Source organism: Methanomassiliicoccus luminyensis B10 (genome assembly GCF_000308215.1).
Taxonomy (GTDB): Archaea; Thermoplasmatota; Thermoplasmata; order Methanomassiliicoccales; family Methanomassiliicoccaceae; genus Methanomassiliicoccus; species Methanomassiliicoccus luminyensis.
In genome coordinates, this window is sequence record NZ_CAJE01000013.1 from 166,645 (window position 1) to 220,400 (window position 53,756).

General features: G+C 60.0%; 63 protein-coding genes, 4 tRNA genes and 2 pseudogenes (2 of these 69 only partly in view). 32 read left to right on the top strand and 37 right to left on the bottom strand.

What is annotated here, in order from left to right:
- A protein-coding gene (locus WYS_RS07710) for a DNA topoisomerase IV subunit A (RefSeq protein WP_019177592.1) crosses the window boundary here: on the top strand, window positions 1-954 show its 3' portion. It extends 150 nt beyond the left edge of the window; the window shows 954 of its 1,104 coding nt (coding positions 151-1,104); the start codon falls outside the window, past its left edge; it ends in the stop codon at window positions 952-954.
- 30 nt (window positions 955-984) lie between these two features.
- Here the strand turns inward: WYS_RS07710 and WYS_RS07715 are convergent, their stop codons facing one another.
- From WYS_RS07715 to lysS, 6 genes are all read right to left on the bottom strand, one after another.
- The gene (locus WYS_RS07715; protein ID WP_019177593.1) at window positions 985-1,248 is read right to left on the bottom strand and encodes a hypothetical protein; all 264 of its coding nucleotides are present in this window, start codon (window positions 1,246-1,248) and stop codon (window positions 985-987) included.
- Window positions 1,245-1,700 (bottom strand): hypothetical protein, encoded by a 456-nt coding sequence (locus WYS_RS14725; RefSeq protein WP_147654353.1) that lies wholly within the window; start codon window positions 1,698-1,700, stop codon window positions 1,245-1,247. The genes WYS_RS07715 and WYS_RS14725 overlap by 4 nt, the downstream gene beginning before the upstream one ends.
- 10 nt (window positions 1,701-1,710) lie before the next feature.
- The gene (gene feoB / locus WYS_RS07725) at window positions 1,711-3,687 is read right to left on the bottom strand and encodes a ferrous iron transport protein B (RefSeq protein WP_026068934.1); all 1,977 of its coding nucleotides are present in this window, start codon (window positions 3,685-3,687) and stop codon (window positions 1,711-1,713) included.
- 12 nt (window positions 3,688-3,699) lie between these two features.
- Window positions 3,700-3,924, bottom strand: a complete 225-nt coding sequence (locus WYS_RS07730; protein WP_019177596.1) for a FeoA family protein — start codon at window positions 3,922-3,924, stop codon at window positions 3,700-3,702.
- Entirely contained in the window at window positions 3,921-4,166 is a 246-nt protein-coding gene (locus tag WYS_RS07735) for a FeoA family protein (RefSeq protein ID WP_019177597.1), read from the bottom strand. Before WYS_RS07735 ends, WYS_RS07730 begins: the two co-directional genes overlap by 4 nt.
- Before the next feature lie 169 nt (window positions 4,167-4,335).
- The gene (gene lysS, locus WYS_RS07740; protein WP_019177598.1) at window positions 4,336-5,880 is read right to left on the bottom strand and encodes a lysine--tRNA ligase; all 1,545 of its coding nucleotides are present in this window, start codon (window positions 5,878-5,880) and stop codon (window positions 4,336-4,338) included.
- Between the two features lie 146 nt (window positions 5,881-6,026).
- On the opposite strand from lysS, the gene WYS_RS07745 reads away from it, so the two are divergent.
- Together WYS_RS07745 and WYS_RS07750 are read left to right on the top strand one after the other, a co-directional pair.
- Complete coding sequence (locus WYS_RS07745) at window positions 6,027-6,380, top strand: hypothetical protein (protein ID WP_147654354.1); 354 nt, start codon at window positions 6,027-6,029, stop codon at window positions 6,378-6,380.
- A gap of 73 nt (window positions 6,381-6,453) precedes the next feature.
- Window positions 6,454-6,624, top strand: a complete 171-nt coding sequence (locus tag WYS_RS07750) for a preprotein translocase subunit Sec61beta (RefSeq protein ID WP_019177600.1) — start codon at window positions 6,454-6,456, stop codon at window positions 6,622-6,624.
- On the opposite strand, the gene WYS_RS07755 is transcribed toward WYS_RS07750, so the two are convergent.
- Complete coding sequence (locus WYS_RS07755; protein WP_019177601.1) at window positions 6,608-6,952, bottom strand: cupin domain-containing protein; 345 nt, start codon at window positions 6,950-6,952, stop codon at window positions 6,608-6,610. The genes WYS_RS07750 and WYS_RS07755 overlap by 17 nt on opposite strands.
- A gap of 112 nt (window positions 6,953-7,064) precedes the next feature.
- On the opposite strand from WYS_RS07755, the gene WYS_RS07760 reads away from it, so the two are divergent.
- A complete protein-coding gene (locus WYS_RS07760; RefSeq protein WP_026068935.1) occupies window positions 7,065-7,610 on the top strand; it encodes an inorganic diphosphatase in 546 nt (181 codons plus the stop codon).
- A 34-nt stretch (window positions 7,611-7,644) separates the two neighbouring features.
- On the opposite strand, the gene WYS_RS07765 is transcribed toward WYS_RS07760, so the two are convergent.
- Window positions 7,645-9,147 carry a hypothetical protein gene (locus WYS_RS07765; protein WP_147654355.1) on the bottom strand — a complete coding sequence of 501 codons (1,503 nt, stop codon included), beginning with the start codon at window positions 9,145-9,147 and terminating at the stop codon, window positions 7,645-7,647.
- Window positions 9,148-9,665: 518 nt separating this feature from the next.
- On the opposite strand from WYS_RS07765, the gene WYS_RS07770 reads away from it, so the two are divergent.
- The 4 genes from WYS_RS07770 (at window position 9,666) to WYS_RS14735 (ending at window position 15,007) form a co-directional block, all read left to right on the top strand.
- Complete coding sequence (locus WYS_RS07770; RefSeq protein WP_019177604.1) at window positions 9,666-10,451, top strand: ABC transporter ATP-binding protein; 786 nt, start codon at window positions 9,666-9,668, stop codon at window positions 10,449-10,451.
- Between the two features lie 86 nt (window positions 10,452-10,537).
- The gene (locus tag WYS_RS07775; protein WP_019177605.1) at window positions 10,538-11,026 is read left to right on the top strand and encodes a CBS domain-containing protein; all 489 of its coding nucleotides are present in this window, start codon (window positions 10,538-10,540) and stop codon (window positions 11,024-11,026) included.
- Window positions 11,027-11,206: 180 nt separating this feature from the next.
- Window positions 11,207-12,982, top strand: a complete 1,776-nt coding sequence (locus tag WYS_RS14730) for a cation:proton antiporter (protein ID WP_019177606.1) — start codon at window positions 11,207-11,209, stop codon at window positions 12,980-12,982.
- Between the two features lie 114 nt (window positions 12,983-13,096).
- On the top strand, window positions 13,097-15,007 hold the full coding sequence (locus tag WYS_RS14735) for an ATP-binding protein (RefSeq protein WP_019177607.1): 1,911 nt from the start codon (window positions 13,097-13,099) through the stop codon (window positions 15,005-15,007).
- 120 nt (window positions 15,008-15,127) lie between these two features.
- On the opposite strand, the gene WYS_RS16010 is transcribed toward WYS_RS14735, so the two are convergent.
- Entirely contained in the window at window positions 15,128-15,274 is a 147-nt protein-coding gene (locus tag WYS_RS16010; RefSeq protein WP_162137718.1) for a hypothetical protein, read from the bottom strand.
- A 292-nt stretch (window positions 15,275-15,566) separates the two neighbouring features.
- Here WYS_RS16010 and WYS_RS14740 point away from each other — a divergent pair, with 292 nt between their 5' ends.
- From WYS_RS14740 to WYS_RS16370, 7 genes are all read left to right on the top strand, one after another.
- Window positions 15,567-17,057 (top strand): APC family permease, encoded by a 1,491-nt coding sequence (locus WYS_RS14740; protein ID WP_019177608.1) that lies wholly within the window; start codon window positions 15,567-15,569, stop codon window positions 17,055-17,057.
- 286 nt (window positions 17,058-17,343) lie between these two features.
- The gene (locus tag WYS_RS07795; protein WP_019177609.1) at window positions 17,344-19,173 is read left to right on the top strand and encodes an ABC transporter ATP-binding protein; all 1,830 of its coding nucleotides are present in this window, start codon (window positions 17,344-17,346) and stop codon (window positions 19,171-19,173) included.
- 2 nt (window positions 19,174-19,175) lie between these two features.
- Window positions 19,176-20,921 (top strand): ABC transporter ATP-binding protein, encoded by a 1,746-nt coding sequence (locus WYS_RS07800; protein ID WP_019177610.1) that lies wholly within the window; start codon window positions 19,176-19,178, stop codon window positions 20,919-20,921.
- 102 nt (window positions 20,922-21,023) lie between these two features.
- The gene (locus WYS_RS07805; protein ID WP_026068937.1) at window positions 21,024-21,611 is read left to right on the top strand and encodes an MptD family putative ECF transporter S component; all 588 of its coding nucleotides are present in this window, start codon (window positions 21,024-21,026) and stop codon (window positions 21,609-21,611) included.
- Window positions 21,612-21,622: 11 nt separating this feature from the next.
- Window positions 21,623-22,306 carry an energy-coupling factor transporter transmembrane component T gene (locus WYS_RS07810; RefSeq protein WP_019177612.1) on the top strand — a complete coding sequence of 228 codons (684 nt, stop codon included), beginning with the start codon at window positions 21,623-21,625 and terminating at the stop codon, window positions 22,304-22,306.
- Window positions 22,303-23,154 carry an ABC transporter ATP-binding protein gene (locus tag WYS_RS16365; RefSeq protein ID WP_201798833.1) on the top strand — a complete coding sequence of 284 codons (852 nt, stop codon included), beginning with the start codon at window positions 22,303-22,305 and terminating at the stop codon, window positions 23,152-23,154. Before WYS_RS07810 ends, WYS_RS16365 begins: the two co-directional genes overlap by 4 nt.
- Window positions 23,058-23,828, top strand: a complete 771-nt coding sequence (locus WYS_RS16370) for an ATP-binding cassette domain-containing protein (RefSeq protein ID WP_201798834.1) — start codon at window positions 23,058-23,060, stop codon at window positions 23,826-23,828. Before WYS_RS16365 ends, WYS_RS16370 begins: the two co-directional genes overlap by 97 nt.
- Before the next feature lie 33 nt (window positions 23,829-23,861).
- Here WYS_RS16370 and WYS_RS07820 read toward each other — a convergent pair whose 3' ends face one another.
- On the bottom strand, window positions 23,862-24,227 hold the full coding sequence (locus WYS_RS07820; protein ID WP_147654357.1) for a hypothetical protein: 366 nt from the start codon (window positions 24,225-24,227) through the stop codon (window positions 23,862-23,864).
- 595 nt (window positions 24,228-24,822) lie between these two features.
- On the opposite strand from WYS_RS07820, the pseudogene WYS_RS15645 reads away from it, so the two are divergent.
- Window positions 24,823-24,930, top strand: a pseudogene (locus WYS_RS15645) (AAA family ATPase); the annotation flags it as partial.
- A 203-nt stretch (window positions 24,931-25,133) separates the two neighbouring features.
- Complete coding sequence (locus WYS_RS14745) at window positions 25,134-25,418, top strand: YdhR family protein (protein WP_162137719.1); 285 nt, start codon at window positions 25,134-25,136, stop codon at window positions 25,416-25,418.
- 321 nt (window positions 25,419-25,739) lie between these two features.
- On the opposite strand, the gene WYS_RS07830 is transcribed toward WYS_RS14745, so the two are convergent.
- The 6 genes from WYS_RS07830 to WYS_RS16525 form a co-directional block, all read right to left on the bottom strand.
- Window positions 25,740-26,891: a tyrosine-type recombinase/integrase gene (locus WYS_RS07830; protein ID WP_162137720.1), complete on the bottom strand. Its 1,152-nt coding sequence runs from the start codon at window positions 26,889-26,891 to the stop codon at window positions 25,740-25,742.
- A 138-nt stretch (window positions 26,892-27,029) separates the two neighbouring features.
- Window positions 27,030-27,674: a hypothetical protein gene (locus WYS_RS07835; protein WP_019177616.1), complete on the bottom strand. Its 645-nt coding sequence runs from the start codon at window positions 27,672-27,674 to the stop codon at window positions 27,030-27,032.
- Between the two features lie 86 nt (window positions 27,675-27,760).
- Window positions 27,761-27,970: a hypothetical protein gene (locus WYS_RS16015; protein ID WP_147654358.1), complete on the bottom strand. Its 210-nt coding sequence runs from the start codon at window positions 27,968-27,970 to the stop codon at window positions 27,761-27,763.
- Between the two features lie 192 nt (window positions 27,971-28,162).
- Window positions 28,163-28,429 (bottom strand): hypothetical protein, encoded by a 267-nt coding sequence (locus tag WYS_RS07845; protein WP_019177618.1) that lies wholly within the window; start codon window positions 28,427-28,429, stop codon window positions 28,163-28,165.
- A 35-nt stretch (window positions 28,430-28,464) separates the two neighbouring features.
- On the bottom strand, window positions 28,465-28,680 hold the full coding sequence (locus WYS_RS07850; protein ID WP_019177619.1) for a hypothetical protein: 216 nt from the start codon (window positions 28,678-28,680) through the stop codon (window positions 28,465-28,467).
- Between the two features lie 198 nt (window positions 28,681-28,878).
- The gene (locus WYS_RS16525) at window positions 28,879-29,013 is read right to left on the bottom strand and encodes a hypothetical protein (RefSeq protein ID WP_272898438.1); all 135 of its coding nucleotides are present in this window, start codon (window positions 29,011-29,013) and stop codon (window positions 28,879-28,881) included.
- A gap of 143 nt (window positions 29,014-29,156) precedes the next feature.
- Between WYS_RS16525 and WYS_RS15650 the strand changes: the two genes are divergently transcribed.
- Complete coding sequence (locus WYS_RS15650; protein ID WP_019177622.1) at window positions 29,157-29,324, top strand: ribbon-helix-helix domain-containing protein; 168 nt, start codon at window positions 29,157-29,159, stop codon at window positions 29,322-29,324.
- 28 nt (window positions 29,325-29,352) lie between these two features.
- Here the strand turns inward: WYS_RS15650 and WYS_RS07870 are convergent, their stop codons facing one another.
- The 15 genes from WYS_RS07870 to WYS_RS07955 all read right to left on the bottom strand — a co-directional run bounded on the left by WYS_RS07870 (window position 29,353) and on the right by WYS_RS07955 (window position 38,377).
- Window positions 29,353-29,733 carry a hypothetical protein gene (locus WYS_RS07870; protein ID WP_019177623.1) on the bottom strand — a complete coding sequence of 127 codons (381 nt, stop codon included), beginning with the start codon at window positions 29,731-29,733 and terminating at the stop codon, window positions 29,353-29,355.
- Window positions 29,734-29,961: 228 nt separating this feature from the next.
- Window positions 29,962-30,744, bottom strand: coding sequence for a hypothetical protein (locus WYS_RS07875; protein ID WP_394296330.1), 783 nt, complete (start codon window positions 30,742-30,744; stop codon window positions 29,962-29,964).
- Between the two features lie 178 nt (window positions 30,745-30,922).
- Window positions 30,923-31,093 (bottom strand): hypothetical protein, encoded by a 171-nt coding sequence (locus WYS_RS16020; RefSeq protein ID WP_155897737.1) that lies wholly within the window; start codon window positions 31,091-31,093, stop codon window positions 30,923-30,925.
- Between the two features lies 1 nt (window position 31,094).
- On the bottom strand, window positions 31,095-31,328 hold the full coding sequence (locus WYS_RS07885) for a hypothetical protein (protein ID WP_019177626.1): 234 nt from the start codon (window positions 31,326-31,328) through the stop codon (window positions 31,095-31,097).
- Window positions 31,325-31,597 carry a hypothetical protein gene (locus WYS_RS07890; RefSeq protein ID WP_019177627.1) on the bottom strand — a complete coding sequence of 91 codons (273 nt, stop codon included), beginning with the start codon at window positions 31,595-31,597 and terminating at the stop codon, window positions 31,325-31,327. The genes WYS_RS07885 and WYS_RS07890 overlap by 4 nt, the downstream gene beginning before the upstream one ends.
- A gap of 319 nt (window positions 31,598-31,916) precedes the next feature.
- Entirely contained in the window at window positions 31,917-32,273 is a 357-nt protein-coding gene (locus WYS_RS07900; RefSeq protein ID WP_019177628.1) for a hypothetical protein, read from the bottom strand.
- On the bottom strand, window positions 32,270-34,060 hold the full coding sequence (locus tag WYS_RS07905; protein WP_019177629.1) for a hypothetical protein: 1,791 nt from the start codon (window positions 34,058-34,060) through the stop codon (window positions 32,270-32,272). The genes WYS_RS07900 and WYS_RS07905 overlap by 4 nt, the downstream gene beginning before the upstream one ends.
- A gap of 3 nt (window positions 34,061-34,063) precedes the next feature.
- Complete coding sequence (locus tag WYS_RS07910; protein WP_019177630.1) at window positions 34,064-34,432, bottom strand: hypothetical protein; 369 nt, start codon at window positions 34,430-34,432, stop codon at window positions 34,064-34,066.
- A gap of 2 nt (window positions 34,433-34,434) precedes the next feature.
- Window positions 34,435-34,692 carry a hypothetical protein gene (locus WYS_RS07915; protein ID WP_019177631.1) on the bottom strand — a complete coding sequence of 86 codons (258 nt, stop codon included), beginning with the start codon at window positions 34,690-34,692 and terminating at the stop codon, window positions 34,435-34,437.
- Window positions 34,689-35,339: a hypothetical protein gene (locus WYS_RS07920; RefSeq protein ID WP_019177632.1), complete on the bottom strand. Its 651-nt coding sequence runs from the start codon at window positions 35,337-35,339 to the stop codon at window positions 34,689-34,691. The genes WYS_RS07915 and WYS_RS07920 overlap by 4 nt, the downstream gene beginning before the upstream one ends.
- Complete coding sequence (locus WYS_RS07925; RefSeq protein ID WP_019177633.1) at window positions 35,339-35,530, bottom strand: hypothetical protein; 192 nt, start codon at window positions 35,528-35,530, stop codon at window positions 35,339-35,341. Before WYS_RS07925 ends, WYS_RS07920 begins: the two co-directional genes overlap by 1 nt.
- Window positions 35,531-35,767: 237 nt before the next feature.
- Window positions 35,768-36,076 carry a hypothetical protein gene (locus WYS_RS07930; RefSeq protein ID WP_147654359.1) on the bottom strand — a complete coding sequence of 103 codons (309 nt, stop codon included), beginning with the start codon at window positions 36,074-36,076 and terminating at the stop codon, window positions 35,768-35,770.
- Window positions 36,077-36,304: 228 nt separating this feature from the next.
- The gene (locus tag WYS_RS07940) at window positions 36,305-36,850 is read right to left on the bottom strand and encodes a helix-hairpin-helix domain-containing protein (protein WP_019177636.1); all 546 of its coding nucleotides are present in this window, start codon (window positions 36,848-36,850) and stop codon (window positions 36,305-36,307) included.
- A gap of 95 nt (window positions 36,851-36,945) precedes the next feature.
- Window positions 36,946-37,962 (bottom strand): hypothetical protein, encoded by a 1,017-nt coding sequence (locus tag WYS_RS16025; protein ID WP_147654360.1) that lies wholly within the window; start codon window positions 37,960-37,962, stop codon window positions 36,946-36,948.
- Between the two features lie 342 nt (window positions 37,963-38,304).
- Window positions 38,305-38,377: transfer RNA gene (locus WYS_RS07955), tRNA-Glu, on the bottom strand.
- Window positions 38,378-38,490: 113 nt separating this feature from the next.
- On the opposite strand from WYS_RS07955, the gene WYS_RS07960 reads away from it, so the two are divergent.
- Entirely contained in the window at window positions 38,491-39,021 is a 531-nt protein-coding gene (locus WYS_RS07960; RefSeq protein WP_019177638.1) for a hypothetical protein, read from the top strand.
- Here WYS_RS07960 and WYS_RS07965 read toward each other — a convergent pair.
- Entirely contained in the window at window positions 38,971-39,771 is an 801-nt protein-coding gene (locus WYS_RS07965; RefSeq protein WP_019177639.1) for an NAD+ synthase, read from the bottom strand. The genes WYS_RS07960 and WYS_RS07965 overlap by 51 nt on opposite strands.
- A 71-nt stretch (window positions 39,772-39,842) precedes the next feature.
- Here WYS_RS07965 and WYS_RS07970 point away from each other — a divergent pair, with 71 nt between their 5' ends.
- Window positions 39,843-40,631, top strand: coding sequence for a carbon-nitrogen hydrolase family protein (locus tag WYS_RS07970; RefSeq protein ID WP_019177640.1), 789 nt, complete (start codon window positions 39,843-39,845; stop codon window positions 40,629-40,631).
- Here the strand turns inward: WYS_RS07970 and WYS_RS16030 are convergent.
- Window positions 40,603-40,803 (bottom strand): hypothetical protein, encoded by a 201-nt coding sequence (locus tag WYS_RS16030; RefSeq protein WP_155897738.1) that lies wholly within the window; start codon window positions 40,801-40,803, stop codon window positions 40,603-40,605. The two genes, WYS_RS07970 and WYS_RS16030, sit on opposite strands and share 29 nt — an antisense overlap.
- A 601-nt stretch (window positions 40,804-41,404) precedes the next feature.
- On the opposite strand from WYS_RS16030, the gene WYS_RS07980 reads away from it, so the two are divergent.
- The 5 genes from WYS_RS07980 (at window position 41,405) to WYS_RS08005 (ending at window position 46,218) form a co-directional block, all read left to right on the top strand.
- A tRNA-Ser gene (locus tag WYS_RS07980) sits at window positions 41,405-41,491 on the top strand.
- A 128-nt stretch (window positions 41,492-41,619) separates the two neighbouring features.
- The gene (locus tag WYS_RS07985; protein WP_019177642.1) at window positions 41,620-42,114 is read left to right on the top strand and encodes a hypothetical protein; all 495 of its coding nucleotides are present in this window, start codon (window positions 41,620-41,622) and stop codon (window positions 42,112-42,114) included.
- Window positions 42,114-43,124: a homoserine dehydrogenase gene (locus tag WYS_RS07990; RefSeq protein WP_019177643.1), complete on the top strand. Its 1,011-nt coding sequence runs from the start codon at window positions 42,114-42,116 to the stop codon at window positions 43,122-43,124. The genes WYS_RS07985 and WYS_RS07990 overlap by 1 nt, the downstream gene beginning before the upstream one ends.
- 322 nt (window positions 43,125-43,446) lie before the next feature.
- The gene (gene cimA, locus WYS_RS07995; RefSeq protein ID WP_019177644.1) at window positions 43,447-45,003 is read left to right on the top strand and encodes a citramalate synthase; all 1,557 of its coding nucleotides are present in this window, start codon (window positions 43,447-43,449) and stop codon (window positions 45,001-45,003) included.
- A gap of 264 nt (window positions 45,004-45,267) precedes the next feature.
- Window positions 45,268-46,218 (top strand): hypothetical protein, encoded by a 951-nt coding sequence (locus WYS_RS08005; RefSeq protein WP_019177646.1) that lies wholly within the window; start codon window positions 45,268-45,270, stop codon window positions 46,216-46,218.
- Between the two features lie 895 nt (window positions 46,219-47,113).
- Here WYS_RS08005 and WYS_RS16035 read toward each other — a convergent pair.
- Both WYS_RS16035 and WYS_RS16040 read right to left on the bottom strand, forming a co-directional pair.
- Window positions 47,114-47,283: transfer RNA gene (locus WYS_RS16035), tRNA-Trp, on the bottom strand.
- Between the two features lie 184 nt (window positions 47,284-47,467).
- Window positions 47,468-47,597: transfer RNA gene (locus tag WYS_RS16040), tRNA-Arg, on the bottom strand.
- A 166-nt stretch (window positions 47,598-47,763) separates the two neighbouring features.
- On the opposite strand from WYS_RS16040, the gene WYS_RS14760 reads away from it, so the two are divergent.
- Window positions 47,764-48,333 carry a nitroreductase family protein gene (locus tag WYS_RS14760; RefSeq protein WP_019177650.1) on the top strand — a complete coding sequence of 190 codons (570 nt, stop codon included), beginning with the start codon at window positions 47,764-47,766 and terminating at the stop codon, window positions 48,331-48,333.
- A 31-nt stretch (window positions 48,334-48,364) separates the two neighbouring features.
- Here WYS_RS14760 and WYS_RS08025 read toward each other — a convergent pair whose 3' ends face one another.
- Together WYS_RS08025 and WYS_RS16650 are read right to left on the bottom strand one after the other, a co-directional pair.
- Window positions 48,365-49,321 (bottom strand): hypothetical protein, encoded by a 957-nt coding sequence (locus tag WYS_RS08025; RefSeq protein WP_336603341.1) that lies wholly within the window; start codon window positions 49,319-49,321, stop codon window positions 48,365-48,367.
- Between the two features lie 51 nt (window positions 49,322-49,372).
- Window positions 49,373-49,441, bottom strand: a pseudogene (locus WYS_RS16650) (zinc-ribbon domain-containing protein); the annotation flags it as partial.
- Window positions 49,442-49,832: 391 nt separating this feature from the next.
- Between WYS_RS16650 and WYS_RS16045 the strand changes: the two are divergent.
- The 6 genes from WYS_RS16045 to WYS_RS14770 all read left to right on the top strand — a co-directional run.
- A complete protein-coding gene (locus WYS_RS16045) occupies window positions 49,833-50,003 on the top strand; it encodes a hypothetical protein (RefSeq protein WP_019177652.1) in 171 nt (56 codons plus the stop codon).
- 36 nt (window positions 50,004-50,039) lie between these two features.
- Window positions 50,040-50,456 carry a hypothetical protein gene (locus tag WYS_RS08035; RefSeq protein ID WP_019177653.1) on the top strand — a complete coding sequence of 139 codons (417 nt, stop codon included), beginning with the start codon at window positions 50,040-50,042 and terminating at the stop codon, window positions 50,454-50,456.
- Window positions 50,457-50,652: 196 nt separating this feature from the next.
- Window positions 50,653-50,973: a Rieske (2Fe-2S) protein gene (locus tag WYS_RS08040; RefSeq protein WP_019177654.1), complete on the top strand. Its 321-nt coding sequence runs from the start codon at window positions 50,653-50,655 to the stop codon at window positions 50,971-50,973.
- A gap of 47 nt (window positions 50,974-51,020) precedes the next feature.
- A complete protein-coding gene (locus tag WYS_RS08045) occupies window positions 51,021-52,538 on the top strand; it encodes a hypothetical protein (protein WP_147654363.1) in 1,518 nt (505 codons plus the stop codon).
- Window positions 52,535-53,299 carry an NYN domain-containing protein gene (locus WYS_RS15660; RefSeq protein ID WP_019177656.1) on the top strand — a complete coding sequence of 255 codons (765 nt, stop codon included), beginning with the start codon at window positions 52,535-52,537 and terminating at the stop codon, window positions 53,297-53,299. The genes WYS_RS08045 and WYS_RS15660 overlap by 4 nt, the downstream gene beginning before the upstream one ends.
- Before the next feature lie 390 nt (window positions 53,300-53,689).
- Window positions 53,690-53,756, top strand: partial view of a chloride channel protein gene (locus WYS_RS14770; RefSeq protein WP_019177657.1) — the start only. 1,277 nt of this gene lie beyond the right edge of the window; 67 of the gene's 1,344 nt are visible here — the first part of the coding sequence; its start codon is at window positions 53,690-53,692; the stop codon falls past the right edge of the window.

Genomic DNA, 53,756 nt, shown 5'->3' on the forward strand with positions numbered 1-53,756 from the left:
GTCTGGAAGTACGGCGGGGAGAAGGGCGCCAGGACCGCCAAGAAGGTCAAGGGCGCCATGATGCTGCTCCGCACCTCCTACATGCTCGAGCTTATCCAGGATATGATCGAGAACAACAAGTCCTCCACCTTGAGAGAAGCGTACTACATCTCCGAGGGGTGGGGCAAGGCCAAGTTCCATTCCCAGGACGAGTCGAACCTTCTCGCCGAGGACCTGGAGATCGTCACCCAGTGCCTTCGGGAGGACTTCAAGCTGAGGCCCGAGGAGTCCGGGGCCAGCATCATCGGCAACCTTGACATCGTCGAGACCGACAGGAAGGGAAAGCAGAAGAGGCTCAACTGCAGCGATGACGTCGGCGATTCAGGATATGGGATCCCCTACAACGTGGAAAAGGAGAAGATAGAGATCAAGGGGACCGGCGCGAAGTTCGTGGTGGCCATCGAGACCGGCGGTATGTTCGACCGTCTGGTGGAGAACGGCTTCGACGAGGAGTTCGACGCCCTGCTGGTGCACCTGAAGGGCCAGCCTGCCCGCTCGACCCGCCGGTTCATCAAGCGCCTCAACGAGGAGATGCACCTGCCGGTCATCGTGTTCACCGACGGCGACCCCTGGTCGTTCCGCATCTATGCCTCCGTGGCGTACGGCGCGATCAAGACCGCTCACCTGTCCGAGTACCTTGCCACGCCTTCGGCGGAGTACATAGGCATCACCGCCTCGGACATCGTGAACTACGATCTGCCGACCGACAAGCTCACCGACATGGACACCAGAGCGCTGAACGCGGAGCTGAAGGACCCCCGGTTCAACACCTCCTTCTGGAGGGAGGAGATCGAGCTGATGCTCAAACTGAACCGCAAGGCCGAACAGCAGGCCCTGGCCAAATACGGCCTGGACTATGTCACTCAGACGTATCTTCCGGACAAGCTCAACGAGCTGGGCCTGATGAAGAAATAATAGAAAAAGTAAGAGGTTTCCGGGCCGGGGTCAGGCCCGCCCCAGCATCTTCATTCCCTTCTCCGTTATGACGTAGGAAGCACCGCTGGGGGCCGAGCAGCCGGAGCAGTGGCAGCCCGCGCACGCGGCGGGCTGGCAACCACACGCGGCGGGGTCGCCGGCCTTCAGGACCAGGCCTTTCTCTTCCAGAAGGCCCAGCCTCTGCCGCACATCCTCCTGGCCGACCCCGAGCTTCTTGGCCATTTCCTCGATGGAGGTCGAGCTGCTCATGGCCTGCAGGGTCTCCCTGATCATTGCTTCACCTCCGCTGCCTTTGCCTCAGGGGCGGCCCAGAAGGCCTTCAGCTGGCGGTACAGCAGGGCCAGGGCAGGGACCATCATCACTATGGTAGGGCTGAAGTCATCGACCGGGGACCATTCCGCGAAGTCCTCGTTGCCCAGGAGGTACGCCTCAGAGGCGTTGGCGGCAAGAGTGAGCAGCGCCACCAGCCCGATGAACAGCGCGAGGCCGCAGCCCACCATGAGGAAGGCGTCGCCGTCCCGGCCGGACCTGAACCCCCGGGCCGCGAACAGGAACACCGCGCCTATCACCATGAGCACCAGGCCGAGCACGAAGTTCCCGCCGGCCGAGAGCCAGTTCATCCAGTCCTCCTTGATCCAACCGGCGGCTATCTCCAGGATGCCCAGGACTATGAATATCGCCCCCATCGCGAGGGACGCCGCGAACCCTTTGTTGTTGGAACTCATCATTATCACCTCACATCAGGGCGTTGCCCAGATTGAATACCACGAAGGCCACTAAATAGGCCACGGCCAGGCTGTAGAACACATGGAACAGTGTCCACTTCCAGGAGCGCGTTTCCCTCCATAGCACGCCTAGCGCGGCGACGCACGGGGTATAGATGAGCACGAAGGACATCAGGCCCAGCGCCACCGGGGCGGTCATGCTGGTCTCCAGGACCTCTTCCAGCCCGGCGCCTTCTTCGGCCCCATACAGTACGCCCAGGGCGCCGACCACGATCTCCTTGGCCAGGAAGCCGAACACCAGAGCGACGGCGATCCTCCAGTCAAAGCCTAGGGGGGCCAGGATAGGCACCAGCAGGTGGCCCAGCGCGCCGGCGTAGCTCGCCTCGCTGCCGTACTCGACGCCCCACGGGAAGCTGGCCAGGAGCCACACTATCAGCGCGCCCAGCAGGATGAAGGTACCGGCCTTCTTGATGTACTGGGAACCCCTCTCCCACATGTGGATCAGGGTGCCCTTGAAAATGGGCATGCGATAGGGGGGCAGCTCCATGATAAAGGGCGAGCTCTCGCCCTTGAGTATGGTGTGCCGGAACAGCAGCGCGGAGCCGATGGCGACCGCTATGCCGAGGATGTACATGCCGAACACCACGGTCCCTGCCACGGCGGGGAAGAATATCCCTGCGAACAGGATGTACACGGGGAGCCTGGCAGAGCAGGACATGTACGGGGTCGTAAGTATCGTGATTAGGCGGCTGTTCTTGTCCTCGATGGTCCTTGAGGCCATTAGAGCGGGGACGTTGCAGCCGAAGCCAAGAAGCATGGGTATGAACGATTTGCCGTGCAGGCCGAGCTTGGACATCGCGCGGTCCATGATGAAGGCGGCCCTGGCGAGATAGCCGGAGTCCTCCAGTATGGACAGCATGAGGAACATCACCAGGATGTTGGGGACGAACACCAGCACGAAGCCGACGCCGCCGATGATGCCGTCGCCTAACAGGGAAGCGAGCCAGTCAGGCTGCACATTGGCGCCGATCCACTCGGCAAGCCAGGCGAACCCCATATCAATGAGCGAGGCAAAGGGGGCCGCTACCGTGAAGGTGAGCTCGAATATGCCCCACATGAGAACAAGGAATATCGGAATGCCCAGCCACTTGTTCGTGACCACGCGGTCCAGGCTGTCCGAGATAGATCGCTTCTCGACCCCCCTGCGATAGACCTTCCCGAGGGTGGAGGTGATGGCCTCGTACCTCTTGTCCACGAAGTCCATCTCCATCCCTTCCTTGTCGACGCCGACCAGGGCCGCGTCGAGCTGCTGGGCCGCCGCGGCGTTCTGGGTAAGCTTGGAGGGCTCCTCCATGCCTTCCATGAGGCGGAGGGCGATCCACCGGAGGGTGGGGGTGTCGAACTGGTTCGCGTGCATGATGCCTTCCAGTTCAGCGACCTTCTTCTCGGCGGCCGCGCCGAAATCGGTGATCGGTCGCGGGACGGTCTCGTCCTTGAACGTCTTGATGATGGTGTCGAGCAGATCGTTGATGCCCGTCCTCTGCGTCGCGGAGATCGGTACAGCGGGAATGCCCCACGCCTGCGAGAACTTCTTTACGTCCAGTATGTCCCCGCGGCTTTCCGCCATGTCCGACATGTTGAGCGCGAGCACCACGTCGAGGCCCATGTCCATAAGCTGGGTGGTGAGGTACAGGTTCCTCTCCAGGTTGGTCGAGTCGACCACCTGCACCACAAGGTCGGGGTGCTCTTTCGTGATGAAGTCGTTCGCCACAGCTTCGTCGGGGGACCGCGTGGCCAGGCTGTAAGTGCCCGGCAGGTCCGTGATCTGAAGGACGTAGCCCTTGTGGGGCCGCGACCCAGTCTTCTTTTCTATGGTGACGCCGGGCCAATTGCCGACGTGCTGGCGGGAACCCGTCAGCACATTGAAAAGACTGGTCTTTCCGACGTTAGGGTTCCCTATCAATGCAATTCGAATCTCTTTCTCCATAAACCCACCCGATCAACAAACCATGATCTGGCTGGCCACGCCCCTGCTGAGGGCGAGGCGAGAACCGTTGACGCCCACGATAAGGCCCTTTCCGTCTGCCTTGAGGACCGTCACGCGAGCGTCGTTGACGAACCCCATCTCCCGGAGCCTAGTGGAGATGGGGTTGCTCCCGCGGACCTCCTGTACCATGCACTCAGCGCCTTCGGCGGCCATGGCAAGGGGCATCGAGGTGTTCATGCCTTGGCCTCCTTGACATTGACCACTATCGTGGCGGCATCGGCGTTCCGGAGAGAGATATTGTAGCCTCTTACCAGGAACTCCAGGGGATCGTTGAGAGGGGCCTTCCGGACCATGGTGATCTGAGCCCCTGGACAGAGCCCCATTTCGGCGATCCTGCGCCGCACCGGGCCTTTAGCCTCAACGCTGACGATGACCGCAGAATTGCCGGGCGCTAACTTGTCAAGGGTCGTGTTGCTCATTTTCTCACCATTTTTCGGACTGCCTAAGCTTTTTCTTCGGATACCCTAAAACCCGATGAGGTATATAAATTTAGGCCTTCCTAAAGAGTTTTTCACGAAGAGTGCCGCCTATAGAGAAATATATTAGATGAAAAACGTGAGAGCGGACCGCTCCGCGGCCCGGCGGGGCTTATTCCCCGGCTTCCTTGATGCGGCCGAGCACGAAGTCCTTGTCCAAGGTGGACAGGAAGAAGCCCAGGCGGGGCCCCTTGGTCTGGTCGCAGAATATCTTATACAAGGCCTGGAAGCCGCCCTTGGCGCCTATCGCACTGCCCTTGGCGCAGGCATACATGGCATCGTGGATCCTCTCCCCCTGCCACTCCACCCCGCCCATGGCCACCAGGAGCTCGCGCAGGAAGGCCTTCTCCCCGTCGGAGAGTTCGCACTCGGGCATGGTCTCGCACACCGCGAACTTGACCTCGTCGGGAGCGAAGCCGTTGAGCCAATACTTCACGCAGTCGACCCTCTGTTTCAGGAGGGCGAGGTCCTCGGGGGTGGCGGAGTCATCGTACATGCCCATGCGCTCCAGGGTGCTGAGCACGCCCTCGAAGCCATCGGTGATCTGCACCATCGACACAAGATGGCGGTAAGGTATCTGCAGCGGCAGGCTGGGGCGCGCTCCCTCGGGCTGCGACAGCTCGTAGGCGCGCAGGAGGTCCTTGTCCCTCTCCTCGACCCCGCCGCAATAGTACATGTTCTCCACGCGGTCGTACTCGTCGACCATGTCCAGGATGCCCAGGCCGGAATCGTAGTCGATGTGCCGGTTGGGGTTCACACGCAATATGATATAGTTCATGACCGAGGCGGGGGTGATCTTCAGCGCGTCCACGCCGGTTACGGAAGAGCCGGTGGACTTGTGCATCTGGCCCTTGCCCTTCAGCTGCACGAACTCATAGGGTATGGGGTGAGGGGGATCGACGTGGAAGACCTCTTGCGCCAGGCGGACGCCGGTGTCGTAGGACCCGCCGGCGGCGGCGTGGTCCTTGCCGAACGGTTCGCAGGTGACCCCGAACACCGCCCACTTGGCCGCCCATTCCACCCTCCAAGGCATCTTGCCGTCCGCTTTGCGTATGTCGGCCTTGCCCTCGTGGCCGCAGGCGCAGCGATAGTTGACGTAAGGTTTCTCGTACCCGGTGACCTTGGCGTGAGTGAGGCGCCCGCAGCTCTCGCAGCGGGGGGAGTAGGGGAAGAAGTCCTTGGCGATCTCGCGGCCGCTGACATCCTTCAGGATCGCAGCGACCTTGTCCTTCTCCCTGATGGCGGTGTCAATGACCTCGGCGAACTTGCCCTGCTCGTACTGCTCGTGGGTCCACAGAACCTGGCAGTGTATGCCCAGCTCCTGTATGGAATCAAGGAACGGCTGGATATAATGCTGGGCATAGTTGACGTGCTGGCCGCAGGGGCAGGGGATGTACGCCAAGGGCTTGCCGACCTCGGCCTCGAAGCTCTCGGGGAGGAAGGGATACTTCTTCCTGAGGGGGTCCCAGGAGTCCACCAGGTAGATCATGCGCACGCTGGCGCCCTGCTTCTCCAGGGACTTGCGGACCGCCTCCGCGGTGATCGCCTCCCTCAGCGTGCCGACATGAAGAGTGCCGGACGGGGTGATGCCGGTGGATATCAGGTGAACGCTGCCTTTCTCGAGAAGGGTATTGGCCTCTACGTCTGCCCAGTGCATGCTATCAGCGGCCTGCGAACAGGCTCCCCTCGATATAAACCTAGCGGGGCGGCCAGATAATTCTGGTCGCCGGTCGGGCCCGGTCCACGGCAACTACGTGGTTCTCGGGTCAAGTGACTTATCGGTCCTGCACATATAGTATGAGCATGACCTTGTCGACCGAAGTGAGGAGCATCGCCCATCAGCGGATCAGGGACATCAAAGAGGAGATGCCCGGGGCGGAGATATTGGAGGAATGGATGGAGGACCGGGTGGTGCTCTCCATCACGAAAGAGAACCGCACGGTGGAGTGCGATTTTGTGGAATCGACCAGCTCCTGCCACCAGAGCAGGAGGATGAACGAGTACTATGACGTTCTAGGCAAAGGCTTCATGCTGAGGATCATCGTCCCCCAGGGAGACGTGAGCGGCGAGATCGTCCGGATGAAAAGGGTGAAAGACACATCCCGGTTCGCCATCCTCGGGTACGAGAACAACGCCATAACCCCGGCAAGGACCTGACGCGGAACGTCGGGGACGGCGAAGTATCGACAAAAAGTAAATAAGTCAGAGGGAGAATCAAGGCCCGATCAAGATGCCCCCGCAGAAAAAGAAAGGCCAGGGATTCCAGTCCGCAGCCGGTCTCATCCGTTACTTCGACAGCGAGGTCGACAAGGGCCTGGTGCTGAAGCCCACGTACATAGTCGGGGCCATCATCGCCACCGTGGTCGTGGTAACTCTTCTGAAGATCATATGGCCGGTTTGAGGCCGGTATCCCGATAGTCCTCGCGCGGCGGGGCGAACACATCGATCACCAGCGAATCTTCCAGGACATCCACCCCGTGTACCTCGCCAGGGGCGATGCTGTAGCCGTCGCCCGCCCCGATGGCGATGTTTTTACCGTTCATCTTCAGGACTATACTTCCCCTTACCACCGTCCCCACCTGCTCATTGGGGTGGGAATGGTCCGGTATCACGGATCCCTTCTCCAGGATGAACTCGATGATCTGGCAGCCCTTCCCGCACGCCGCTTCCCGCCTTGTGATGCCCTCGGAAACGCGGCTCCGAGCCGAGCCCTTCTCGCGACATATCATGGACTCCCGGAGGCGTTAAGGGGATTAGGCTGTTTTCGTCATCCTCGCCTCCGGACTTTTCTGAGGAAAAACAGATAAATGAGGGCGTGCTCTGAACCGCCGGGTGAAAAAGATGACTATGTGGACGAACCTCCCCGCCGGCAGGGACCCGCCGAACGTGGTGAATGTTATCATTGAGACGCCCAAGGGGAGCAAGAACAAGTACGAGGTCTCCAAGGACTATGACGCCATCCTCCTGGACCGCGTGCTCCACTCCAGCGTGGTGTTCCCTCTGGAATACGGCATGATCCCCCGTACTTACTATGAGGACGGCGACGCCCTCGATGCCATGGTGGTCATGTCCGAGCCGACCTTTACCGGGTGCGTGGTGGAGGCCCGTCCCATCGGCCTGCTGAGGATGAGGGACGAGAAGGGCGCTGACGACAAGGTCCTGTGCGCCGCGGTGAAGGACCCCCGGAACCGCGAGTATCACGACCTCTCGGACCTGCCGACCCACTACCTGGAGGAGATCGCGGAGTTCTTCCGGACCTACAAGCACCTGGAGGAGGGGAAGAACACCGAGGTCATGGGATGGGAGGGCAGGGAGTCGGGACTGCAATGCGTCCTGAACGGCATGGACCTGTTCCAAAAGACCTTCGGCGATCTGGTGAAAAAATAAGAAAGGAGGCGGGGGGCCGCCTTTTTACGCCCCTTTACCAATCCTCTTCCACTTTCTCTATCTTCCTTTTGGCGGTCGAACCGGTGCGCTTGGCCTTGGCGGAGGTGCTGGAGCTGGCCTTCTTAGCTGACGGCGCCCTCTTGGAGGGTGGGCGCTCCTCGACCTCGCCGTACTCGATCTCCCTGACCTCGCCGTAGGACTGGCGGGGGCGCACCCGGGCGGCCTCGCGGTGCCGGGCCTCTTCCTCCCGATATCTCTCGCGGGCCCGGTCCCGGCCTTCGTCCCATCTCTCCCGGGACTCTTCCCATTGGCGTTCGGGATACTCGTCGCCCATCCCCTCGCGGAAGCCCGAGCTGAGCTCCCTGCTCACCGATGCCATCCTGCGGAGGGCCCCCCCAATGGTCGCCCCGGCGCTGTAGGCGGTGTCCTCGGCATCGCGGCCGGAGGCGGACTCCCTGGCCCGTTCCTCGGCCTCTCTGCCCCATTCACCGGCCCGGTGGCTGGTCTCCCGGCCCCACTCACCGATCCGGTGGCCCCAGTCCCTGCTCCGGCTGACCGCTTCGGTGCCGTAGCGCTGGGCGCTCTCGGACCCGCGGCCCCAGGCGGCGTGGGCCTTGCCTCTGAAATGGCCCGCGGTCCGGGGGTCCACCCATTCCCTCTCGTCCTCGAAGACGCCCCTCTCCTCAACGCGCCTCCCGGGAGTGCTCTCCACGACCCGCCTCTCCGGCACGCTCTCTCCGGGGCCGATGTACCTCTCGCCGAGGAACTTGTCAGGCTGTCCCGGCTTGATCTCCCATCTCTCCACGTACCTCTCCGGCACCGTTTCCTTGTAGGTCACCGTTTCGTACAGAGGCTCCCGGCGCACGTCGAACGGCGAGGTCTTGGGCACGGGACGCTCCTCCGGCGCGTATGCTCTCGCCCGAGGCCGGTCGTGCACCAGCTCGCGGTGCACCGCAGCCTTGCGCGCCGGAACGGGCCTGGCCTCCTCAACATGGCGGACCGTCTTGGACTTCTTCACTGGATGGTGGCGCTCGGTGCGCTTGCGGTGCGTCTCCGGGGCCGCCTTCACCCGCCTCGCCGGGGGCTCCCTGTTCCGTATCGGCTCGTTCCAATAGCTTTCCGGACTGGCCCGGCCATACGGCTTTACGAACGTCTCGGAATAATAGCTCCCCGTCCCGGCGGGGTAGTCGGTGCGGTCCGAGCCGCTCCTCCTCATCTCCTCCTCGGTGAGCTCCCTCGTATGGGCAGGAGGCTCCCGGTTGCGGAAGGGCTCGTTGAACTCGCTCTCGGGGCTGGCCCTCCCGACGGGCTTGACGAAGGTCTCCGAGTAGTAGCTGCCAGTCCCCGCGGGGTAATCAGTGCGGTCAGATCCAGTCCTCCGCATCTCATCTTCGGTCAGATCTCGCCTCCCCCACATCTTGCCTTCCGCTTCCCAGGGGACCCTCGGCTCGCTCTCGTATCCGGCCTCCTCGAGCCTGCGGAGCCTCTCCTCGTCATCCCGCTTCCTTTCGATGTTTCTCCTCTCTTCGTTCATCATCATGCCACCTCAGCATCGCTTGGGCCTTCCGCCGAAGCGCGGTCCGTCCGGCCTGCGGCGATGGTCCGTTCCGTTCTCGCGGAGCGGGGGCCCGGCTGTTCCCAGGGCTCCGTGGTCGTTCGCAATCTCCGGGTCCCACCCATCATTAACCCGTCACCGTCCCGCGATCCTTGGCTTTATTACGGAATCATGGGGTCTTTAGTGTTACCTCATATGATATTGCCACACCCAGCATAGAATTGCAAAATGAGCGGAAAACCGCGCCGAATGCCGCCGCGGCGCGCCCGTGGGCAATGTCGGCCGCCCCGGAACGGGCGCATCTGGCGGGGTTCCTGCCTCTTTGCGCTGGCGAAAGATGCGGGAGCCTGGCCCGGCGGGGGCAGGGCCGGTCGGACCGGGCAGGATAGCGGCGGGGACGCCGCCACCAGCGTGGACCGAGGCGGCCTCCCGCTGACGGAGCGGCCGCTGGGAAGGGGCCGCGAGAAGCAATGAAATAACCGTGGTCCGATGGGGGACCGATGCCCGGCGAAGCGATCGTGGAAATGCATGATGTCACCGTCACCGTGGGCCGCACCGCGCTCCTGAGGAATGTGGACCTTCGGATAGGGCAGGGCGAGAGGGTCGTCATCCTGGGTCCCAACGGGTCCGGGAAATCGACCCTCATCAAGACCATGACCGGCGACCTCAGGCACGACACCTCCGTCCCCGGCTCGTACGTCAGGATCAGGGGCGAGGAGCTGTGGGACCTGTTCGAGGTCCGCAGGGCCTTCGGCATAGTGTCCGGCGAGCTGCAGGTCGACCTCAGAAGGGACATGGAGGCGGCGGAAGCGGTCCTCTCCGGCTTCTTCGGCTCCATCGGGACCAATAGGTCGCAGAAGATGAGCGGGGAGATGGAGCGGAAGGCCCTGGACGCACTGGCGCTGGTCGGCTCGGAGCACCTGGCCCGACGGAAGGTGAACACCCTATCTATGGGAGAGGGCCGCAGGGTGCTGATGGCCAGGGCGCTGGTCAGTGATCCCGAGGCGCTGATCCTGGACGAGCCGATGAACTCGCTTGACCTTACCGGGAAGCACCTCGTACGGCAGGCCATGAGCTCGCTGGCCCGCAGCGACAGGACCGTGGTCATGGTGACCCACGATCCCTCGGACATCGTCCCCGAGATGGAGCGGGTGGTCATGCTGAAGAACGGGCGGATCTTCAGGGACGGCGGGATGGACGTCCTGAACGAGGCGAACCTCTCCGAGCTGTTCGAGGTCCCGGTGAGGCTCGCGAGCCTGGACGGACACTATTTCTCGTGGTCCTAGGCGGCGGGGCATTATTATCCATGCCCGGGGATGGAACGGGCCGGACCATAGCAACTATCAAGTACTCGCCCCCGGTTCTAACAGGCATGGCCGACGATAAGAGGTTCTCCGACCTTCTGGTCGCCGATGTTTATGAGACCATGGTGAAGACGCCTTCCCGCATAAAGAAGGACGCTTCCATCCGCGACGCCATCGAACTGATGATCCAGAACACCCTCTCCAGAAAGGTCTATGTCGTGGACGACGACGGCAAGTACCTCGGCACCGTCAACTCGGAGACCATTCTCCGCCTCATAGGGTACCGCGTGGGGGTCAGGGACTCCGGGGGATGGTCGTTCATACGCTTCCTGCGCGACGCGTTCAAGGAGGACGTGGGCAGCATAATGGTCAAGGGGCGGACCATATCAAGGGACACGCCGCTGGTCAGGGCGACGGAGATCATGGTGACCGATCACCTCAACGACCTGCCGGTGGTGGACGAGGAAGGAAAACTCATCGGTGAGCTGGTGAGCCTGGAGCTGTTCATGCAGGGCCGGACGCTGTTCGAGCCGGGCGAGAAGCAGGTCGAACTGTGACGCTCCCGGGACCGGCGGCCCTTCCCGGGCCCATAAAAAAATCTTTTTTTGTATATTCTTATGAATTTTATTTGTCGAGAAATAGAAATTATGGATTTTGATATTCGCAGCTCTACATATATCAATGCAAAATGCATTCACTTCTAACCTGCCGCTAGAAATCGGGGGTCACGTGGTGAAATGAGCGAGGAGATCCGGATAGTCACAGACATGACGCTGTTGCTTCTGGCCTCCGGCGTTTGCTCCATTGTTTTCGCCAAAATAAAGATGCCCCCCATCCTGGGCTACTTGGCCGCGGGCATCATCCTCGGCCCGACCATGTTCCCCGACCTGTGGGTAGAGACTAGCACGGTCTCCTTGCTCTCCGGCATCGGCATCGTGCTCCTGATGTTCTACATCGGGCTGGAAACCGACATGACCAAACTGAGGAAGACCAGCATGAAACTGGTGTTCGTGGTCTGTTTCCAGATGCCCATAGTGGTAGCGATAGGCTACCTTTCCGGCATCATGATGGGGTTCGATTCCGTCCAGTCCATATTCCTGGGCGCCATCATCTCGGGCACATCCACCGCAGTGGTGGTCGGCGTTCTGAAGGAGACCAAGCACATCGATCACGATACGGCCAAGACCATCATCACCATCACCATCTTCGAGGACGTGGGGCAGGTGCTCATCCTGACCATGGCCGCGCCTCTTCTGGCCGGCGACGCCCCCGCTCTCGGCTCGACGGTCAACATGATAATGGGCCTGATCCTGTTCCTCGGCCTGGCCATAGTCTTCGGCATGACCCTGGTGCCGCGCGCCCTCGACTACGTAGGCAGGAAGTACTCGGCGGAGATACTGCTCATCGTGGCGGTGGGGCTGTGCTTCGCCATGGCCACCATCTCCGCCACCATGGGAATGTCCATCGCCATCGGCGCGTTCATCATGGGCATGATGATCTCGCTGTCCAAGTACAGCGGGCAGATCGCCTTCAAGGTCGAGCCGGTCAAAGAGCTGTTCATGGCGGTGTTCTTCATCTCCATCGGGCTGCAGATAAGCCCCGCGCTGATCGTCCAGAACATCGGCCTCGCCGCCGCCATCGCCATCGTGTTCATCGTCAGCAAGATCGGCAGCGTGTGGCTGGGCTGCTACCTCGTAAACATGACCGCCCAGAAGAGCTTTGTAGTGGCCACCAGCCTGGTGGCCATGGGAGAGTTCGCCTTCATCATCGCCAAGCTCGCCCTGGACGCCGGGATCGTCACCCAGGACTTCTACTCCGCGGTCATAGGCGCCGCGCTCATCACCATGGTATTCATGCCGCTGCTGGCCAAGGTGCAGCCCCAGGTGTTCCGCGAGCTTTCCAAGCGCACCCCCCAGAGGGTGCGCGATGCCATGGCCCGGATCGACGGCATCAAGCTGGTGGCGGCCAACCGCTTGCTCCTCCCCTCGCCGGCCAAGAGCAGCATCAAGCGGGGCCTCTCCCTGATCTTCGTCGATTTCATGGTCATCGTGGTGGTGATGCTGATATTCAGCACCCTCGGCAGCCCGCCCAGCTCCGCCGCCGATCCGAACCTCAACGTCCTGCCGCAGGAGATCCTGCTGCTCCTAGCCATAGTGGTGGTCAGCCCGGCCCTTCACAATGTGCACTATCACATCAAGACCATTGCCAAGGCCCTCACCTCCCTGACCATGGGGTCGCGGAGGTACAGCAAGGGGAGCGAGAAGCACATCTACACCATCTATTCCAACCTCGGGAACGCCACCATGTTCATCGCGTTCCTGTTCCTGATCATGCTGTTCATACCGGACCGGGGCATGATCAGCCTTCCGGGACTGGTGATTATCGGGGTCACCGCCGTCATCATCGTCTACCTGGCGTGGGACACCATCAGGCGCGGCTACGACAAGTTCTATGCCCTGGTGTCGAAGAACGAGTCGGAGCAGACCGTCGAGGAACGCCCCGACAAGGTCTGAGCGCGCGCATGTGCTTAGCCCCAGGCCTCCTTGCGGCCCCTGCAAATGTGGAGAACATATAAATGCAAAGGAGAGCGGTCGCGCTAACAATTCTCCGCTACGACGAAGGTTGGCATGACCACCGCGAAAGGCATTTCCGTCCTCGTCGTCGATGACGAGCCTGCATCGCTCAGCTTGACAAAGGAGTATCTGGAGCGAAGCGGCTTCGCCGTGACCGGGGCCCCCTCCGCCGCTGCCGGGCGGGAGCTGGCCCGCTCCCGGCCCTTCGATGCCATCGTAAGCGACTACATCATGCCGGAAATGAACGGCGTGGAGCTGCTGAAGGCCATAAGGGCCGAGGACATTGCCACGCCGTTCGTCCTGTTCACGGGAAGGGGGCGCGAGGAGGTGGCGGTGGAAGCCCTCAACAACGGCGCCGACTTCTATCTGCACAAGGGCTTCGAGCCAGAGTCTACCTATGCCCTTCTGAGCCGAGAAGTACAGAACGCCGTGCACAGGAGAAGGGCGGAGGAGGCCCTCAAGGAGAACGAGGCCAGGTTCCGCTCCCTCTTCGAGAACATCGATGACCGCTTCCAGCTCCTCAAGGTGCTGCGGGACGAGGACGGCGAGGTGCGGGACATGGTGATCCTGAACGTGAACCCGGCGTACGAGCGGTTCGTGGGGAAGAAGGCCGGGGAGCTTGTCGGGAAGAGCATCAGGACTGTCATCCCGGACCAGGACCCAGCCTGGATGGCGCTATTCGGGGAGATCGAAGAGAGCGGCACCCCCAAGAGGGGGCGGTCGTACGACAAGGCAAGGGACCGATACTATGACACGCTGATATTCCGCTCCGCCAAGGGGCAGGTGGGCACCATATGCCGGGACGTCACCGAGCAGGTGAAGGCGCAGGAGAGGGCCAGGAAGCTGATCGAAGAGACGGACCGGCAAAAGGCCCAGCTGGAGACCATTCTGGAGGCGCTGCCCGTGGGGATCGGCATCAGCGACGCTACTGGGAAGGTCATCATGCTCAACGATAACATCGATGTCATCTGGCGAGGAAAGGCGCCCCGGCCGAAGGGCTTCGAGGAGTACGGGGCCTACAAGGCATGGTGGGCCGATACCGGGAAGGAGCTCGCGCCGGAGGACTGGGGAGTGTACCGGGCCCTCAAGAACGGCGAGACCTCCCTGGGAGAGGTAATCCGCATACAGCGCTTCGACGGGACCCTGGGGACCATCCTTCACTCCGCCACCCCGACCAGGGACGGGGCCGGGCGCATCGAGGGCGCCATCGGCGTGATCCAGGACATCACCGACAAGGTCACCTCCGATAAGGCGCTGAGGGACCGGGCCGAGGAGCTGAGGCGCTCCAACGCGGAGCTGCAACAGTTCGCCTACGTGGCCAGCCACGACCTCAAGGAGCCGCTGAGGATGGTCACGAGCTACCTGCAGCTGCTGGAGAAGAAGGACCGGGACAACCTGGACGAGAGGTCGAGGGGGTACCTCCGCTTCGCCGTGGACGGCGCCAAGCGGATGAACGATCTCATCGACGATCTGCTGGCGTACTCGCGGGTGGGGACGAACACGATGAAGATGGCCCCGACCGACATGAACGAGATCGTGGACATCGTGCTAGGGGACCTCAAGAGCGTGATCGACGAGAACGGGGCGGATATCGCTCATGATGAGCTGCCGACGATCATGGCCGACCGGACCCAGATGGTGCAGCTGTTCTTAAACCTCGTCGGCAACGCCATCAAGTTCCGCGGGCTCGCGCCGCCGAGGGTGCGCGTTTCCGCCGAGGTCAGGGGGACGGAGTGGGTGTTCTCGGTGCAGGATAACGGGATAGGCATCCCCAAGGACCAGCAGGACCGCCTGTTCCAGATGTTCCAGCGCCTGCACACTCGAGAGGAGTACCCGGGGACGGGCATCGGACTGGCCATATGCAAGAAGATCGTGGAGCGCCACGGCGGGAACATCTGGGTGGAATCGGAGAGAGGGGAAGGCGCTACCTTCTCGTTCTCGATGGTGCGGGACTCCGGGATGTGACGGGAGCGATGTGGGCGTCTTTCTGATACGGGCGATGTTCGGTCCGAGGGACCTCATCACCCCGACCATGCGTTAAAGGCCGTGCCCGGGCGCTGCCTGCCCCTCGCCACGGGGGAGCCCTCAGGCACTGAGGGACGAGGGAGATGCGTCCGCGATCTCGAAGCGGTCCCGGAGGTTGTTGCGGAAGGGAGCTTGCGCCGCCGGCCCCAGCGAGGCATGCTTTGCTGATGGCCTGCTGCTATGCACGAGGGCGATAACGGCGGCCATGCCGGCATAAGACGGGGAGCCTTGTTCTGAAGCATTGGTGAGCGAGCGGGATCTCGTGCCTCGCATTCTCCATTCTCATTATATTTCACTTAATCCAAGTTCTACCCCATAGCGGCAGGCTCGGAGAACGGGCCGGGCTCCGCGCTCATCGGTATGCCGGGGGAGAGGCGGCGAGACGGGAAGCACCGGGCGCGTCGCCCGATCTCGGGGAAGGGACGATATGAGGAGGCAGAGGGCCGGTGGCAACGCATCGCGGACATGACCGGCAATGGATGGACATCGAGGTGTCGGGTTGGAAAAGGTCACCATTCGAAGGAAGCTCAACACGTTCGACGTGACCAATCTGGTAGTGGGGTCGATCATAGGCGCGGACATCTATGTGGTCACGGCCATAAGCGCCAAGCTGGTGGGCCCCTCGTCCCTCCTGGCGTGGGTGGCCGGCGGCATCATCGCCATGGTCATAGCCATGTCCTTCGCATACTGCGTGATGATCCGCCCGCGGGTGGGAGGTCCCTATGCATACGTCACCGAGGTATCCAGCCAGTTCGTCGGCTTCGAGGTCGGGTGGGCCCTCCTCCTGGCCGAGTGGTTCTCCCTGTCGGTATTCCCAGTGGCATTTGCCCAGTACTTCACCGCGCTGGTCCCCGGCGTGGACGGCATGGGGCAGGTGCTGCTGAAGGCGGCGTTCATCGCCATCATCTTCTCCACCAACGTGGTGGGCACCATGACCGCCGGCCGATTGAACGACGGGCTGACCATCGCTAAGCTCACTCCCCTCGTCCTGATCGTATTGGGAGGCTTGGCCTTCATGTTCACCCAGCCAGCCACGGTGGCGTCCAACCTCACCCCCTTCTTCACCGGGGATGCCGCGGACTTCGGCCACGCCCTGGTGCTGGTGTTCTGGGCCTTTGCCGGCTTCGAACTTAGCACGCTACCGGCCAATGAAGTGGAGGCCCCCGAGAGAACGGTGCCCAGGGCCATCGTGCTGGGCCTGTTCATCGTCATCGGGTTCTACCTCCTCACCAACCTGGTGGTCATCGGGGCGATGAGCGAGGCCAGCCTGGTGGCGTCGACCAGCCCCCTCATCGACTCGACCAGGGCGCTGTTCTCGCCGCTGGGGGCAGGGGCCGGCGCCGTCGTCCTGGTAGTGGGAGTGGGTGCCCTCCTGTCCATCCTGGGGGCGGACGAGTCGGGCACCATCGGAACTTCTCGCCTGGCCTATGCCATGTCCGCGGACGGCCTGCTGCCCCACCGCCTGAGCAGGCTGCATCCTCGCTACGGCACCCCTTACCTGGCCCTCGCCGGGCTGTGCGCCACGGCCTTCGTGGCATCGCTGCTCGGCGGGCTGAACGCTCTCATCAACACCTCAGTGTTCCTGCTCACCTTCGTCTATCTGGCCACCTGCATCTCGGCCATCCTGCTGGCCCGCCGGCACAAGGAGGAGGCCGCGCGGCTCCGGGTCCGCCCGTGGATCTGCGTCCTGGGCGCGGCATTGGCGGTCGGCCTCATGGTCATGGTCGAGCCCACGGAGATCCTGATAGCGCTGGTCCTGCTGGGCCTCGGGGTGCCGATCTACGCCTTCTTCTCGCCGCGGAAGGAACTCACCGAGGTGAAGCGGATGCTGCTGTCCCGGGAGAGCGTCGCCCGGCAGGCGCACCGGCAGACCAAGAGATTCCTCGCCCTCCCGGTACACGGCCTCCGGACACTGTACCAAAGGCATACCGGAACGGGAAATGCGTTCCGGTCCGATGAGGAGGCCGAGGACCGTCCGAACAAGCGCTGAAGCGGGGATGGCCGATGATGCCTGACCATCCAAGCATCCCAATGAAAATAAGACATGGACGTAGATCGTTCCCCGGTCGGCGGCTTTGTCCCCGTCAATGTCGTTATTTCGGAAGCCCCTCCCGCGCCCTGGCATCGGCCTGCAAGCTGCCGCCCATAGGTGGCACCAGCCCCAGGACCAGCTCTGCGGATGGCATACAACCGGGTGCCCAGTAACAAGCCTTTTATAGAGGAAACATGCATCACCATTGAAATTTAGGATATCCTAAATCTTCGAAGGGGAAATAATGGAGAAGAAGTCCACGCTGGGACGATTGATGCAGTTCACTACGAACTGCCGGGGAAAGATCAATGCATCGGTATTGCTGGCCGTGATCGGCGTCGCCGCGGGGATGGTTCCCTACTTTGCCGCCGCCGAGATCGTGATCGCGCTCTTTGAAGGCGGAAGGGACACCGGGTTCTACGTGCTGTGGTGCGGCGTCGCGCTGGCAGGCCTCATCTCCAAGGTGGTCCTCATGAACGTGTCCACCGCGCTCTCTCACGCCGCGGCGTTCCAGACGCTGAAAGAGATACGACTGGCCATAGCTTCCAAGCTGACCAGGGTCCCCATGGGGTACCTCTTGGAAACCCCGTCGGGAAAGTTGAAGAACACCACGGTCGACAAGGTAGAAAGCCTGGAGATCACCCTGGCCCACATCCTTCCCGAGATGACCTCCAACATACTGGTCCCGATATTCATCATCGCGTACATGTTCACACTGGACTGGCGCATGGCCCTGGCCTCCCTGGCCACCCTGCCCCTGGGGCTCCTCTGTTTCATGCTCATGATGAGGGGGTACACGAAGAGATGGAACGAGTACACCGCCGCGAGGAACCACATGGAGTCGACGGTGGTGGAGTACGTGAACGGCATCGAGGTCATCAAGGCGTTCAGCCAGTCCGCCAACTCGTACCAGAAGTTCACTGACGCGGTGAAGGGGAACGCCCGCGCCGCCCTGGACTGGATGAAGGACATGCAGGTCTACTTCTCGCTGGGGCAGGCCATCTGGCCGTCCGTCCTGGTGGCAGTATTGCCGATAGGGTGCTGGCTGATGATTAACGGAGCGCTGCCGGCCTGGACCTTCATAACCATAATGATCCTGTCCCTGGGCATAGTCGGCCCGATGGTCGCAGCGGTGTCGTTCACCGACCCCCTTGCCCAGGTGGGCACGGTCCTGGGGGAGATATTCGAGGTCCTGGACGAACCGGAGCTGGCCCGGCCCCAGGACGAGAAAGAACTGAAGGGCACCGAGATAGTGCTCAAGGATGTGACCTTCGCGTACAAGGACAAGCAGGTGCTGAAGGGCGTGGACCTTGCTGTCGAGCCCGGAACGGTCACCGCGCTGGTGGGCCCATCGGGCAGCGGGAAGTCCACCATCGCGAAGCTGATCGCCGGATTCTGGGACGTCCAGGGCGGCAGCGTCACCCTGGGCGGCGTGAACATCAAGGACATCCCCTCGCACCAGCTCATGAACAATATCGCGTACGTGTCCCAGGACAGCTATCTCTTCGACGACACGGTCCGGGAGAACATCAGGATGGGCAGGACCGCCGCCACCGACGAGGAGGTGGAGAAAGCGGCCAAGGCCTGCGGCTGCCACGACTTCATCATGGACCTGGAGAAAGGCTACGACACCAGGGTGGGCAGCTCCGGCGGACAGCTTTCGGGGGGCGAGAGGCAGAGGGTGGCCATCGCCCGGGCCATGCTCAAGAACGCGCCGATAGTCGTCTTCGATGAGGCCACCGCCTATACCGACCCGGAGAACGAGGCGCTGGTCCAGTCCGCCGTGGCCAAGCTCGTGCAGGGAAGGACGCTCATAGTCATCGCCCACCGGCTCTCCACCATCGTCGACTCCGACAAGATCGTGGTGGTGAACGACGGGAGCATCGCGGCCACGGGCACTCACGACGAGCTGCTCGAGAAGTGCGGTCTTTACCGGAGCATGTGGAAGTCGCACATCGGCGCGAGGGACAGCTCCGAGCCGGTGGCCGCGCCCCGGAGGAGCGCGAGCAAGGAAGGGGGATGCCTGGGTCCGAAGGACGCTTCCAAGGGGCGCCCGTACCCGGGGGAGGCGTAGACATGCTCGGCTCGCTCCGTAAGATATATGATTTCGCGGGAAAGAACAGATACAGGCTGACCCGGAGCATCGTCTTCGGCGTACTGAGCTCGTTCTTCAATGTGCTCATGCTCCTGGCCATCGCGGTGGTCCTCAGCGCGCTGATCGACGGCTCCATCGGAACGGGGACGGCGCTGCTGTCGCTGGCCGTAATGATCGTGAGCATATGCGGGAAGTTCGCGTTCGGCTATTTCGGGGACTACAACAAGAACGCGTCCGGCTGGCAGATGTGCGCCGACAAGCGCATTGAGATCGGGGACCGCATGAAGTACATGCCCATGGGGTACTTCAACCAGAACAACCTGGGCAAGATCTCTTCCGCCGTCACCACCACGATGTTCGACATCGAGGTCATCGCCCCCATGCTCATGGAGACCGTCATCCACGGCATCATTCACACCCTGATCCTGACCGCCGCCATCCTGGTGTTCGATTGGAGGATCGGGCTCATCGCGGTAGCAGGGATCGCCGCGTTCTCCGCCGTCAACTCGCTCATGCTGCGCAGGTCCCATATCTACGGGCCGCGGAGGCAGGCAGCGCAGGCCGATCTGGTGGAGACCACCCTGGAGTACATCCAGGGGATCAGCGTCCTCCGGTCGTTCAACCTGGCGGGCTCCAGGAACGAGAAGTTCCGCAATGCCGCGGATGGCAGCATGAACGGCAGCCTGCGCATGGAGAAGGCCATGATCCCGCTGGTAGCGCTCCAGCAATCGGTGCTGCGGGTCACCAGCGCGGCCATCATCCTGGCCTCGGTCCTGTTCTACCTGGACGGGACCATGGGCCTGGCGATATGCGTCATCATGGTCATCTCGTCGTTCATACTGTTCGAGCAGCTGGACCGGTCCGGCAGCAAGGCCTCCCTGCTCAGGGCCATCGACGTCTCCATCGATCGGGTCAGGGAGCTGGACAAGACCCCGGTCATGGATGTCGACGGCGAGGCCATTACTCCGACGGATCATGACATCGTGATAAGGAACGTCGATTTCTCGTACGGGGAGAAGAGGGTGCTGCATGACATCAACATCAGGATCCCCGAGGGAACGACCACGGCCATCGTGGGCCCCTCCGGCAGCGGGAAGTCCACGCTGTGCAAGCTCATCGCGAGGTTCTGGGATGTCAGCGGGGGAAGCATTACTCTCGGCGGCAGGAACGTGAAGGACTACACCCTGGACAGCCTGCTGAGCAACATCAGCATGGTATTCCAGAACGTGTACCTGTTCAACGACACCATCGCCAACAACATCAAGTTCGGCAAGCCCCACGCCACCATGGAGGAGGTCGTCGAAGCGGCCAGGAAGGCCTGCTGCCACGATTTCATCATGAGCCTGGATAACGGCTACGACGCCGTGATAGGGGAGGGAGGCGCCACCATCTCCGGCGGGGAGAAGCAGCGCATCTCCATCGCCCGGGCGATCCTGAAGGACGCGCCGATAATCTTACTTGACGAGGCCACTGCGAACGTCGACCCCGAGAACGAGAGCAAGCTCCAGGAGGCCATCGCCGAGCTGACGCGGGACAAGACCATCATCATGATCGCGCACCGCCTGAACACGGTGAGGAACGCGGACCAGATAATCGTCCTGGACAACGGCGAGATCGTTCAGAGGGGCACCCACGACGAGCTCATGGGCCAGGAGGGGATCTACGCGGACTTCGTCAACATCCGCAGGGAGGCCATTGGCTGGAAGCTCAAGGTGAGACCGGCCTGATCTCGTCCGGGAGGGGGTTGCGCAAGGCGACCCTCGCTCCCGGGCCCTGGACGCTATTTCGAGGGCATTCGCGCCACATTTTGTCGAAGGAGAGTTGAGAACATGGAAAAACTGACAACGAAGGACTTGGTAACTACGGGCATTTACTCGGCAATATTCTTCATCATCAATATGGCTATGATGATGCTCACGGGGATAGCTCCGATCCTGTGGCTGGCGATGGCGCCGGTCCTCGGGCTCCTGTGCGGCGTCATCTACATGATGCTGATAACCAAGGTGCAGAAGTTCGGCCCCGTGCTCATCATGGGCATGATCGTTGCGGTCATCTACTTCGCCACGGGCGGGTTCACCTGGATGATACTGGCCACCTTCGCGGTGTGCGGCCTGGTGGCCGAGCTCATACGATATGCGTTCGGATATCAGAGCTTCAAGGGCAACCTTGCCGCCTACTGCGTTTTCGCCCTGGGGGTCATCGGCTCCCCCCTGCCGCTGTGGGTGATGGGCGAGAGCTTCACCAACGGCATCCTCGATTCCGGCATGGACCCCGGGTATGTGGAAGGGATGCAGGCCCTGATCTCGGAGTGGTCCCTCGCGGCGGTGATCATCGCGACCGTCGTCGCCGCGCTGATAGGCGGGCTGATCGCCAGGAACGTGCTCAAGAAGCAGATGAAGAAAGGAAAGGTCTGCTGAGGTGCGTTAGAGTGAAGAAGCTGGAGCTGGACCCCAGGACCAAGCTCGCCCTGCTGGTAATCGTGAACGTGTGTGCGTTCACGACCACCTCCATATATTTCGAGGCGGCGACCGTCCTCCTGCTGGCTCTACTGCTCACGGCGTGCGGATGCCCTAAATTGGCCACGTTGTGGGCGGCCGTTTTCGGCACGCTCGTGGGCATCCAATTTCTTGTACTGCCCCACCTGCCGGACGTTCTCGTCTCCCCGTTCTTCATCATGGCGGTGTTCGCGCGAAAGGTCCTGCCCTGCGGGATGGTGGGGACCTTCATACTGAAGACGACCTCGGTCCGGTCGATAATGGTGGCTTTGAGCAAGTGGCATGTCCCCCGCACCTTCCTGATACCTCTGGCAGTGACCATCCGGTACTTCCCGGCGCTCAGGGAGGAGTACTCTCACATCAGGGACGCCATGAAGCTACGCGGGATAAGAGGCCCTCTGAAAAAGATCAAGTGCATCTACCTCCCACTCCTGAACTCCGCTTCCCAGACCGCCGACGAGCTGAGCGCGGCGGCCATAACCAGGGGGATCGAGAACCCCGCCCCCAAGACATCGGTGCTGGACGTGCGCTTTCACGCCCAGGACTATGCATGCACCGCCATGGCCTTCGTCTTCCTGGCATCGGTGCTCGCCGCGAGATACGGACTGATGGCATGATCGACATAGAGGACGTTTCGTTCAAATACGGGTCGGAGGAGCGCGAATGCCTGAAGAGCATCGACCTGCACATCTCGAAGGGCGAATGCGTCCTGCTGTGCGGCAGGAGCGGCTGCGGCAAGACCACCGTGACCAAGCTGGTCAACGGCCTGATACCCCATTTCGATGAGGGCGAACTCCGGGGGAAGGTCACCGTGGCAGGGATGGACGTCGCCGGGACGGAGATGTACCGGCTCTCCCAGAAGGTCGGCTCGGTGTTCCAGAACCCCAAGACCCAGTTCTTCAACATCGACTCCGACAGCGAGATCGCCTTCGGCCTGGAGAACCAGGGGATGGAGCCCGGCCGGATAAGGGAAAGGATCGACGAGACGGTGAGGCAGCTGCGGGTGGAGGGCATCCTGGGAAGGAACCTGTTCGAGATGTCCGGAGGGGAGCGGCAGCTCCTGGCCTTCGCCTCAGTGCACGCCATCGATCCGGACGTGTACGTGCTGGACGAACCTTCCGCCAACCTGGATAGGGATGCTATCGACCAGCTGCGGGAATGCCTGATGACGATAAAACGCCAGGGAAAGACCGTCCTCATCGCGGAGCATCGGCTGTACTATCTCATGGACATCATCGACAAGGCCGCGTACATGGATTGTGGAGAGGTGCGGCGGGTGTTCAGCCGCGATGAGCTCCTGGCCTTGCCGATGGGCGAGAGGAAGGAGATGGGGCTCAGGACGCGGACGGCCCCCGGACGAGGGAGGACGTGGTCGGGGACGATCCCGGAACGCCCTGTCGCCCGGACCTGGAGGTCCAGGGGCTCTGCTGCAAGTTCAAGAAAAGAACGGTACTGGGCGATGTGAGCCTCTCGGCGTCGGGCGGAGACGTGATCGGGGTATTGGGAGAGAACGGGGCGGGAAAGACCACCCTCATGCGGTGCCTCGCGGGGCTGCTGAAAGAGCGCGGTGGCCGCATATGCATCGGCGGCGAACGGATGAAACCCCGGCAGAGGACCGAACAGCACTACATGATCATGCAGGACGTGGGGCACCAGCTCTTCGCGGAGAGCGTGTGGGACGAGTGCCTGCTCTCCGATGACGAGGCCCCGGAGGAGGCCGTTGAGAACGTATTGAAGGAAGCGTCCCTTCTGGAGTTCCGGGACAGCCACCCCATGGCCCTCTCGGGGGGCCAGAAGCAGCGGCTGGCCATCGCCACCGGCGTCCTGAGCGACAAGAAGGTGCTCATTTTCGACGAGCCGACCAGCGGGCTCGATTATTTCAACATGCTCAGGGTGAGCGACATCATCAAGAGGCTGGCCGGCGAAGGGCGCATCGTCTTCGTCGTCACCCACGACATGGAGTTCCTGGAAGCTACGTGCAGCAGGGGGATCATCATGGACAAAGGGGCCATCGTGAAGCAAAGCCTCCTGGCGACCCCCCATGGCCCCTGCGGGCCGCCGGCCGTCCCGCGCGATGCCTGCGCCGCTCCGTTCCCAGGGAGAAACGAACCCGCCCAGGCCGGACCCGTGCGCGAGTGAAGGCATCGAGAAAGGCCCCTAGCCCTCTCGCATCTAGCCTTTCCACCAGTTGTACAATATCAGCACCCCGACGCTCATGATCAGCAGGGCGACCAGTATCAGCAGGTCCACCCCGAACAGGAAGAGGATCCCGAGGATGCCCAGGACCGCGAGCAGGGTCCCCCATATGAATCGATACCTGCTCTGAGACGGCCCCGCGGCATATCCTGGATGCCGTTCCCCCTCCTCACCGAAGCTGAGGATGATGAACGTAATGCCCACCAGCAGGACCAGTATCGCCGGGAAGAACCAGAACGAAAGATCGCCGACGACGATTATGACTATTGCCGCCGCCAGGACCAGGAGCATTATGCCGGTCAACATCTGCGCCTGACCTCTTCCCTGGGTGTTCGTACTCATGAACTCCTCCACTCCACCGTGCGTGATGCTTACTGGGCGTTCCCGGCGATCTTCGACACCGAGGGCCCGCTCTCCCGCGGCAGAGAATGGTCTTGCGGGTTTATTTCATCTGGGGTGCTTCATGGGGATTGAGGGGCGGTCGAAGTATCGCAAGGCCCTGTTGTAAAGCCATCATGACCAAAACTCCTTGCGCATGGCCAGCTAAAGAAGGTCGAACAACGCTAACTTGCACCGCACCTCGTTTTTTCGACCTTTTTCGAACGGCATCTCAAGCGATATCCAATGGTCTCGGAAATTTTGCACAAGGCCGATGCGGCTAGACCCAACGACAGTGGTGTAAGCACTGTTTTGGAGACCCGTATTTACGTCAAAATGTCCGCCAGCTGTCCCACCTGGGCATAACTATCATAGTCCTGGCCGCCTCTGGGCAGATAGCCATGATGTGTAGTGTAAAATGAGGCTCACCTCAGTTGATCGAGAATTGTCGCTCGTAACCCCACACACCTACACTGCACAACAGGGGCGAAAAGTAGATGCTTTAATAATATATTTTGAAATGAACCGTTGCTGAGAATTGATTCGATGAAAAAATTGCATTCTATGGAAGGGAGGGATTGGTAAATCAACAACTGTTTCTAACATCTCAAGATCTCTTGCGGACATGGGATGTTCGGTCCTCCAGATTGGATGTGACCCTAAAGCAGTCTTCCATCCAGACAATATCCTATTCCTCTTATCAAAGCTGTGAAAGCCCGTTGAACAAGGCTTCCAGAAATCTCTTCAAAGTCTTTTTCTATCCTCTCGAAAGAATCTTAATCACATCAAGCACTCATTCCGATGAGGATGAAAGGACATATATTGAAATGCTTTTTATCTCTCAATCTCATCCAGATTGGAGGTTATTTCATGGAAGTGGTTCTCATCTTATTCAAGAGTGACCTGCCCAAGGATAAGGTCATAAAGAATTTCGAGGCAAGAGCTGACCTGTACCGTGCCGTTCCTGGCCTGGTGCAGAAGTACTACATCCATGACGAAGCGACCAGTCATTTTGGCGGCATCCATGTTTTCGATTCCAATGAGAGTGCTGAGGCGTTCATGAACTCGGATCTAGTGAAGAGTATCGGCAATGCACAGAAATCCCATGAGCCGCCTATCATTCGCCTCCTTCACGTAGATCTGGTTCTTTATTAAGGCCAACAACTAACGGACAATGCGGGAGGCTCGATTTTCCCGACGGGAAGCATGTCTGTCCTTACCCAGACAATAGCTTATTGCCCTTTACCAAAGTTACAAAAAACACAGAGATTCTACGCAGATATGAATCTCATCGACGCTGGAAGCAAGCTTCGGAGAGCGTGGTCCGAGACCACACAACAAACGTCGCAGAACGTGAATGCACCCCTCAAACAGGGTGTGAATCTGTGGCGGAGAAGCAAAATTCTTTCAAGGCTTTGATAGGGGTAGCGGCTATCTGCCTGGATATGGTTGATAGTGCTCCCGTCGGGAAACACCTCAGAAATAGCCAGGAAGCCAGTTTTTAGAATCAATTCCGTGTTTTTCAGTATTCGATGCCTGCGATATTAACCGGGCCTTTAGCTCCTCGACGCTGCCCATTCCTAGGGCTTCAAGGAGTTCGGCGATCGGTCCCGTAACATCAGCTTTGTTATGTGATGCTGATGTTTCATTCTTCCATGCCTTCTCGATACGCGAACCGGCGCTCTCGGCGCTAATTTGGGCATAGTAGCGCTGAGTCGTTAGTATGCTTGAGTGCCCCAGCTGGGTTGATACATCGGGGAGGAGGTTGGGGTCCTTCTCTACCGTGAGCGTGGCGAAGGTGGGCCGGAAGTCCTTGAGCCTGAAGTCTATGCCCGAGGCTTCCTGGATCTCCTTCTTCAACTCCCGGAAGTGGTTTGAGCTATAGCTGCCGTCCTGCCCGCTCCGGAGGTTCGGGATCAGGAAGGTGGCCTTCTTTCGACCATAGTACCGCAGCAGGTCATCACGCTCTTGCAAGAACGTTATGAACCCCTCGCGGTATGGCGGGGTAATCGTGACGGTGCGGTTCTCCGCCCACACTCCCGCCCCCTTCGGCGTGCGGACGTATAGCCGCCACCGTCGGGTGTCCAGGTCCTCGATATGGGCTAGGCGGAGCTCTGACGGTCTTAAGCCCGTAGCTACATAGGCGATCGTCAATAGGCGGGCCTTCGCCCTCCGCCATCCCTCCGGCTCTCCCGATGCGCTGCTGAGCTCGGGGGCCGCGTCCTGGATGGTCTCCAGGTCCTCGGCCCGCAGCGCCCTTATGGGCTTCCTGCCGGCCTTCTGAGGGAATTGGTAACCCTCCTCCCTCATCTTCTCAATCACTCTGTTGCCGTTCATGGTGAGCACGCCCTCCAGCTTCGCCAGGTATCGGACCTGCGTGTCGGGGTCCAGCGCCTTGCCCTTGTGGGCCGAGGGGTCACGCATCCAATCGAGGAACGCGCGTATCTCCTTCGGCCCCATCGAGCTCGGTCCGGTGGTCTTCAACTGGCCCTCCTCCCTCATCGCTTCCATGTTGTCGGCGATGTGGCGAAGTATCCGACTGTCATTGTCCAGGGTGCTCTTGCCCACCTGCAGCCTCCTCCTCTCGATGTATCTCTCGACAGCGGCCTTCAGAGGGTATCTGCCCATAGATTTCCCCCTGCGTTCCCGCTGCTCTGCCTTGCTGGGACGCCCTCGCTTGCCTTCAACTCCAAGAGGTGCGCCCTCGGCCTTGATATGACCTTCCGATGTAATAAGGCCTGTCGAGAGGAGGGAGGCGGCCATTGATCACGCTCTTTTACTCTTACCCCAGGGTTTCTCTCCCTGGGAATGCCCCGCCGTCCAGAAAATATGAGCCGCGTGCTCGACTCCATGATCCGGGTTATTCTCTACGAAGTCACCCAGGGCATTTATTACGGCCCGCATCCAGAGGTCCTTGATCTTCGGGACCTCTGCCTGGAGGTAGTTCACCATGCTCAGCCTGCCCGCCTTCTTGACCTCCTCAACCAGGTGCTGCAGGAGCTCGGGGTCGGTGGCCGGTCGATCGTAGATGCTGCCGGAGTCCACCACGCTGCTTAGATCGAAGTCCGGAAGGTGCAGGTAGTTCGCGTGTTTGATTGGCGTGACCTTCCAGGACGGCTCTCGTTTCTTGATTTCGCCAATGCTCCGCTGCCAATCTTCACCGCAAAGGCCCATGTCCGCCACGTCCCTGAAGACCGCGAACCCTTTCGTCCGGACGATCTCCATGATTTCGGGAATCTTCGGGCGCCAATGAGCTTCCGACTTACGCTTCTTAGGGGCCGTCAAGCCTGCGATCACCGCCCTGAGTTCTTCCCGCTCCCGCCGGTTCTCTTCGAGCTCGGCCCTTAGCTGCTGCAGGAGGTCCACGAAACCGTCCCAGGAGCGATCGCCCTCTGTCGGGTCCGCGTCCATGCCTACCCTCCCTTGAAGTGCAGGCAGGAGGCGCCGCAGCGCGTCCGCTGGGGGATTGTGCCTGTATCCATGCCCCTCCCCCCCGATCAGGACCGCTCTACGATGTCCAGCCGCTTGATGGACGGCTTCTGATACAGCAGTTCAGCGCCAGGTATGTTCTTGATGGCATCTTTCAGATCGGGGATGCGTTCCAGCGGCATCCTCAAGATCAGTCCATAGCTCACAAAAGTCTCATCGGACGATCTGTCCGGCCCTTCCTCGTTCCCGTTAGGGTTATATGTTGCGTTGTTTCTCATTGGGTTCGCCTCTCTATGGGGCCCCGAGGGTACTGGCGTAGGAACCTTTCCCTCGGGTTATTTGGCGAACCGGACACCAGAGCATTTAGCATTTATGCCTACGACGCTGATTACTTGCAATAAAAAGAGATAAATGGGCCCCGCCGCGGAGTGGGGACCTGGCACGACAAGGAAAGTGTAAGAATTTGTCGATCAGGTGACCCGGAGCCTCGGCCTGATGTCCTTGACCGTGGGGAAGACCTTTTCGAACTCGCCCTCCTCCAAGATGACGGTGCTAATGGGGGTGCCGTATTCGGTGCGTTCCCTGAGTCTGTCAGAGTAGTTCTTGCACTTCTGGGCGGCCACTCTGATGTCCCGGGCCGTGAGATTGCTCGGGACCCTATAGGCACCAATAACATGGTCATCTTCTTCGTTCATGTACCACAGTTCGCCGTCGGTTACATCGACAACATAGGTCATTTTAGTCCTCCTCGGATTCTATTTCATCTCGTGATTTATATATCTGATTCGGATGCTGCTTCCTCCATGGCACGCCCCTCTTCCCTGATCTTCCGCTCCGCCCATTGTGGCCACGTCATGTCAATCGAGTCTATCGTGACAATGACCGCTTCGGTGCCGCGAAGGGCTTTAGAGATCGCCGTGGGGAGCCTACCCTCGATCTCTGCAGGGTTCGCCTCTGTCGCGATCAGCAGCCTGACCTCGGCGATCATGCGACCACCTTCTCGCACACGTCCTTCCCGCCCTGGTGCGTTGTTCCGTTCTTCATATCATCCATCTCCTTCGCTTCTTCCTCGGGTTCGTGATCGTCCAGGACCTCCTCCACCATGAGGCAGAACCTCAGAGCCTCGGCGTCCCGGGGGCAGATGACGAAGAGCAGCCGCGGTGGCCGGGCCCGCTCGTGGGCATGATCACACCCTCCCGGCGAGCGCCGCGAGCAGCTGCTCGACATTGGCATCGAGGTTGACTGGCGGAAGGTCCTCTAGGGCAAGGTAGTAGCGTCCCTCGGGCCCCTTGAGGACCTTGTGCTCCAAACGGACACCCACTGCGCGCCTTCGATACTCCCAGCCGTCCGCCTTCACCATGCCAATCACAAGCATGTTCTACCCCCATTCGGTGGCAAGATTTGCCCCTTGGTATGTGTAGGTAGTAGTAAGTATTAATATTCTTTGGTAGTATGAGGTTGTCTATGGTAGCAAAAAAGAAGCAGGAGGAGGAACTGAAGGAGAAGGTTAGCGTGTCCCTATCAAAAGAGACTATTGAGTGGCTTGATAAAGAGGTCGAGGCCAAGGAGTTCGGCTCTCGGAGCCATGGCATCGAGAAGGCCATCGCAGAATACAGAAAGGGGAAGAAGTAAGGAAGCGACTAGGCCTTATCGGTTAAGCCTAGCCTTCTAGTTCTTCGGGTTTGATATCGTAATGCTTTATCCATCTCTGTACTTCCGGAGACTCCCAACTCTTTTTGGCTTTCTTGCTTTTTACCGCGGCATTTTTTACAGTCTTCAACATTCTGATCGTTGCTATTCGAGGGGCGGTTATAAGCTCCTTAAAGAATAGGTCATGCTCACCGCCTGGATTGGCTCGACCTGATTCTTCCCATTCTGCAAAGAGACTTTCAGGCATCTCCATTAGTCTAAGAGCTTCAGGGTATCCCATAGTCCCCGAGGAACATAGATTAAGGATTTTCTCTTTATCTTCCTGGGTCAGTTGAGAAGGCGTCTTGACATTATGCCAGTCGACAGTAAACTCGTCTAAAACCGAAGTCATAGTACTTCCATCGGCTCTGCACTTATGAACCTTGTCTATTGTCGGTAAGAGCTACCGTCGCCCAGCAGGATTTTTTCTAAGCGACAGCACAATCGAAGTGTCCCGTCCTCCCCTTCTCCCGCTGGGCGTCGCTTGCGTTTGTACCTCTGGGCGTGATTACTATTTTAGGAGCTATAGAATAATTATGTACCTCTGGGCGTCGGGCGGGGAAACGTTCCTATTGCATCATCAGCGCGTCCCGTCACGGTCCAGCCTGGAAATCATCGAATCCAGGACCGGCTGGTACCGGCATCTGCAGAAGGGAGGGTGGCCTTCTTCGAAGCGATAGGTGCAGCCGGGATTGGGGATGGGGTGCGTCTCCAGGGCCTCCTCGATCGAGAAGACCTTCCCGTGTGAAGACCGGCACGCTTCGCACCCGCCGACGGCGGAGATCTTGACCTCTCTGAACCTCTTCCGTTCCATTTGCAGGTCCATGTCGTTCGACAGCCTGATCAGGGGAGAGGGGTCCTTCCCCTGCGATTCCAGGAAGATGGCCTGCCCGTAGTAGATCATCTTCAGCAGATGCAGGTCCCCGATGTTCTCCAGAACGAGACGGTTGCTCAGTGACCAGACCGCATCGGCGTAGGTCCAGGGCCGTCCGTCCTTCCGGAGCTTGGCATATTCGGCCTCGATGGCGACCTTGTCGATGCCGTATTGGCGGAACAGACGGGCGCCGGTGTTGATCACGTGCAGCTCCGCCTTCCGTGCGTTGAGCTTCTTCTCGCCCTCATCATCCAACAGTTGGCGCTCCTTCGTCTCCGGGTTCACCAAGACATGCAGACTAGCCATGCAGTGAGGGCAGCTGAGCTTGGTCGACCGCTTGACCTCCACGATCTTCCCGCAGCGAGGGCAGGGCGAAGGCGGCAAAGGGCCGGCCTTCGGTCGGTCCTTCCTGACCGCGGATGTCCCTGTTCCGTCGCTGATGTCGGGCGAGTTCGCTCTACCGGTCGCCGTGACCTCTGGCCGCTCCATCTTCTCCCCACACCGCCCGCAAAAGTTCGCTGCAGCCCCAACCTCACTTCCGCATTTCGAACAGATTGTCATAGTCCCCTATCAGGAACGCGGGCGCCGTACATAATCGATATGTGATGAGCAGAACATCCCGCTCTCTGCGCGCCGCCTCAACTACCAGTGCGTTTCGGACCCCTTACTAACGTCCGTTCCCGTTAATGATCTCGGTGATGCTGCTTATCTCGCCCTTCTTCAGCGCATCAAACTTGTCCATATTAAGGCACGAGTCGCACACTATAGTTCGGCAGTGGGAACAGTCGCCGCACTTCTTGTCGGTGTTGTCCTTGCTTTCGCTCTTCTTCCTAGCCATATCATTCCTCCTTCTGGGCGTCATGCCGTCCTTTAGCTTCCACGTCGAGCATGATCACGCGCCGCCTGCCTTTCGGGGGGACCAGCCCACAGGTGTCGCACTCGTGAAGGTCGGCGGAGAGTACCCGCCCGTGGGGACACTCCAGCACCTTCAATGGGTCGACGATCAGGAAGCAGTTCCTGCCATTAGGGTTCAGGCGATCCTCCAGATTCTTTATTCTATTCTCGATACTCATCTTATCGTCTCCCCGATCTTCTTCTCGAGCTCCGCGAGCCTGCGTTCCAGGTCCGACTGCTCGCTCACCTTGGCGTATTGCCCGGCCAGCCCGGCGATGGCGTTGGCCACCGAAGGGTGCATCTTCCCGCTGCCGACCATGTTGATCGTCCTCGACAGCAGCGGCCGCAAGTCTCCGATCTCCTTGATGTTGCAGTTCTTCCATCCCTCGAGACCATCACGGAGCTTGGTCTTCCCGCCCTTTCTCAGCGCTTCCTTCCTCCGCTGCACGATCTCCGGCCTCTGGTCATGGACGGAACAGAACTCGCTGTCCCTGAGACAATATGCCCGGCAACGGCTTCCGTCCGGCCGGACGTGAGTACATCGTCTCGATGGTCCCGAAACTGACGGGGGGGCGGGGGTCATAACCGCCCCTGTTCGTTCGCCTCTAAGTCCTCGAAAGGGCAGGGATATTTGGCGCTCTCCTGCCCCTCGGTCGACCGAGTTCGCTCTCTCCCTCTGGGCGTGATACCGACATTTACCTCTGGGCGTGCCTTGGGCTCAGAGTCCTTCATTACCGCTGGGCGTGATGAGAGCTCGGCCTCCCTGATCATGGCCCGCCGCTCCGTCGCTCACGTCCCCTACGCTCGATCTCCCCGGTGAAGGCCCGCACATACCGCTGGGACAGCTCCATGACCTCCGAGTCGTGCAGGGTGATTGTGTAAAGGGTGGCGTATAGCTCGCCCCCGATGGCTGCGATCTTTTCCTGCAGGTTGATCACTCGTGGGTCCATGCCGGGGTCGGCACCGCGCTCCAGGTCCCCGATCGCCATCTGGTAGAGCTCGAGGGCGAGGCGAACGGAGTCCGGATGATCGAGTATTCGCCGTTCCCGCTCCGTATCCACGGCCGTGCGGGGCAGGAGCTGTATGCCTCCGGCCGGCCATCCATCTGGATGGCCACGATTCATCCCATCATCCCCCTCTCCCGCTGGAGCTTCGAGGCGATGGCTTCCGTCACCAGGTCCACGTCCCTCGCCCCGTCCACGTTGAAGATGTAAGTGTTGCCGCCTCCCCTGCCGGAGTCGTAGGCCCTCGTCTCCGCCGGGTTGAGAACACGCTCGGGGCCGGTATCGCCAATGACCGCAAAGGTGGGCTCCGTCACTAGTCCACCACTACCGTAATAAGCGACGAGACTCCCCCCGTAATCCTCCCACCGCTGATCCTCGGTCCACTCGCCGTCGGCACTCCCACTATGGGCCGTCTCCCATAGATACTTCCAACTAGCGTCGCTCTTGTATGTGGGCTTGGTATTCCGGTATTTCGCTACAGTATTGTCGTCAAGTTCCACGTCCGAGTCCCCCACGTACCAGAACCGTGTGGGGTTTCCGTTGGCATCAGTCCCGTCGCGGGACCACCGTATCATGACGTGACGGGTCTTCACAGGACCGCCGGAACCGCCCGCCCCACCGGCCGAGGAGCCTCCTCCACTCCCATCGCTGAGCCCCTGGAGATTAAGCTCCTGTCCCTGCTGCCAATTGTTCTCCGCATTTTTCCTGAGCTCGTCGCCCTGCTCCTTGTTGGCAGGCGCACCGTACATCTCGGAGAGCGCGTACACTCCCGCGGCCGCAACCCCGGCGGCGCCTACCAGTGCCAGACCGAACCCGGTGAGGCCGAGGCCGAAGGACTTGGCAGCGTTCCAAATCCACTGAGCGGAGGCGGCCGCAAGCGTGGCACCAGTCAGCAGTGAGAACGCTATCCTCGTTTCCTCGCTGTCGGTTGTGAAGGCACCAAATGCGAAGCCGAGTGAGGCTGCCCCCATGGCGGCCGAGAAGAGCGGTCCCGCCTTGTCACTGCCCAAGCCGCTGATCTTCCCCTTGAGAGTTTCTAGGTGCTCACCGATGCCTAAGCCCTGCATCCCCTTCCATGCTCTTGACAGACCATCGATGCCGGAGATGACCGCCGGCACCACCGTCAGGGCGGTCCTGGTCATCTGATCATTGAGATCGTTCTGAGCCATCTGCACCTTCTGCGTGGCGAGCTCGGCGGCCTGATTGGCGATCTCCAGGTTAGTGTAGGCGGCCACCGTCTCTGGGGCGTCGGCCCCATACTTCGCCAGGGCGGCGTTGTAACTCGTCTGGGCAACGCCTACCGACTTGGTCGCTCGGTCGGCGGCCAGGGTCGCCATCTCCACCTGGTATTGCTTTTTCTCGATGCTGTCGAACGCCTGGTAGAGGGCGAAGCCAGAGGTCAATGCCTGGGTCATCCCCAGGGCGGAATCCTTCATGGCTGCAGTGTTCTTCTTGCTGGCCGCCTCCACCTTCTCGTGGGACTGAGCCACCTTGTCGTTCGCCAGGGCGGCGTCGTTGTTGGCCTTGGTCATGTTCTGCGCCGCTGCCACCGCCTGTGGAGAGTTGGCCCCATATTCGGCCACTGCGTCGTTGTAAGTTTGTTGTGCTTCGGCCGCCCTTTGAGCTGCCTGCTCCGCCTCAATGACCGCGTTGCTCAACGATATCTGAGCCCTCTCCGTGTCCGATAGAGCGCGGCCTAGGTCCTCGCCCGATCGCGCCGTCTCGTTCATCTCATCGGAGAGGCCGCGCATGGAGTCACTGGCCTGGTCGCCGGCCTGGGCCATGTTCGAGGCCATCTCTTGCGTCTCGTTGGAAAGGTCTTCTACCGCGCCCTTGGCCTCCTCCGCGCCCCTTTTGAGCTCGGAGGAGTTCATGCCCACCCGGAAGCTTATGCCCTCGATCTCCACTAATCATCCCCCCTTAGGTCCTTCCTCACTGTCGCCAACCGACGGGACCGTTGCAGATGGTTGCTCCGAGACCTTCACCAGCAGCCGCTCCTCATCTAGTACCTGACCCCGGATGGTGGCCGCAATGAGCTTCATCGACACGTCCTTGTTCCTTGCGTTGATCAGCCGGCCAGCGTCCACTAGGGTGAAGTTCTCCACCTCGTCTTTGAGGCCACAATAGATGACCATCCTGGTGTCCTCGTCGCTCTCCAACTGTATGTCGCTGACCTTGCGACCGGTGAGCTCGTTCCAGTTGCAGATGGTGTTGAGGTTCCACTGAAATTTGAGGAGGTGGAAATCGATGCTTCCTGCCCGGACCCTGTCCTGGTCCATGGTCATCTCCTCCTTTCCCGGTCGGTAACCGGTTCGGTCGCCTCTTCCAAGCAGCCATTGCTGCCCACGAACACGACATGCACATACTCCTCACTCTTGACCGGCGAGTGCTGATGGGCGTAGGCCGCTACACCGTCATGCCTCTCTGCCGTGCGCACCGTCATGAACCGATCATCTTTGCCGTCGTACGAGGCGACAAGCTTGTCCATGCTGGTGTCGAGGAACACGTAGTGATCTCCAGTCCGGACAATCTTCTTCATGGCCGCTCACCATCCCTGCCTTTCTCAAGATCATCATAAGTCCCTTGGTCCGCCAGAAGGCCCATGGGTTTGCCATCGTAGAAGCACCGACCATCGATCATGATCCGGAGCTCATGTCCGCAATTTGGGCAGGGACAAGTCTTTGTAAACACCATAGTGGACATTCCCAATCTGACCTCTCCATCCATGGAAAAGACGGACATTCTATTCTTGGAAAATGTCGTTGTTCTTTTCAGATAGAGCATAAGCGTCTTGACGATAGGAAGGGGGTTGCCGCATTCCGGGCAGGACATACTATCCAGGCTCTCTGGCTTCTCCACTATCTTCTCGTTGATGGAGACGACCATGTCACGAGGATAGGCTGAAAGGATAGCTTCCTCCTGCTTTCTAATTCTCTCCCCCTCCTCCCTTTCCATGAGTTCATGGCGCAACCTTTCCTCCTCGGCTTTCTTGGCCTGCTCCTCGGCACGGATTCTTTCTTTCTCACCCTCAAGCGAGCTGCCGTTCTGTCTGAGGATCCTGTCGATGACTTCGCTGTCATGGACATTCCTACCGGGCGTTTGATGCCACGGGTCTCTTTCCATCTTGTTCGCCTGAGACCTCTCTTCGATGGCTTTCCCCTGGGCCTGCTGGATGGGGACTCCCATCAATATCCCCTCTGAGTAAGGAAGTCATCCAGCGCTACCCTGGTGGCATGTGAGAAGTCAACGCAGCGCTCTTCCTTGTAACGCTGCAGGCGCCGGGCCGTCTGGGGTCCGAGCTTTACCCTGATCCAGCCCTCGTTCTCCTGTCCTGCCGAGTTCCTCGCCGCCTGCTGCGGCCTCTCGTTCCGGGTCATCGGCAATTGACAATTGGCCTGGAGGGTTTAACGATTATGGCAATTACAGTACAATTCCGTTTACATTTGATGCTAGAGAGATCCATTTCTCATATAGAACAGAAATCATTAGCGCTAGCCTGGTCGCGCGTACGCGCGTAGGCGACTGTAGAAACTCCTGAAACTCAACCATGCTGGCTACGCGTGCATTGACCCTGCATAAACTCAAGAAACTCGCCGGGCAGGCAAGCTCGATGATCAGCGGCCCTTGACCCGGTCCCCCAGGAACCGCCTACGGGCCTTCAGGAACGCCTCCGCGTCGAACCTGGAGAAGCCCGTCGACCCGATCCTGCACTTGGTCAGTGTCCGTTGGGTGAGATCGTGGTGGTCCTTCTTCAGCCTGGTGTCGGTCCATCGCACCATTTCGCCGGCGCCCTGCCCGTCGATCGCGTAGATCTTGAACCGGTCGGGGGACGTCTCCATGCGCACGTCGTCCGCGGCCATGCTCCCGCAGATGGGCGTGCGGGGATTCAAAATGTTCGATTGCTCATCGAGCTCGACCTCCATGCCGCCCGCCTTGATCAGTGCTCCCGCCCGTCCTACCTCGAGGCTAGCGAACTCGAAGAACCGCTTGACGATATCGCTTCGGACCTTATCGTGGAAGACTCCGAGCTCGCCCTTGCGTAGAGGAGGTTTGTTACCAGGTCCGTGAATGGGTCGGCCAGCAGGCGCGGGGGGGGGGCCGCGTCCTCCCCGCTATTTCCCCGCTGTTTCACCGTCCCCGGCCCTCGCTGATCACTTGTCCGTCTGCTGCCCCATGGCTGCCTTGGCATAACAGTCGAAGTGCATCAGGGCCGTCCGGCTCTTGATCTCCCCTTTCAGGAGCTCTTCGAACCTGCGGGTTTCTAATTCATACCCTGCGTCACAGTCGTATACTCGCTTTCCGCACAATATGCATGTGGGCTCCCCAGCAAAACGGGAAAGATCGATGGCCATGGGCCCATCGTAGTCTACGATGTAGAGCAACGAGAAGATGGGTAATGCCTGCATGCGGTGAAGTTCCTCGAAGCAATCTAGACGATGATTCAGCCTTTCGATTGTCTCTTCGAGCTCGGCCACTCTGCGGGGCAATTCCTCCGATAGTAGATGCACGTGTTTCCTCGCCTGTTTGATCATCATAGAGGCAGTGCTTTCATGGATGCCAATCACCTGAGCGAGGGTTGCCGCTTCAGCATTCGCCACGGCCCTTAGGTCGGAGTAACCGGCCTCGCGAAGCCGTTCAGCAGTATATGGGCCACTCAAATCTAAGTCTTCTATTGTCTCGATCTTCCTGTCATTCATGGGCTCCTTGGAGCATCGACGTAGGGTCGATAAAAAGAGTGAGGTTGCTCCTGTTGAAGCTGATGGAGTAGGGCGCCCTGGCAGTCATTAATCTATTATTCGGTGCCAGCGAGTCTGCTCTCGATGAACTCCCTGGTCAGTGGGTCGGTATAGTCTACGGTCAGCAACCTGATTCCCAGCATCCTGCACATCTTCGCCTTCTGCGCATCTCTCTCCCGGAGCTTTTCTAAGGCCTCCGCCCCGCCCCATGCCTTGATCGGATGGAAATGTTGCTGGCCCTGGTACTCGAAGGCGAGGCCCCTGGCGGGCAGAAACAAGTCCAGTTCCAAGCCGTTGAGGAACGAAGGGCGATGGTGCTTCAGGACCTCCTCTCCCGGGAATATGTCCGCAACGATTTGATAGAGCATAGTCTCGCCTATAAAGCGCTCTCCGACCTTCCGGAAACCGAATTCCTGGCGGGTGATGCTTTCAATCCTGTTCTCGACAGTCCGCCGGAGGGTACTGAGCTCCCTGTTGTTCTTGAACGGTGCTGTGGTGGTGCGGGCCCATTCTAGACGGGCTTCCAGGTCCGCATCGATCATGGAGCGCAGCCGTTGAAGATCTCCTTGCACCTCAACTGGGCACACATCATCGAGGAAGACGAAGATACCGGGCTGCACCCCAAGACGATAGTATGTCTGCTCGATGTACCATCCATAATGCTGCTTGAACTCGCCGCCATACATTTCATGACAATATCGCAGCGATGGCCGTTTCATATTGCACCGATGACAAAGCCCGTTCTCGAACCTGATTATGGACATGGGATCGTCCACGGTCATCGATTCGGCGGCCAGGCTCGGTATGAACGTTCCATTTGACAGGGGCGCATTGACCGTTGGATTTGCATTAGGATACCTCTTGTACAATCCCCTCAGCCGGAAGTAGTTCTCCACCAAGGGTTTGCAGCAGAGGCATAGGGCAGGTTTGGAGCTGCTGGACTCTGAAAAAGCGATGAATGTCCCATAATGTGGCGGATAGTGAACGACGGGGAATGGGAGGTCCTCTCTGACCGTGGCGCCAAGAGATACCTCGGGGCGAACCTTCTTTCTGCGGGGCGGCATGCCAATCATCCATCTTCGAGCGGGATACCCGCCTAATTTTTTCTTATTCTCATGAAGCTTCCGCCGAGGCGGGGGAGCTCGACGCCTTGGAGGGGGTAGGGAGGGTTGAACTTGACCTACCTACCTACCTACCTACCTACCTATTCACATTAACAACAATAACATAACAAAACAGTTTGTGTTAAGTTATTCTTAATTGTCTCTTCCCCCGGCAGGTTCCTCTTCAAAATGAACCCTTTCTCCCTCGGTCATCACAAGAAAAAGAGAGTAAGAGGTTTCGCTAGCCAGCGTACCTTGTACCGAAAATACCCGAATTGACCTTCAAAAACAGCTTACTGGATGATTTTGTAGTGCTCCCGTCGGGATTTGAACCCGAGTCGAAGCCTCGAGAGGGCTTCATGATTGGCCACTACACTACGGGAGCGTGTAGCTTGGCAAATATGGAAGTGTTAATTAAACCTTTCCATTGGCCGGTGCCATGCGTATATTGCAGGCAATGAGAAACCAGTATATTTCCCTATTTCGTTGGTCCAGGGCATGCTCCCGGGGCATTTCCCCTATTCCAGAAGGCCGTTCGTCACCAATCTCGTCTCCATAGTCATAGTGATGGCGGCCACGATATCCATCCTCGTCCTGGCGAGCACCGACATCGCATACATCGCAATCATACTGGCGCTGGAGGCCCTGGTCCTGATCTTCCTTGGCATTTCCCCGCTCCTCACGGAGCACGAGATCCTGGGAGGCTACCTGATCCTCCGCCAGGGATGGTACTTCCGGGCCGCCATCCCGCTCAAGGACATCAGGAAGGTCGAGCGGGTGAGCAGGGGGCCGAGGCGCGTCGGCGTGTTCTTCCGGCTACTCACCTCCACTCTCTACGTGACATCCAGGCGCTCGGACCTCATCGAGCTGGAGCTCAAGAGGAAGCAGAAGTTCGGGTGGGCCCTGGGCAAGAGAGCGGACCGCGTGGTCTTCGACGCCGAGGATGTGCCCAGAACAGTAGAGGCCATCCGGGCTGGCTCACTCTCTCCAGTCGAGCCCTACGGTCCTCACGCCAAGCTTAGGTATTAACGTCAGCTTACGCTTGTGCACGCTGCACCGATACCTGGACAGCACCATCTCCACCTTCTCCTGGTCCAGGCCCGTTTCCTCGATGATCTCTTCGTCGGTGAGGGACCGCTCCAGTCCGTACAGCACCCGGTCCAGGTCATCATAGGTGATGCCCATCTCCCCCTCGTCGGTCTGCCCCGTCCACAGCCCGGCGCTGGGCACCTTGTCGATGAACTCCCGGGGCACCCCGATCTGCTCGGCCAGCTGCCGAACCTCGGTCTTGTACAGGTCCCCTATCGGAGCGAAGTCACTCCCGCCGTCCCCGAACTTGGTGAAGTAGCCGGTCAGCAGCTCGCTCTTGTTGCTCGTCCCCATCACCACCCTGCCCATGGCGCAGGCGTGGTGGAACAGCACGATCATGCGGACTCGGGCCATAACGTTGCCAGCGTGCTTGCATTCGTCCATGTGCGGCAGCATGGAGGAGAACGCCTTCACCGCCGGGGCGATCTCCACGACCTTCAGCTCCATGTCGAGGCGGTTGCAGAACGTCTCCACGTCCTCCCGGTCCTGGGTCGGCGAGGCCTCCGAGGGCATGAAGATGTTGAGCACTTTCTCTGGCCCGATGGCATCGGCGCACAGTTTCGAGACCACCGCGGAGTCTATCCCTCCACTGAGGCCGATGACGACGCCGTTGCCTCCGCTCTCCTCGACCTTCTGGCGAATGAAATCCGTGATCGCTGAGCAGGCATAATCCTTGAGCTGCGGCCTCATCGACCTCGCATGGTGGTCCCTTCTCTTATCGATTTCCGTAAAAAAGGTAATAGGCGGGGAGGGGGATTCCGGTGAAGGATAAGATGCGCATAGCTCTAGCCCAGACCCCCTGCAAGCTCGGCGACAAGGCGGAGAACATCGCCAGGATGAGGAAGATGATGGAGAGGAAGGAGGCCGACCTCTACGTCTTCCCCGAACTGTACCTGACCGGATACATGGTGCGGGATGACATCTTCCGCCTGGCCGAGGGGCTGGACGGGGACAGCGTGCAGGCCATCATGGATCTGTCGGAGGAGCACAACGCGCACGTCCTGTTCGGCATGGCCGCCTGGGACGACGAGCTGCCAGGCGTGCTGCGCAACAGCGCCGTCATGGTCTCGCCCGACGCGCGGGTGCAGAGGTATGACAAGATCAACCTGGCCAGCTTCGGCCCGTTCGAGGAGGGCTTCTATTTCGGGGCCGGGAACTCCGGCACGCTCATGGACATCGACGACCACAGGATCGGCGTGGTCGTCTGCTACGATCTCTTCTTCCCCGAGCTGGTGAGATCGTACGCCCTCTCCGGCGCCGAGGCCATCGTGTGCATCTCCGCGTCGCCTGTGACCTCCAGGGACTTCTTCGAGAAGCTCATCCCCGCCCGGGCGGTGGAGAACACCGCCTACATAATATACGTGAACCAGGTGGGAACGCAGCTCAACCAGGTGTTCTTTGGAGGCAGCGAGGCGGCCGGGCCGCGGGGGGACCGAATAGCGAAGAACCGGTACTTCGAGAGGGACATGAACATCATAGAGACCTCCCTGTCAGATCTGCAGGCCGCCCGACGGAACCGCCCTACCGTCCGTGACACCGTGAGCCGCTGATCTTTTCGTTCGGCCGCACCCGGCAGGGACAGGTCAGGTCCCCGCACGGCAGCGTGTTCTCCGCGCTCTCGATCCTCTTCTTTCTCGCCCGCGTTCGCCTGGTGGGCCTGGCCAGCTCGGCCATCAGCTCCTCGAACGCGCCCATGCTCTCCGAACCTCTCGCGTCAGTCATCTCTCTCCCGCCCATGGGAGGGAGAGGGGGGTTGAGTACGGTTTCCCCAGGAGATGACTGAAAGTGAACCGAACCCGAAAGACGGTTGGCCCATCCCTGGGGGCGCCGAAAATGGAGTCCGGTCAACAACATGCGCAAGCGCGGCACAGAATTTCTAGCTGGAAAGAACCAGCAGGCCCCTCTGTATGACAGCTTACCATCCATGAATGAACTCGTGAGCATGCAGCTGAGCTCAGCCTCATCGCTCGCTGCATTCGGCTCACTGACACGGAGCCTACCGCCTCCCCATGTAGAGAATGCGGCGATGTTCCTGCTAGCGTTCAGATGGACATCCATCGTGAACATGTAGTAAGGCGCAAGCCTGGAAAGCTTGTGTCCGCTTACTTTTACTTAGAAACGATACATAACACCTGCGGGCGACGCTTTGACTCTTTGTCGCGTACCGAACGGGCACTTATCGACCTCCCTGAATCGTAGCATCATATAGATTGTGGCCTCGGAATCGTCGTTTGACGTAGATTTTCTAATGACCACAGTAGGTTGTTCACAGTATTACACACCCCAAAGACTTATTACCCATTGTCCTATCTCTGGGAACTAGGCCGAGGTGGCCCAGACCGGTAAGGCGCAAGCCTGGAAAGCTTGTGTCCGCAAGGACTCGTGAGTTCAAATCTCACCCTCGGCGCCATTCTAACAATCATCTTATTCCAGTCAGCATAACGGGATGCAACCCGCATATCTCGAGCGTTCCTGATTCCCGTTCCATTTATTAGCACAGACGCCATAGTCGGTGTTCAGCAGCGAGGCTCGAACTGAATGAAGGTGAACGTGGACCTGCGTCTCAAGGACATCCCGGGGCAGCTAGTTGCCGCCCTGGAGCCCATATCGGACAATGACGGGAACATCCGGGGGGTGGTCCACCACCACGATACGAAAGTGGGAGGACGGATCGCCGTCAACGTGACCTTCGAGGTCCGCACCGAGCAGTCCCTCAACAAGATCCTGAACGTGTGGAAGGAGCGCGAGGTGGACATCGCCAAGATCGACGCGTTCATCGAGACCTTGCCCATTCAGTACATTCTCGTGGGCAGCATACCGTCCAAAGAGCTGGAGAACCTGGCCCAGGTACTGGAATCGTTCGAGAACATCGCCTCCATCGAGATCCGCTACTCCAGCTCCGCCAATTCGAGCTCGCGGGCCGCCATGATCACCGGGAAGGCATCGAAGAAGGAGGCCGTGGCCGCGTTGGACGAGTTCTTCAAGAAGCGGGCGGAGAAGAAGGACTATGTCCTCATCAGGGGGCTGGAGTGATGAGGGTCCTCATCGCCGGCTTCGGCACGGTGGGGCAGGGCATCGCCGAGGTGATCGGCATGCGCCAGAATCTCTTCTCCAGCGAGTTCGGCCAGAAGGTCGAGATCATCGGCGCATTCGACTCGTCCTCGTTCGCCGGCAACCCCAGGGGCCTGGACCCCGCGGAACTGGTGTCCCAGAAGAAGACCAGCGGCAAGGTCGGCGTGAAGAGAGCCGACGACATGGTCAAGCTCATCGGGGAGCTGGACTACGATGCGCTCATCGAGACCACGCCGACCAACGTGGTCGATTCAGAGCCCGGGCTAACGTACATCACCACCGCCCTGAACGCCGGGAAGAACGTCATCACCTCCAACAAGGGGCCGCTGGCCCTGAAGTTCAGGGAGCTGTGCCGCACCGCCGAGAAGAACGACGTGCAGCTTCGCTACGAGGCGTCGGTGGGCGGGGCGATGCCCATCATCAACCTGTCCCGGGAGTTGCTCAGGGGTGAGCAGATCTACTCACTGAGGGGCATCCTCAACGGTACCTGCAACTTCATCCTCAACCGCATGAAGGACGAGGGGCTGCCGTTCGAGCAGGCCCTGCGGGAGGCGCAGGAACTCGGCTATGCTGAGCGCGATCCCACCTACGATATCGACGGCGTCGACTCCGCGGCGAAGCTCGCCATCCTGGCCAACGCCATCTTCGGCATGAACGTCACTTACCATGACGTGACGAGGACCGGCATCCGCAACATCTCCGAGGAAGCGATCGCGATGGCTTCGGAGCAGAATAAGGTCATCCGGCTCATCGGGGAGATCAGCGGGAACAAGCTGGAGGTGTCGCCTCGCCTAGTGCCCTCGGGCCATCCCCTGTCCATCGGGGGCACCCTGAACATCGTGCAACTCATCACCGATCTCGCGGGCGAGGTCACCGTGGCAGGAAGAGGCGCGGGGCGCATGGAGACGGCCAGTGCAATGCTGAGCGACATCATCGCCATACTCACCGACGAACAGGCCAAGTGCCGATGAGTACAGACAGGGATGCATGTGAACTACCCCAGTCTGGCCAGAGGGGCTTCTTGTTTCATCCATTGCACTTGCATCGTCATATTGGGTGGCACAGAGGTCCAGTGTCCACAAGCGAGCTCTGGTCGTTCCGACCGTGCCTTCAACAATCCTCGGTTGAGGATGTTTATTGAAGCGTTATGATCGCGCGATATCGCACTTCCACAGAGGAGATGAAGCCCAAATTTCGCAAGATATAATAAGCATCCTGCAATATGGACTGACCGTTTCGGAGTAGATATTCTATGAAGGACACAGGCAGGGATGCCAATTATTAGTCAATAAAGTGGCCATTTTCGACACCACGCTCAGGGACGGGACTCAGACCGAGGGGGTATCTTTCTCCACCGAGGACAAGCTGGAGATAGCCCTCCGGCTCGACCATTTCGGGGTCGACTACATCGAGGGCGGCTGGCCCGGCTCCAACCCCAAGGACGCGGCGTTCTTCGAGGCCGCCTCCAAGCTGCCCCTGCAGAACGCTAAGCTTGTGGCGTTCGGCAGCACCCGGCGTGCCGGCATCAGGGCCGAGGAGGACCCGAACCTCATCGCGCTGGCGAGATCGGGCGCTCCCGCTGTGGCCATCTTCGGCAAGAGCTGGGACCGCCACGTGCGGAACGCCCTGAAGATACCGCTCCCGGAGAACCTCGATCTCATCGCCGACAGCGTGTCGTTCCTGAAGAGCCGGGGCCTGGAGGTGGTGTACGATGCGGAGCACTTCTTCGATGGGTACAAGAGCGACCGGGAGTACGCATTGTCCACCCTGGAGGCGGCGGCCGGAGGCGGGGCCGATTGGCTGTGCCTCTGCGACACCAACGGGGGGACGCTGCCGAGCGAAGTGAAGGACATCATGGAGGTCGTGCGGAAGAGATTCAGCACCCCTCTGGGCATCCATGCTCACAACGACTCCGAACTCGCCGTGGCGAACTCGCTGACCGCCGTAGCGGGCGGGGCGACCATGGTCCAGGGCACCGTGAACGGCCTGGGGGAGAGATGCGGCAACGCCAACCTTTGCTCCATCATCCCCAACCTCGTCCTGAAGATGGGGCGCGAGCTCAACGTCAAGGACCTGCGGCATCTTACCGCCCTCTCCGAGTTCGTCAGCGAGACCGCCAACATCATCGCCGATCCCAAGCTGCCGTACGTGGGGAAGAGCGCCTTCGCTCACAAGGCGGGGGTCCATGTCAGCGCGATAATGAAGGACGAGAGGACCTACGAGCACATCGAACCCACCCTGGTGGGCAACGAGCGCAGGGTGCTGGTGTCCGAGCTCGCCGGGACCGCGTCCATATTGGCCAAGGTCAAGGAGTTCGGCATCGACACCGAGAAGGGCTCGGGCAAGGAGATCGTGAACAAGCTCAAGGAGCTGGAGTCGGAAGGCTACCAGTTCGAGGGCGCTGACGCCTCCTTCGAGCTGCTGGTCCGCCGCCTCCGCAACGGCATCAAGCCCCCGTTCCGGCTGGAAGGGTTTCGGATCTTCGTCGACGTCACCGAGAACAACATGTCCTCCGAGGCCAGCATCAAGGTGGTCGATAACAACGGCATCATGGAGCACACCGCGGCCAACGGAAATGGTCCGGTGAACGCCCTGGACCGCGCGGTCCGCAAGGCCCTGGAGCGCTTCTATCCCGAGCTGCGAGAGGTCCGCCTAGCCGACTACAAGGTCAGGGTCATCGACAGCAAGGACGCCACCGGCGCCAAGGTCCGCGTGCTCATCCGGTCCACCGACGGCCATGAGTCCTGGACGACCGTGGGCGTGTCCACCAACGTCATCGAGGCGTCCCTGATCGCTCTGCTGGACAGCATGGAGTACAAGTTGCTGAAGGCGCGGGACGGACCGGCCTGAAACGCCTTTATATCAGCAAAGATGGAACGTTTCTCTGGGGAACCGCTACGTTTCCTCACTGGCATCGGCCTCGGCGGGAGCGGGGAGGTCATCATCCTGAACGGAGGGATGGAATCGGCCATTGCCAAACCACCGAAGATCGTGGCAATCGTTGCCGTCTACGCCGTGGTGATAGCCCTGGCGTCATTTTTCACGAATAAATGGATAAATAAAAGAAAGGGCGGCCCTTAAAATAATCCGCATCCCCTTACTGAGCCGTTTCATATGGCATACGACATCGAGCTCATCTCCACGGCGGAAAAGGAAGAGCTGTTCAGCCGATACGAGGCCCGCTTCCTCTACTCGTCCAAGTGCAGCTTGCACGGCATCTGCCTGCGCCTTCTCACCGACCAGGAACAGACCAAGGAATACTGGGAGGATAATTTCTACTCCATGTCGGAGAGCGTGCGCTCTCACGGCCGCCTCATCGTGCTCGACGATCCGGAGCGGAAGATGGGCGTGAAGTACGACCCGCTCTCCAGGACGGCGTTCCTGTTCAACATCGACTACTACGGCTGGGTCAAGAGCATCGCTCTGGCGGTGGCGTGTGACATCCTGGAGGACCAGCACCGCATCTTCTCGGTCCACGGCGCCGCCCTGGACGTCAAGGGGCAGGGGGCTTCCCTGATAGCGCCGTCCAAGACCGGCAAGACCACGCACTCATGGGGATTGCTGCGCATGGAGGATGCGCGGCTGGTGACGGACGACTGGTATTTCGTGCAGCTGTCAGAGAGGCGCCCCCTGGCCTACGGCTCGGAGAAGAACTTCTACGTGGAGGGGGACATCGCCGGGATCTGGCCGGAATACCAGGGCCTGGTCGACAGGGCCAGGTTCGACAATAAGGGGAGGGCGATCGTCAACGTGCGATGGACGGTGGGGCAGGGCGGCGTCGTTCCTATGACCACCATGTACCACATCATCCTGCTGAAGCGGGACAAGGGGGACGAGCGGACGGTCATCCCCATGAGCACCGGGGACGCGCTCGATTACCTCGTCAAGAACAACTTCTGCAACCCCCACCAGCTGGTGAGGGACGAGAGGAAGCTCGCCCTGCGCACCGAGTTCTTCCGCAAGTTCCTGGAGCGTTGCGAAGTGCACATGGTGAACACCGCCGGCGATCCGCTGAGCACACAGGATGCCATTCGCAGGATCGTGTGCGGCGGCACGTGCGAGTGACAGCTACCGGCGGTCAGTGGCATGCAAGTGCACGTGCCCTCGGAAGGAGACGGCCTTCTAGAAAAATCCTTCAGATAAGTGAGAGGAGCCCCCGAAGATAAGAAAATGGTGGGGAAGTTGGAGAAGGTCCACGGGGACTCCCCAAAACCCTTATTGGATAGGTTTTAAAAAAACCTATCGTAACAAATTTCAACGATTCTCGATTCAGATACCAGAAGTGGGGCGTTCCAGGCGTCGAATATCGTCGAAAAAATGAGAGCACCCGCTCATTTTCGGGGGGTGCCAGCCCCCGCCCGCCCGGCGCTCGGCGAGGCAAAGGCGCGTCCCCGCCGCGCCCACGAGGAGGATGTACGCCACAGCAGACCTTGCCGAGCATCCCGCTGGAACGTCGCCGATCATTTTCCATGTCTGCATCAGGGACGGAATATCCGCCGAATGCCGCTTTTGCTGACAAGAACCATTAACCACCTGGCGATGGACTGGTCCAACGGGAAAGCATGGTCCGCATAGCAGACGGGGCATTGCTCGACCTTCCCTTAGCCCCCGGGGCAAGAAACTACCTCCCTTGCGTCTGGGGGCAGCCGAGGCCGGGATGGGACCCAAGCACGGGCCCTGCCCCGGTCGCTCGGCAAGAGACCGCTCTTTTTTATTTTAATTAAAAATGAGATCACGGGAGCGCTCGTACGAAAACGTAGAGAAAGGCTCAGGGCAGAAATGCCCCGAACCAGTTAAAAGAGCGGGAGCACTGGAGGTCATCAGGGCGAGAACGAAGCTGCGCCAGGGAGAGATGTTGGTGTCAAATTCGAAGAAATCTCAGCGCCATTTGAGGGTGTCCAGATGATGCAAAATGTACAAAAAAGCTCAGGGCATTTCTGCCCTGAGCCAGGAAGGAAAGTGGGAGCACTGGGATTTGAACCCAGATCAGCGGGTTTCCTCAATGCAGGGAGCGACCCTGCAGGAATACATGGGTCTGCGCTCCAGTTAGTCATCACCGGTCAGCAAACCCGTTCGCAGTCATTCCCAATAACTGGAGCCCGCGAGGATACCGTGTTACCCCATACTCCCATTAGGTCAGTGTTATACCTTGCGCATCTTCTGCTGCCGCTTGCGGCGCCTCATTTTCTTCTTGCGCCACTTCCATCTCTGCTTGCCTCGCTTCTTCCAAGCGCGTGAGGATCTCTTCATCGTGACACTCCTGCTATATTCTTGCCCTGAATCTCTGGACCCTTATGAAGGTTTGGATTGGGTTTGGCGGGCTCGTCGGGAATTTCGCCTTCTTTTTGGAAGGATTCGAACCCGAGACCACTGACTTGCTTCCAAGGGCCCAGGGCGGGCCATGGTAGAAGGCCAGTGCTATATCCAGGCTAAGCCACGAGCCCGTAATCCCTGTGATACGGCTTTTGTGTTATAAGGTTTGCCTAGAACGGCGACGGTCCGCGGCCGTCTGGACAAGCTCTCCTGGATGCCCGGAGCGGGGCGTCCGCGAGTCCTCGAGGAGGAGTGATAATTATTGCCTGTCGAATCCATCAGAGAATGGGTTAGCTCATGGAAGTGTCCGATGCCATCAGGGCCAGGCGGGCCGGCCGCATGTTCGATACCCGGCCGATCGAGCCGGAGAAGGTCAGGGCGCTCATCGAGGCGATGCGGCTGGCCCCCAGCTGCAACAACAACCAGCCCTGGAGAGCGGTGTTCTGCATGGGCGAGGCGTTGCCCAGGGTGAAAGCGTGCCTCAACCGCGGGAACGTGTGGGGCACCCCGGCGCCGCTGATCGTGGTCATCGCGTCCAGGGCCGATGACGATTGCCGGCTTAGCGAGGGGCGGGACTACTTCATGTTCGGCTGCGGCCTCTCAGTGGGGGAGATGCTGCTCCGCGCCACCGAGATCGGACTGGTCGCGCATCCCATCGCCGGGTACGATCCCGTCAAGGTCCGCGAGGCCGTGGGCATCCCTCCCGACTACATCGTGGTGACCCTGATCATCTGCGGATATCCCGGCACTGATGATTCGTTGCTCTCGGAGAAGCAGAAGTACCAGCAGGCGGAGCGGCCTCCCCGCAAGCCGGTGGGAGAGAACTTCTTCCTGGACAGCTGGGGCTCGGGGTTCCCGGACGGATGACGGCAGAACTCCCCATATGATCTTCTCATGCTCAGGTCTTGGGCGCCGCGCCGGACCCGCCGGGGGGATAGGAGCCACAGTACGCCCTATATGCCTCTCTAATGTCAAGGGCCGTCTCCCTTTTTATAGTGTAGTCTGTCCTCAATGCCCTGATTTTGCCGATCGTGACCGACCCCGTTGCTTTAGAAAGGTCCTCGATCCGCTGCGCATCCAGCGATACGGAGACCCAGGTGATTTTATCAAATGGAATAGTCACCCGACGCCCCCTCTTTAGCTCCATGATGACGCTAGTCTGCGTTATTTCCACAGAAGCGGGAGTGGGACTCTTCCAAAAAGCATAACCATACATGCATAAGACAAGGGCCAGACCGAACAGGGTAGCCTCAAAAGTCGACTCAACACTGGACCTCAGGATATAGATGCCATAAAACCAAGAGAATACTATGCACGAGACAATCAGTACCAACAGAAATATGACGATTCCCCGATTGTCCGTTTCGATGTCGTTCTCGTAACGTTTTGATTGCCCCGGGGATATGATCCTTGATCTGCGGTTCTCACCCAGCCTCTGCTGCTGAGAAGCCCCTATCATCTCCAGGCATTCGGGGCAATAGTAGCTTGACCCCCCTACGTTCTTAATCGACCACTTCCCCCAGAGGATAGATATCGCAAGAAACATCGATAGGATGATGAATAACAAAAATAGCAGCCACAGCCCCTGAATACCCAGCCAAGAACCTATTGTGTCCATCGACAAAAGAAGAAGGACACTGGCGAGGAGAGGCAAGGCGAACAGAAGCATGATTGTTCGGACATTGTTCCTGTCTGCCTGCTGGCATTGGGCGTTAATTTTAATCTGCTCATCCGAGAGGGGCCGGCAGCAGCTCTTGCACGCGGTAGTCGCGTTATTCATCAGGGCGGGATGAACGCCCCCTAATTCACTGTATGGCGGAATCGGGCCGAGGGGGGCTGGCGACCTGTTTTCCATGTCCCCCGGCGATTTCAACGGTTCATTTCCTTGACCGTCCTGAGGCAGCTTGGAACCACATTTGATGCAGAACAATGCATCTTCCTTACGGGGGGTTCCGCAGCTAGGACAATGAGCCATGTTGGGACCGACCCCTTTGGGACATCGAGACGACTTCCTTCACCATATGATCGGGACCTCTATCGGCCAGTCGGGGATAAATGTTGGGGATCGGAGATCAGGTGGGCTGCAGAACACCCTATGTTCCACTTTTCATCCACCCATGGAACATTCAGCCCTTCGATATGGCGGATATGGCTCTAGCAAACATTATCTGATAATATCTGGTCGTCTGCTACCCAGACAGCGTCCAATGGCGAGACCAGGGGAAGCATCAGGGTGTGGTCCATGCCGCTCCCATAGTGCAGCGTGTCATCTCATCGTCCGAGCTGATACTTATTTCAGGCCGAGGATTGCAGAGCTAAGGAAGGCGCTTATATCACGCACCTGCTGTTTGCTCCAAGGCAGAGAAATGGCAACGAGGTCATTCTTCGAAGGCATTGAGATCAGGGATGAGAAAGCAGCTCTGGCATTCATTGATGCCTTGGAGGATGCATGTAATGAAAAACCAGTTGAGATCAAAGACTACTCCCGCGAGCTCGAGAGTGGTCTGGAATTCGCAAGAAAAAGATACTTCCGTTAAGTTCTGTCGCGCTTGACTAAAACGCCATCTCCTCTGATGCAAAGCGATCTCTCCGCACTTCAGTGCGCGAGAGATGGCGATGTTGAGAGGCTCCTGAAAACGATGGCTGTAGATTTTGAACGAAGGGATCCGTCCAGGACGCTCCTGATAATTGACGAAGACGGCCCCACTAACGGCAAGCTGAATATACTGGCGTATTTCAGTTTGGCAATTAGCCATATCCATGTCAGCAACGAAGTGCCGAGGAAGGTCAAAGACCGATTAAACTACGGGCCAAGAGACCAACGGTCCCCATGTTTTTTGATCGGACAAATGGCCAAGAACGATGCCTGCCAGGAACAGATAACTGGCCCTGAGATCCTGGACATTGAGGTGGGATTTCTGTTCGAAGCGCGGCAAAAGGTCGCCGGTGCTGCATTAGAGTTGACTGCAAGAAACATGAAAAGCTATTGATATTTTATGAGGGCAACGGTTCCCCGTTCCTTCAAATGAACGAAGACGGAGATCTATGCCAGATGTACAGATTCATCCACCCGTCAGCGAGCAGGGTTGACCCACGACGTGACAGGTACGAACCATTTTAGGACTATTAAGTGTCTAGGGCATGGATGAAATACCCCCGGCTTCCTAGTAGTGGAACGATACGACCATGTCCAAAGTGAAGGCGTGCTTGACCTCGCAGGTGCCCCCGGGCAGGATGTTAGTCACCGACATCATGGGACGGACCGTATTGATCGTGAACGTGGAAGGCAAGTACTACGCCATGGACGGCCTCTGCTCGCACGGGGGCGCGAACCTGGCGGAAGGCGTTCTGAACGGCCCCATCGTCAAGTGCCCCCTGCACGGCGCGGCCTTCGACGTGCGCACCGGAAAGCTGGTGCAGGAGCCCTGGACCACCGACACCCAGGCCACCGACCTTCGCTCCTATGATGTCGCCGAGGAAGAGGGCTGCGTGATCGTGGACATCTGAGCCCCCGGTGCGAAAGTTGCTTATGGCCACCAGGGAATATGATGGGCATGACCGTACGGAAGGTCCCCGAGGGCCGCGAGGCCGACGCCGGGATCCTCGCCGCCATGCTTGACCTGGTGCCGGTGAGATCGGGCGGACGCTTCGAGCTGCTCTCCCGGCGGGAGGTAGAGAGGAGAGCGGAGGCCTTCCGCTCCCGCGGCGAGGGGGGACGGGCGGACGCTCTCCTCGGGAGCCTGGATTTCGACGGCGACGCGATCTTTCGGAGGACCTTTTCCCAGATGGCCTCGATGGTCGTGCGGGTGCGAACGTCCACGCTGCACCGCATGCTAAAGTCGGGCGCCGGCGCGGGGGAGGGCCGGGACGGGGTCATGCGCAGGGCCCTCGCCCCGGCCATCGGGCGGCAGCTGGACACGATCTCCGGCCAGCTCGGCGGGGAGCGGTCCGATATGTTGCGGTACAGCCTGGACCAATGGGCCGGGACGAAGAGTGCGCTGAAGGAGGCGCGCCCTCTGGATTTCCTGATGGGCGGTGAGGAGCCGGCAAGACCGGCGCTGAGGACCGCTCTGGCGGACGACCGCGTCCCGGAGGACGTCAGGAAATACTCGCGCTATTTCTTCAAGAACCTGTTCCGGCTCAACAACATCCATGGCGACAATGCGTTCTTCTACCCCCCTGAGGTCATCGAGAACTACTGGGAGGTGGTCGCCCCGGACCAGGGCGCCTTCGCCGTGGAGCTGTGTCCCTCCGCCGGCAGCCTGGTCATCTCGCTGTTCAACCCCTATCGATACTTCGGGCTGGAAAGGACCGAGAACCCCGACTACTTCGGCCTGGTGGAGATGCTGGCGCTGGAGCACCGGAAGGGACAGATCAAGGGATGCCGGGCGAACGTCCGGGGAGCCACCATGGAGGATGACCTCGCTCTCCGCGAGCTGCTGAGCATCGAGACCCACCTGCACGACGAGGAGCTGTTCTCGCCGGGCATGCCGGAGGAGCTGTCCCCGGCCGGCCTGGCCGCCTTTCGCGCTGGGCTTCGGGAGCTGAGCGGGATCAGGGCGGAGGTGCTCTTCCCCATCAACGAGCGCAGCGAGGAGGGGGGCAGGGACTTCACCACCCTGGGCTTCGACATCGAGCTAGACAAGAGCACCGGCCGGTTCAGGCTGGACGGGGAGGAGGCCTCGGACGACAACCAGGACCGCCTGGCCCTGGCCATCGGGACCAAGCTCCTGGCCCTGTCACGCCGCCTTTACCGGGATCCTCCCCATTTCCCCGAGCCGGACGTGGATGAGCTGAAGAGGCATATCCGCGGACTCATGGAGCGGGCGGAGAGGGGCGAGCTTACCGAGGCGCTGGCGAGGGAGATCGTAGCCAAGATCACCGTCCTCGACTACTTCGAGTCCCTGGAGAAGTACAGCTACGCCCTGGCCGTCCGGACCGTCGAATACTTGGAGGGGGAGCAGGAGATAGCGTTCACCATCCCCATGGTCTTCCAGGCGCTCCTGGACCTCGAACTGGAGGGGCGGTCCCTCGACAGCGTCCTGCTGGACGGCCTGGGGGACGGGGCATGACCGCCGTGGGGATATACGTCGACGGCCCCAACATCGAGAGGGGGCTCTTCGATGCCGGCGAGCTGGTGATCCTCGGCCACATCGGCTCGATACTGGACGAGTACGCCCGCGGCCTCGGCGAGGTGGCGGAGGCGTGGGTGTTCGTCGACGAGGGCACCCAGTGGCGCATTCCCCAGACCAAGGCCGACTACGAGGGCAGAGGGTTCTCCTTCCGCGAGAGCAAGGTGTTCGGGCACCTGGACCCCCAGACGGGACACTATATCCAGGGCAAGAGCCTCACCGACCCCGCTATGCACTGCGCCATGATGGACCGCCTGCATGACGAGGACTGCCCGGACGTGTTCCTCATCGCCACCGGGGACAAGGACGTGACGGTGCCACTGGAGTACATCCGCGAACATGGCAGGAGCGCGGTGGTGCTGGGCGAGGCCGGGTCCCTCTCGGCGTACCTGGTGGAGAAGTGCGACTCCCTGGGGTTCGGCTGCCACGTCATCCAGCTGGTGGCGAGGACCTCCCCGGCCCTGCGGGGGCGGCTTCCCCCGGAGCCCGCCCTGGCGCCGGGGGGCAGCGGGGAGCTGCACATCACCGACGCGTCGGGGAGGCCGGTCAGCCCCGGCAAGTACGACCAGTACCGCAACGACCGGGCCAACCAGCTCAACCCCAACAACCTGGCATACTGGCGTTCCCGCGGCTTCAGCGAGAGGCCCTCGGACTGGGAGGAGAGGGCGAAGGACGAGGACGCGGAGAGCGGGAACGGCTAATCCCCGACCGTGCCGCTTGCAAGCGCGCTGTTCCAAAGGTCGAACGTTCACTACGGCCGCATCGATCTCTTCACTCTGCCAGCCATGCGGCTCATCGGACCTCCGGCAAGCCCTAAGCTGCTTCAGCTCCACCGATTCCAAGTCAGCGCCTTCAGCCCTGAGAGAGTCTCTTACCTCATTCCAGGAACGAGGGTCTATTTTGAGCCCAAGGTAGGAGCGGCGTAACATAAGTCTATATATCGGCCGGTTCGAAAAATGTGGTGAGGAGGAGGGGCAGCAACAAGGCGCGTCCATATGTTCATTGCATCGGTGGAACGATGCGCCGAGCGCCCATGCAAGCGAAGGTGTCCGAAGTTGGTCTTCCGCAGGGGTGGTCTTGGTGCGTGATATATGATAGATGAGAAAGGAGCCACCGAGGAGGAACCACCGTCCACTGGCCAGGAGGTTATCCCGGATG

Excerpts from the sequence above, each read along its gene's own strand:
- WYS_RS07830 (WP_162137720.1), bottom strand. The coding sequence starts at position 26,891 with ATGGGCAGATACCCTCTGAAGGCCGCTGTCGAGAGATACATCGAGAGG.
- WYS_RS07795 (WP_019177609.1), top strand. The coding sequence starts at position 17,344 with ATGGAGAAGAAGTCCACGCTGGGACGATTGATGCAGTTCACTACGAAC.
- WYS_RS16045 (WP_019177652.1), top strand. The coding sequence starts at position 49,833 with ATGGCAACGAGGTCATTCTTCGAAGGCATTGAGATCAGGGATGAGAAA.
- WYS_RS07925 (WP_019177633.1), bottom strand. The coding sequence starts at position 35,530 with ATGACCCGGAACGAGAGGCCGCAGCAGGCGGCGAGGAACTCGGCAGGA.
- WYS_RS14745 (WP_162137719.1), top strand. The coding sequence starts at position 25,134 with ATGGAAGTGGTTCTCATCTTATTCAAGAGTGACCTGCCCAAGGATAAG.
- WYS_RS07875 (WP_394296330.1), bottom strand. The coding sequence starts at position 30,744 with ATGGAGCGGCCAGAGGTCACGGCGACCGGTAGAGCGAACTCGCCCGAC.
- WYS_RS07775 (WP_019177605.1), top strand. The coding sequence starts at position 10,538 with ATGGCCGACGATAAGAGGTTCTCCGACCTTCTGGTCGCCGATGTTTAT.
- WYS_RS15660 (WP_019177656.1), top strand. The coding sequence starts at position 52,535 with ATGACCGCCGTGGGGATATACGTCGACGGCCCCAACATCGAGAGGGGG.
- WYS_RS14725 (WP_147654353.1), bottom strand. The coding sequence starts at position 1,700 with ATGAGTTCCAACAACAAAGGGTTCGCGGCGTCCCTCGCGATGGGGGCG.
- WYS_RS07750 (WP_019177600.1), top strand. The coding sequence starts at position 6,454 with ATGCCCCCGCAGAAAAAGAAAGGCCAGGGATTCCAGTCCGCAGCCGGT.
- WYS_RS07820 (WP_147654357.1), bottom strand. The coding sequence starts at position 24,227 with ATGAGTACGAACACCCAGGGAAGAGGTCAGGCGCAGATGTTGACCGGC.
- WYS_RS16365 (WP_201798833.1), top strand. The coding sequence starts at position 22,303 with ATGATCGACATAGAGGACGTTTCGTTCAAATACGGGTCGGAGGAGCGC.
- WYS_RS07760 (WP_026068935.1), top strand. The coding sequence starts at position 7,065 with ATGACTATGTGGACGAACCTCCCCGCCGGCAGGGACCCGCCGAACGTG.
- WYS_RS07885 (WP_019177626.1), bottom strand. The coding sequence starts at position 31,328 with ATGAGTATCGAGAATAGAATAAAGAATCTGGAGGATCGCCTGAACCCT.
- WYS_RS07915 (WP_019177631.1), bottom strand. The coding sequence starts at position 34,692 with ATGAAGAAGATTGTCCGGACTGGAGATCACTACGTGTTCCTCGACACC.
- WYS_RS07940 (WP_019177636.1), bottom strand. The coding sequence starts at position 36,850 with ATGAATGACAGGAAGATCGAGACAATAGAAGACTTAGATTTGAGTGGC.
- WYS_RS07835 (WP_019177616.1), bottom strand. The coding sequence starts at position 27,674 with ATGGACGCGGACCCGACAGAGGGCGATCGCTCCTGGGACGGTTTCGTG.
- WYS_RS07930 (WP_147654359.1), bottom strand. The coding sequence starts at position 36,076 with ATGGAGGTCGAGCTCGATGAGCAATCGAACATTTTGAATCCCCGCACG.
- WYS_RS16015 (WP_147654358.1), bottom strand. The coding sequence starts at position 27,970 with ATGAGAAACAACGCAACATATAACCCTAACGGGAACGAGGAAGGGCCG.
- WYS_RS07850 (WP_019177619.1), bottom strand. The coding sequence starts at position 28,680 with ATGATCGCCGAGGTCAGGCTGCTGATCGCGACAGAGGCGAACCCTGCA.
- WYS_RS07805 (WP_026068937.1), top strand. The coding sequence starts at position 21,024 with ATGGAAAAACTGACAACGAAGGACTTGGTAACTACGGGCATTTACTCG.
- WYS_RS07900 (WP_019177628.1), bottom strand. The coding sequence starts at position 32,273 with ATGAATCGTGGCCATCCAGATGGATGGCCGGCCGGAGGCATACAGCTC.
- WYS_RS07745 (WP_147654354.1), top strand. The coding sequence starts at position 6,027 with ATGACCTTGTCGACCGAAGTGAGGAGCATCGCCCATCAGCGGATCAGG.
- WYS_RS07755 (WP_019177601.1), bottom strand. The coding sequence starts at position 6,952 with ATGATATGTCGCGAGAAGGGCTCGGCTCGGAGCCGCGTTTCCGAGGGC.
- WYS_RS08035 (WP_019177653.1), top strand. The coding sequence starts at position 50,040 with ATGCAAAGCGATCTCTCCGCACTTCAGTGCGCGAGAGATGGCGATGTT.
- WYS_RS07985 (WP_019177642.1), top strand. The coding sequence starts at position 41,620 with ATGAAGGTGAACGTGGACCTGCGTCTCAAGGACATCCCGGGGCAGCTA.
- WYS_RS07770 (WP_019177604.1), top strand. The coding sequence starts at position 9,666 with ATGCCCGGCGAAGCGATCGTGGAAATGCATGATGTCACCGTCACCGTG.
- WYS_RS08025 (WP_336603341.1), bottom strand. The coding sequence starts at position 49,321 with ATGGAAAACAGGTCGCCAGCCCCCCTCGGCCCGATTCCGCCATACAGT.
- WYS_RS07965 (WP_019177639.1), bottom strand. The coding sequence starts at position 39,771 with ATGAGGCCGCAGCTCAAGGATTATGCCTGCTCAGCGATCACGGATTTC.
- WYS_RS08045 (WP_147654363.1), top strand. The coding sequence starts at position 51,021 with ATGACCGTACGGAAGGTCCCCGAGGGCCGCGAGGCCGACGCCGGGATC.
- WYS_RS07960 (WP_019177638.1), top strand. The coding sequence starts at position 38,491 with ATGCTCCCGGGGCATTTCCCCTATTCCAGAAGGCCGTTCGTCACCAAT.
- WYS_RS07765 (WP_147654355.1), bottom strand. The coding sequence starts at position 9,147 with ATGATGAACGAAGAGAGGAGAAACATCGAAAGGAAGCGGGATGACGAG.
- WYS_RS14760 (WP_019177650.1), top strand. The coding sequence starts at position 47,764 with ATGGAAGTGTCCGATGCCATCAGGGCCAGGCGGGCCGGCCGCATGTTC.
- WYS_RS07870 (WP_019177623.1), bottom strand. The coding sequence starts at position 29,733 with ATGACTTCGGTTTTAGACGAGTTTACTGTCGACTGGCATAATGTCAAG.
- WYS_RS07730 (WP_019177596.1), bottom strand. The coding sequence starts at position 3,924 with ATGAACACCTCGATGCCCCTTGCCATGGCCGCCGAAGGCGCTGAGTGC.
- WYS_RS08005 (WP_019177646.1), top strand. The coding sequence starts at position 45,268 with ATGGCATACGACATCGAGCTCATCTCCACGGCGGAAAAGGAAGAGCTG.
- WYS_RS07735 (WP_019177597.1), bottom strand. The coding sequence starts at position 4,166 with ATGAGCAACACGACCCTTGACAAGTTAGCGCCCGGCAATTCTGCGGTC.
- WYS_RS16010 (WP_162137718.1), bottom strand. The coding sequence starts at position 15,274 with ATGGCCGCCGTTATCGCCCTCGTGCATAGCAGCAGGCCATCAGCAAAG.
- WYS_RS15650 (WP_019177622.1), top strand. The coding sequence starts at position 29,157 with ATGGTAGCAAAAAAGAAGCAGGAGGAGGAACTGAAGGAGAAGGTTAGC.
- WYS_RS14735 (WP_019177607.1), top strand. The coding sequence starts at position 13,097 with ATGACCACCGCGAAAGGCATTTCCGTCCTCGTCGTCGATGACGAGCCT.
- WYS_RS16030 (WP_155897738.1), bottom strand. The coding sequence starts at position 40,803 with ATGACTGACGCGAGAGGTTCGGAGAGCATGGGCGCGTTCGAGGAGCTG.
- WYS_RS08040 (WP_019177654.1), top strand. The coding sequence starts at position 50,653 with ATGTCCAAAGTGAAGGCGTGCTTGACCTCGCAGGTGCCCCCGGGCAGG.
- lysS (WP_019177598.1), bottom strand. The coding sequence starts at position 5,880 with ATGCACTGGGCAGACGTAGAGGCCAATACCCTTCTCGAGAAAGGCAGC.
- WYS_RS07845 (WP_019177618.1), bottom strand. The coding sequence starts at position 28,429 with ATGACCTATGTTGTCGATGTAACCGACGGCGAACTGTGGTACATGAAC.
- WYS_RS16025 (WP_147654360.1), bottom strand. The coding sequence starts at position 37,962 with ATGATTGGCATGCCGCCCCGCAGAAAGAAGGTTCGCCCCGAGGTATCT.
- WYS_RS07920 (WP_019177632.1), bottom strand. The coding sequence starts at position 35,339 with ATGGGAGTCCCCATCCAGCAGGCCCAGGGGAAAGCCATCGAAGAGAGG.
- WYS_RS07910 (WP_019177630.1), bottom strand. The coding sequence starts at position 34,432 with ATGGACCAGGACAGGGTCCGGGCAGGAAGCATCGATTTCCACCTCCTC.
- WYS_RS14730 (WP_019177606.1), top strand. The coding sequence starts at position 11,207 with ATGAGCGAGGAGATCCGGATAGTCACAGACATGACGCTGTTGCTTCTG.
- WYS_RS07990 (WP_019177643.1), top strand. The coding sequence starts at position 42,114 with ATGAGGGTCCTCATCGCCGGCTTCGGCACGGTGGGGCAGGGCATCGCC.
- WYS_RS07800 (WP_019177610.1), top strand. The coding sequence starts at position 19,176 with ATGCTCGGCTCGCTCCGTAAGATATATGATTTCGCGGGAAAGAACAGA.
- WYS_RS16020 (WP_155897737.1), bottom strand. The coding sequence starts at position 31,093 with ATGGCTAGGAAGAAGAGCGAAAGCAAGGACAACACCGACAAGAAGTGC.
- WYS_RS07715 (WP_019177593.1), bottom strand. The coding sequence starts at position 1,248 with ATGATCAGGGAGACCCTGCAGGCCATGAGCAGCTCGACCTCCATCGAG.
- feoB (WP_026068934.1), bottom strand. The coding sequence starts at position 3,687 with ATGGAGAAAGAGATTCGAATTGCATTGATAGGGAACCCTAACGTCGGA.